Genomic DNA, 57671 nt, shown 5'->3' on the forward strand with positions numbered 1-57671 from the left:
GCACTTCACCCGCGTCAGTGGTCGACATTTCCGCCCAGATCCTGCCCGGACCAATGCCTTCCAAAATTCCTTCAGGGCCCTCCACGACCGCCGCACAGGCTGCCGGACTGGGCAGACAGGTGATGACGACGTCGCAGCTCACGGCAAGCTGCCTGGGGCTCTCAGCGCGCATAGCGCCCTTGGCGACAAAGCTTTCCATCAACAGCGGGTTCAGATCGAGAACCGCAACCTCGAACCCGTTTCTGAGGAGACTTCCAGCCAGCTTGCCGCCGACATTGCCCAATCCGATAAACCCGACCCGCATGAGACGTCCCTTTCGTGAAGCAGGAATTGACTGGACTTCACTTTGCGCCTCGCATCGACACCAGAGAAATGATAATAATTCGGGATATTACCCGATTATTTTTATAAGTGAGCAAGATGCCGTCGCTCCCCAATCTTCTCTGGCTGAAAAGCTTTGAAGCCGTGAGCCGGCTGGGTGGTTTCACCGCAGCAGGTGCGGAACTTGGCCTTACCCAGGCCGCCGTCAGCACGCATATCAGCAGTCTGGAAACCCAGCTCGGCCATCAGCTCTTTGAACGCACGACGCGAAAGCTGGAGTTGACAGCAAGCGGCCGGGCCTATCTGCCGTCGGTACGCAAGGCACTTCAGGAACTGGCCGTTTCGACCGACAGCCTGTTTGGCAACCGTTCTGCCGGGTCCGTAACCATTCGCGCACCGATTTCCGAAACCGTGCTCATCATCGCCCCCGCCCTGGCGGAGTTTCAAGAAGCCAATCCGACCCTCGATATCCGTCTTCTCTCCGCCATCTGGGCAGATACGGCGCTTGAGACCGGCACCGACATCGAAATCCGTCTCGGCACGGGCAACTGGCCAGGTGTGCACGCGGAACCGCTGGGGCCGGAAACCATCGTGCCCGTGTGCCATCCGGATCTGGCGCGTGAGTTGAAGCAACCGGCTGATCTGATCGATCTTCCGCGCATTCACATTCTGGGGTTCGATGACCACTGGCCACGCTATTTCGACGCCCTCGGCCTTTCTCAGACGTCCAGCCGAACCTGCGCCACGGTCGACACGTCCCTTGCCGCAGTCGAGTTGGCCGCTGCCGGAGGCGGCATCGCCCTGCTCCTGGGCAAGATCGCAGGACGGCTGACGGGAAGCGGAAGGCTGGTCGTTCCCCTCGACGTCAGCCTTCCATCCGTGCGAACGCACTACCTCCTGCAAGGGGACAGCGCGTCACCAGGAAAACCGGCCACGCAACGCGTGGAGATGTGGCTGAGACAACTATTCGCCTGAAACTGCACGGGCCCACCACCGCTCGGCAACGCTTCTCCTGGCGGAAAGGTCACGGAATGGATTGCCGGATCGAGCCCCGCAATAACGGAAGAGACTGAGCTCGGGTCCTTTCCCAACGTCTCTTCCCACTTCGTCATGCCATGGCTCGACCATGGCACCCATGCCGATGCATCCCCCCACACCGCCACCTCTGCTCATGGAAAGGCCACGGCAGGCATTGCAGGGTCAAGCCCTGCTGCGAGGAAGTGTTTGGAGGAGGAAGGATCGAAGTAGTCAGAACGCCGCAGCGTCAGTGGGGATCACTCCGCTGCGAACAGCTTCGCCGTCATCGCGAGGCTTGCGCCGCACGGTTCTTCCGCTTCGCCTTCGCCTGCCGTTTCACCCTCGGCAGGCCGCAGATTGACGAAGTCGTAGAGCGCGCGGTCAAGAAGATGCGACGGGCGAGTGTGGCCAAGGGCACGGGCCATGACACCGAGGCGGCCGGGGGATGCCTTTTCCCAGCCCTGCAGCATGCGTTTGACTTCCTCGCGCTGCAGACCATCCTGCGAACCGCAGAGATTGCAGGGAATAATCGGGAACTGCATGCCGGAGGCAAAGCGGGAGATATCGCTTTCGGCGGAATAGGCAAGCGGGCGCAGCACCAGAAGGTCGCCTTCGTCGTTGATCAGCTTCGGCGGCATGGAGGCCAGACGCCCACCGTGGAAGAGGTTCATGAAGAAGGTCTCCAGGATATCTTCCCGGTGATGGCCGAGCACGATGGCTTCGCAGCCCTGCTCCCGCGCGATCCGATAGAGGATGCCACGGCGCAGGCGTGAGCACAGCGAACAATAGGTGCGGTGCTCGGGAATCTTGTCGGTGACGATGGAATAGGTGTCTTCGCGCTCGATGATGTGCTCGATGCCATTATCCTCGAAGAATTTCGGCAGGATGTCCGCCGGAAAACCGGGCTGGGCCTGATCCAGATTGCAGGCAATCAGATCGACCGGCAACAGACCGCGCCATTTCAGTTCGATCAGAACCGCAAGCAGCGTGTAACTGTCCTTGCCGCCTGACAGGCAGACAAGCCATTTCGGACGGTTTTCCTGCGATACCGCGTCCGGCAACATTCCGAAGTCGGCGATTGCCTCACGCGCCTGTCGTAACAGGCGCTTACGCAGCTTCTTGAACTCAACGCTTGAAGGCGCATTGCGGAGCAACGCGGGCAGATCGATGTCAGTACTGTCGGCAATATCGTTCATGAGAGAAGCTCGGCGGCTTATTGGTTCGCTGTCCTTGCGCTGACATAGCGGATCAACGCTGCCGGGAAAAGGGAAAAGCCGTGCTTATCAAGGGATGGCCGTTCGTTCACCGGAGCTGTTCGCGCCATTTCCTGGCGTAATTTGCCAGTCGAGGAACGCGTTTGGCCACGAGCCCACCTGCCCCGGTCTCTCCAGATTGCCGAGTTTCCCCATCCGCCACCAGCAATGCCGCCCCGATACTGGTCCCTGTGACCGACCCTGCCGACGCTTCAACCGGCCGCCCTGTCGCGGCCTCCAGCATGTCGAGATAAAGCCGGTTCTGCGCAAAGGGGCCCTCCACGACAATCGGACCTTCTACCCCGGTCATCGCCAGGCATTCCGCCGTCACCAACGCCAGATAGAAGGAGGTTGCCGCAAAGCGGTCTCCGTCGCTCAATGTCGTATCGTCCACGCTCCAGTGATGCTCCCGCCCCTGGAAGGGGCCCGAGCGTGGATCGACCGCGGGAAAGAGCATGATTTCGCGGTTCAGCACGGCTTCGATCTGCTCTTGCGAACAGCCCTTTTCACGGCCTTGCAGGATCATGTCGAATTCACGCCCACCCATGAACCGTGCCGAAGGCACCGGATCCCCGAACGCATTGACGTTGATCAGCGTGTCGCGCAAAGGATCGAGCGTGACGTCGCCACCGCCTATTGCCAGCACGATCACCCAGGTGCCGGTGGAGACGACCGAAAACGGCGGTTCGCGCGCGATCAGATGCGGGTAAAGCGAGGCATTGGAGTCGTGGATGCCGCAGGTAACCGGCGTGCCTTCCGGCAGTCCGGTCCGTGTTGCCACGTCCGGCAGGATCGGCCCGAGACTGTCACCGGCCTTGCGTACCGGCGCCATCCTGCCTGTCAGACCAAGCCGGTCCACCAGTAAGGAAAACCGGTTTTCCGAAGGGCGCCAGAGGTCAGTATGACAGCCAAGCGATGTCACCTCGTTGGAAAGAACGCCGGTAAGTTTATAGGCCCAGTATTGCGGATAGGTCAGAACCGTCGCCACCCGGTCCAGAAGCCCAGGATCCGTTTTCAGTTGCCAGTGCAGTTGCGCACCCAGATTGAGGCCCATGCCAAGCCGGGGTGAACCGGTTTCAGCGAAGTCCGGCCGGAGCGCATCATAGTCGGCGGCAAGATCGTCCGGGCCCGTAAACTCATAGTCCAGCATGGGCGCCGCAAGGTTCCCTTCCGCGTCCAGAAGAACGGCGCTGGCGCCATGGGTCGTCACCGACAGGGCATCGATGCCATGGGCCTTGTGCAGCTCTCTCAGTGCGTCGCAGATGAAGTCCCAATGGCCTTCCAGATCGAAATGCGGATAAGGCGGCTCCGGCAGGACGGTGTTCGGCCGCGTCAGGACCCCAAGTTCCCTGCGCTGCTCCAGATCGACCACGGCGACCTTGGCATTGGTCTTGCCGATATCGATGACGCCCACATTCCGGATCGCTGCCATCAATGCTCAATCCATATGAAAGACGGTTGTGAGCGGTGTTGCGACTGGCTCATTGTCCGGTTTGGTCGCCATCACGTCGGCCATGTGCGCCCACCATTTCTGCATCACAGGGTGGTTCGGCAGGTCGTCCATTGTGTGGCCGTCCTGACGCCAAAGGACACCGAAGAGGATGTTTGTTTCCGGGTCCAGATGAATGGAATAGTCGCTGATGCCTGCTTCTTTCAGCAAGGCCACCAGGTCCGGCCAGATCTCATCGTGGCGCTTCCGGTATTCGGCTTCCATGCCGGGGTTGAGCTGCATCTTGAAGGCATATTTTTCCATGGCTCAAGCCTTCCTGTGGGCGATGACACGGCCGGCAATGCGCGGCAGGGCAATGACGGCAATCAGCAGCAGACCGATGAAGATCGACATGACGATGCCCGGCACGTTGAGCAGGCCAAAGCCGAAGGTGACCATACCCATGACGAAGGCGGCGATCACCACGCCCGGAATGGAGCCGGAGCCGCCGAGAATATTGACGCCGCCCAGCACCACCATGGTGACCACCTCCAGCTCCCAGCCGAAGGCGATGGAGGGCCTTGTCGCGCCGAGACGCGAGGTCAGGCAGATGGCGGCAACGCCGGACATCAGGCCGGTGAGCAGGAAAAGCGCGAATTTCACTCGTGGCACCCGAATGCCGGAAAAGAGCGCGCCGACCGGATTGTTGCCAACGACATAGACCGTCCTTCCGAAATTCGTCTTGTGCAGAATGACGGCAAAGACAATGGCCAGCAGCGCGAACAGCACGAACTCGAAGGAGATCACCCACCAGACATAGCCCTGCCCGAAAAAGGCAAAGCTTGAGGGATAGCCGGTGTAGGCCTTGTCGCCGAGGACGATATAAGAAATGCCGCGAAACAGGCTCATGGTGCCGATGGTCACGACGATGGACGGCAGGCCGAAGCCGGTCACCAAGAAGCCGTTGAACGCTCCGCACAGCAGCCCGGTACCCAACCCGATCATCACCAGAACCGGCGTATCCGCGCCCATCTGGACGGCAAAGCCCATGGCCGTCGACGCAAGCGCAATGATCGAGGCAACCGAAAGGTCGATTTCTCCGGAGATGATCAACAGTCCCATCGCAAAGGCGATCATGGCCTTTTCGGTAAAGTTGAAGGTCGCGTCGGAGAGGTTCCACGGGTCAAGGAAATAGGGCGAGGCAAAGCTGTTCAAAGTGAACACGGCGACCGCAACCACCAGCAGAAGCAGCTCCCAGCTCACAAGGAACCGCTGCAACGGTGACTTCAACCTGTCCGGAATCTGGCGCCCCTGCGCGCCGGTGTCTGGAGTGGCGAGGCTCATGCTGCGTGCTCCGCTTTTTTCAGGATCACCCGGCCCTTGGCCCGGCTGGACGTGGCGTTGAAGGCAACGGCAATGATGATCGCGCTGCCGGAAATGGCGAGCTGCCAGAAGGGCGAGATGTTGATGACCGGGAGCGCATTCTTGACGATGCCGAGGAACAACGCCCCCAGCAGCGCCCCGCCGATCGACCCGATACCCCCGGCAATCGAGATACCGCCGATGACGCAGGCCGCGACAACCTCAAGCTCGAAACCGCCGGCAATATCGACATAGGCAACTGCATAGCGGGCAACCCAGAGGTAGCCGGTTAGCCCGGCAAGCGCACCGGAAAGGACATAGGCCGCACATTGGGTGAGGCCGACGTTGATGCCCGTATAGACGGCCGCATGCGGATTGCCGCCGACGGCAAAGAAAGCCCTGCCAAGCGGCGTGCGCCCGACCAGAACGATGAAACCGAGCACCACGGCTATCGCGATCCAAGAAAGAACCGGCAGACCCAGCACGACTTCACGCGGAAACGCTTTGAAGGCGTCGCTCATCTCGTGGGCATTGATCCATTCGCCGCCGGAAATCACGAAGATGATGCCCCGGTAGATGGTCATGGTGCCAAGGGTGACAACAATGGGCGGAATATCCAGCTTCCAGACCAGCAGCCCGTTGACGAGCCCCATCAAGGCCCCGAGGCCGAGCGCCAACACGAGGATTACCGGCACCGGCAGGCCGGGCATGGCCATGTTGAGCATGGCAACCACCATGCCGGCGAGCGCAAGGTTGGCGGCAACAGACAGGTCTATGCAGCGCGTGAGGATCACCACCATCTGGCCGAGAGCCAGTATGATCAGCGGTGCCGTGTCGTTGAAGACGTTGGCAAGGTTGGACGGGGTCACAAAGCCGGGAAAGCGGATGGCAATGCCGATCACCAGAAGCAATATCGCCCCGGCAAGGATGGTCTCACGGGACTTCATCAACGAGCGGATCATGAGCGCACCTCCGTGATGCCGGCAGCCGCCCGCACCAGATGTTCCGGTGTCAGGTCACCGCCTTCATATTCGGCCGCGATGCGCCCCTCGCGCATCACGATCACGCGGTCGGACATGCCGAGAATTTCCGGAATTTCGGACGACACCATGATCACAGCCAGACCTTCGGCCGCCAGTTCCGCCATGAATTCATGCACGGCGGCCTTGGACCCGATGTCGATGCCCTTGGTCGGCTCGTCCAGGATGATCACTCTCGGCTTGGTCGCAAGCCATTTGGCGATGACGACCTTCTGCTGGTTGCCGCCGGACAGTTCACCGATATCCTGGTCAAGCGCGGCAGCGCGTAAATCCAGCCGCTGCGTATAATCGCGGGCCAGTTTGAATTCCTCTGCGAGCCGCAGAAACCCTTTGTGCGAGGTTTCCTTGAGCGACGGCAACGAGACATTCTGGAAAATCGGCAGTCCCTTGATGGCGCCCTGTTTGCCCCGGTCTTCCGGCACATAGACGATGCCGTGCCGGATGGCCTCGTTGGGGTCGCGGATGACCGCAATCGTTTCGTCAATGCGGATTGCGCCCTTGGAAGGTTTGGTCACCCCGAACAGCGCCTGCATGAATTCGCTGCGACCAGCACCGACCAGACCGTAGAACCCGAGGATCTCGCCCGCGCGCAACGTAAAACCGATATCCTCGAATTCGGTGGGGTGGCAGTAGCCGACGACTTTCAGCACTTCCTTGCCAAGCTGCGGCGCTCGTTTCGGGAAAACCTGGTCGACTGAGCGGCCGACCATGAGCTTGACCAGCTCCTGTTCAGACACCTCCTCGATCTTGCCTGTGCCGACCATCTGGCCGTCGCGGAAAACCGTGTAGCGGTCCGCAATGCGGAAGATCTCGTCGAACTTGTGGCTGATGAAGAGGATCGCCTTGCCCTCGGCCTTCAGGCGCTCCACCAGTTCGTAGGTTTCCTCGATTTCCTTGTGGGAGAGTGAGGCGGTCGGCTCATCCATGATGACAATCTTGGCGTCGATGGAAAGAGCCCGGGCAATCGCCACAAGGTGCTTGTTGGCAATTCCGAGGTCTTTCAGCGTGACATGCGGATCGATCCTCGCTCCGATCCGCTCAAGCAGAGCTTGTGCCTTGCGCTGCATTTCCTTGCGGTCGATCAGCCCGAAACGCGTTTTCGGCGCATGGCCGATGAAGATGTTTTCCGCCACCGACAGGTCATCGAACAGAACGGTTTCCTGGTGGATGGCCGTCACCCCTGCCCGGCCTGCATCCTGCGCGGTTGGAAAGGAAACCGGGGTGCCGTTGATCGAGATCGTTCCCTCGTCCGGCTGATAGATGCCGGTCAGGATCTTCACGATGGTGGATTTTCCAGCACCATTCTCGCCCACCAGAGCCGTGACTTCACCCGGGAAAAGCTCCAGCGAAACTTCGGAAAGCGCCTTTACGCCGGGGAATGATTTGGAGATGCCGCTGAGGGTCAGTACCGGCCCCGCGCCGTCTCCCGTTTGCGGATGCGTGTCCGCTATGCCCTGCGTGTTCGCAAGCATGACCATGTCCCGGAGCCTGGAGTTTCGTTGCTGGTTTTAAAGACCCGGTGCCGTGCGCACCGGGTCTGACAGGTTTCTAACGTCCGGTCGTGGCGACCAGCTTAGAAAATGTCCTTGAAGTCGTCGATGTTGGAGCTGTCGTAGACAAACGGATCGGCCATCGCGCCTTCATTGTTTTCGTCAAGCGTCAGCGTGCCCATACGGCCCATGGGGATTTCCGCACCCGGCTTGGCTTCCGCCGCACCGGTGGCGAGGTTGTAGGCCAGCATGGTTGCGGAATAACCGAGGTCAATCGGGTTCCAGATCGCGAAGGACTTGGACGCACCGGACTTGATGTGACCGGCCATTTCGGACGGCAGGCCGAGACCGGTCACATTGACCTGGCCGGCTTTTTCAGCATCAGAAACAGCCTGTGCGGCAGCCACGATGCCAACGGAGGTCGGTGCGATGATCGCCTTCAGGTCCGGATAGGTCTGCATCAGGCCCTGGGCTTCACGATAGGACTTGTCGGCAAGGTCGTCGCCATAGACGGTGGCGACCACGTTGATGCCCGGATAGTTGTCCTTCACCTTGTTCATTTCCTCGATCCAGATGTTCTGGTTCGTGGCGGTGGCGGACGCGGACAGGACGGCGACATCGCCGCCATCGGGTAGGTGATCGGCAGCCAGCTTGATGATCATGTTGCCTATCAGCGGGTTGGACGACGGGTTGAGGTGCAACTGTCGGCCTTCCGGCGCAACGCCGCTGTCCCAGGAAACCACGGTGATGCCGCGGTCCATGGCCTTTTTCAGGGCCGGAACCAGGGCGTCCTGATCGTTGGCGGAGATCGCGATGGCATCCACCTTCTGGGCGATCAGCGCATTGATGACCTCGATCTGACCTTCTGCGGTCGTGTCGGTCGGGCCGGTGTAGATGATCTCGACGTCGCCGAGTTCCTCGGCGGCTTCTTCAGCGCCCTTGGCGGCAGCTTCAAAGAAGCCGATGCCGAGCGCCTTGACGACAAGGGCGATGCGCTTTTCCGCTGCACTGGCCGGTGCGGCGATGCAGACGGCGGCGACTGCAGTTGCCGCCAGAAGTGACTTGAGCAATTTCATGGTCTTCCTCCCAAAAATGCTGCCGGCCCCTCCCAAGGCCCGGACAGTATGCCGGCTACCCGTTCGAGGTTGCCTTGGTCTGCGCGGCGCTTGTTTCCGCCACGATCAGATGGATGTCGGCCTGTTCCAGCATGTTGGCCGCGCTGTCGGGGATCCCGTCATCGGTGATGACGGTGGAGATCCGCTCAAGCGGGCACAGGATCAGGCTGGAACGCGCACTGAATTTCGATGAATCCGCCACAACCACGAGCTCATCCGCCTGGCCGATCAGCTTCTGCTCGGCCTGAATGAGCAGCGGATCGGCCTCCATGAGCCCCAGCGGACCAAGCCCCTGCGCGCCCATGAACATGCGCTTGGCATAGAAGTTCCGGGTCACGTCGTTGTCGAAAGGGCTCAGAATGATGTTCTGTTCGCGGTAGATGACACCACCGGAGAGCATGATGGTGTTCTTGGAATTCTTGAGGAGATGCTCTGCGATCGGAAACGAGTTGGTGAACACCTGGCAGCGTTTGGTTGCCAGCGGATGCACCATCTGAAATGTGGTGGTGCCGCCGTTGATGATGATGGCATCACCATCCTCGCACAGCTCCACCGCCTTTTGCGCGATTGCGCGCTTTTGAGCGATGTTGATCGTTTCGTTGACGCTGAACGGACGCCCCGCCAGACCGACGAACTGCGGCGGATGAATGCTCTCCGCCCCGCCCCGCACACGGCGCAGCTTCTTCTGCACATGAAGCTGGGCAATGTCGCGCCGGATGGTCGCCTCGGAGGAATCCGTCAACACCACCAACTCCTGAACCGTCACGACCGGACGATCCTGGACTGCGGACAATATGATCCTGTGGCGTTCTTTCTCGTGCATCTGGTCCTCCCATTGATCAAACGTTTCCACCAACACCGGTCAATGTCAATCAGAAAAAGTCAAAAATGATCATTTTGCAGCGCAATATGATTGATATTGATCGTTTTTGATTGACAACAGGACCCGATCAAGCGAATTTCGAGGCAACGAGATGCAAGCCATCAGGCTTACCTGGGAGGAAAAGATGTTGAATTCCGCTGCCGGTTCCCGGCTTGCCAACCTGTGGGATGACCAGAAGGCTTCCGGCATGAGCGAAGCGGAGCTTCTGCTCTATCGCTCCAACCTCCTGGGGTCCGACAAGCGCATCACCAATTACGGCGGTGGCAACACCTCCGCCAAGGCAATGGAAATGGATCCGCTCACCGGCGATCAGGTCGAGGTTCTCTGGGTCAAGGGCTCCGGCGGCGATGTCGGCACCATCAAGATGGATGGTTTTGCGACACTCTACATGGACAAGCTGCGGGCGCTGAAAGGGCTCTATCGCGGCGTCGAGTTCGAAGACGAAATGGTCGCCTGCCTGCCTCACTGCACGTTCAACCTGAACCCGCGCGCGGCCTCCATCGATACCCCGCTTCATGCCTATGTGCCGAAAAGCCATGTCGACCACATGCATCCAGACGCAATCATCGCCATTGCCGCGGCAAGCGACAGCAAAGCACTGACGCAGGAAATTTTCGGCGGCGAGATCGGGTGGTTGCCCTGGAAGCGCCCGGGCTATGAACTCGGCCTGTGGCTGGAGAAATTCTGCCTGGAAAATCCGGAGGCCCGCGGGGTCGTGCTGGAAAGCCACGGCCTGTTCACCTGGGCCGACGATGCCAAAACCTGCTACGAAACCACGCTGGAAATCATCAACAAGGCAATTGCCTGGTTTGAGGAAAAGACAGCTGGCAAGGACGCTTTCGGCGGTTCGAAACACCGCGCCCTTGCCCCATCCGACCGGCGCACGATTGCCGCCCGCCTGATGCCCGCGATCCGGGGGATGGTCTCCGGCAAACAGCATATGGTCGGTCATTTCGATGACAGCGACGCAGTCCTGGAATTTGTCTGCGCCAACGACATGGAAGCCCTTGCCGCCCTCGGCACCAGCTGCCCGGACCATTTCCTGCGCACCAAGATCCGCCCGCTCGTGGTCGATTTCGATCCGGCCAAGCCGGATATCGAGGCAACGCTTGCCGGGCTCGGTCAGGCAGCCGAAGCCTATCGTGCTGACTATGCGGCCTACTATGAGCGCTGCAAGCACGACGACAGCCCTGCGCTGCGCGACCCGAATGCAGTCGTCTACCTGATACCGGGCGTCGGCATGATCACCTTCGCCAAGGACAAGGCGACGGCACGTATTTCCGGCGAATTCTACACCAACGCCATCAATGTCATGCGCGGCGCCTCAAGCGTCTCCACCTATTGCGGCTTGCCCGAGCAGGAAGCCTTCGACATCGAATACTGGCTTCTGGAGGAGGCCAAACTTCAGCGCATGCCGAAACCCAAGAGCCTTGCCGGCAAGATCGCTTTGGTGACAGGCGGAGCCGGCGGCATCGGCTCGGCCACCGCAGAACGTTTCCTGCGCGAAGGAGCCTGCGTGGTGCTGGCCGACATCGATGCGGACGCGCTCGCCGCTGCCGCCGACAATCTCACTGTCCGCTATTCCCAGGACGTCGTGCGCACGGTGACGATGGATGTCACCAGCGAAGAGGCCGTTGCCGACAGTTTTGCCCGCGGGGCCCTGGAATTCGGCGGTGTCGATATTCTTGTCTCCAACGCCGGCATCGCCTCTTCCGCCCCCATCGAGGACACCACGCTCGATCTGTGGAACCGGAACATGTCGATCCTGTCGACCGGCTATTTCCTGGTGTCCCGAGAAGCCTTCAAGGTGATGAAGACCCAAGGGATCGGCGGGTCCATCGTGTTCATCGGCTCCAAGAACGGCCTTGCCGCGTCTCCGGGCGCCAGCGCCTATTGCACGGCAAAGGCCTCCGAACTGCACCTCGCCCGCTGTCTCGCCCTGGAAGGTGCTCCGGAAGGGATCCGCGTCAATGTGGTCAACCCGGATGCGGTGCTGCGGGGCTCCAAGATCTGGTCCGGCGACTGGCTGAAGGAACGCGCCGAAGCCTACGGCAAGGACACCTCCGAGCTGGAGGAACATTACCGCCAGCGCTCACTGCTGAAACTCTCCGTGCTGCCGGAAGACATTGCAGAGGCGACCTACTTCTTCGCCTCCGAGTTTTCCGCCAAGTCGACCGGGAACATTCTCAATGTCGATGCCGGCAACGTGCAGGCGTTCACGCGGTAGCAGTCAGTAACATAGCCGAACCACACTCCCCTCATCCTGAGGAGGACCGTCAGGTCCGTCTCGAAGGATGGGACACACGAACAGAGCTTGCCGCCCATCCTTCGAGACGCGAGCAGGCTCGCTCCTCAGGATGAGGACGTGGATTTGGGGGAAGTGATCTTGGAACAAACGGATCGAGGAAAATCCGGGAAAGGATCTTCTCATGATGATCGACACATCGCTGGTCGCCGGGGAAAACGACACCCGCGAAGCCGACCTGAAGCGTGACTATGAAACCCTGGGCGAACGGCTGGACCGGCGTGGGGTTTCCATCGACACGGTCAAGGCGAAGGTCGCCGCCTATGGCGTAGCCGTCCCCTCCTGGGGCGTCGGTACCGGCGGCACGCGGTTCGCACGGTTTCCCGGCAAGGGCGAACCGCGCAACATCTTCGACAAACTGGAAGATTGCAGCGTCATCCAGCAGCTAACCCGCGCAACGCCAAATGTTTCCCTGCACATTCCCTGGGACAAGGCCGATCCGGCAGAGCTGAAGGCCAATGCAAGTGCGCTCGGGCTCGGTTTTGACGCCATGAACTCCAACACCTTTCAGGATCAGGACGGTCAGGTGCATTCCTACAAGTTCGGCTCGCTCAGCCACACTGATGCAGCCACACGCCAGCAGGCGGTTGAGCACAATCTGGAATGCATCGAAATCGGCAAGGCCATCGGCTCCCGGGCCCTGACTGTCTGGATTGGCGATGGATCGAATTTCCCGGGTCAGACGAACTTCACGCGCCAGTTCGAGCGATACCTGGATGCAGCACAATCCATCTATGCGGAGCTGCCGGACGACTGGCGGCTGTTCACCGAGCACAAGATGTATGAGCCCGCCTTCTATTCCACTGTCGTGCAGGACTGGGGCACCAACTACATGATCGCGCAGGAACTGGGCGAGAAGGCCTTTTGCCTGGTCGACCTCGGACACCATGCACCCAACGTCAATATCGAGATGATCGTTGCCCGGCTGATTCAGTTCGGCAAGCTCGGCGGTTTCCATTTCAACGACAGCAAATACGGCGACGACGACCTGGATACGGGCTCCATCGATCCGTACCGGCTGTTCCTGGTGTTCAACGAACTGGTGGACGCCGAAACGAGACAGGCTCCGGGGTTCAACCCGGCTCATATGCTCGACCAGTCTCACAATGTCACCGACCCCATCGAAAGCCTGATGGTCTCCGCCATGGAAGTTCAGCGCGCCTACGCGCAGGCCCTGCTGGTCGACCGGTCAGCGCTGGACGGTTTTCAGGACAGCAACGACGCCCTGATGGCGACAACAACGCTGAAAACTGCGTTCCGAACCGACGTGGAGCCGATCCTGGCCATGGCAAGACTGGAAAACGGTGGCGCCATCAATCCCGTTGCGGCCTACCGCGCGGCCGGTTACCGGCAGAAGGTGGCGGAGGTCCGCCCGGAAGTCTCCGGCGCCGGTGGCGGGATCGTCTGACGCAAAGCCGCGCTCAGGTCCGGGAGGCTGTAGCTTGATCGGCCGAACTTTGGCACAGTCCGGCCCTGCCAGTAATCAACAGGAAGGCGCTCGGCGTGAAAGCCCAATATGTGGAACTGATCGATGCGGTCGCGACCCTTGGAAGCCTCGCGGCAGCCGCAAAGGCCCTTGGCAAGTCTCAACCGGCGATCACCAAGGCGCTGAAGAAGATCGAGGGCGATCTCGGTGTCGTCCTCTTCCACCGGGTGCCAAGTGGCATCGTGCCAACGCTGGAAGGTCAGACGGTCATCGACCGTTGCCGCCGGATCCAGAGCGACCTGCAGAAGCTGACGGAAGACGTGGCCCAGTCGCGCGGGCAATATGTCGGCATGATTTCCGTCGTGGTCTCACCGCTGGCCGCACTCAAGATCATTCCGCCGGTGTTGCGACGGTTTCAGAGCCGATTTCCAGGCGTTGAACTGAACATTACCGGCGGCCATGCGCCGAAAGCCTTTCATGCGCTGAGATCCGGCGAAGCGGACTTCGTCATCGGACCGGCCCCTGACGCCCAGCCCAAGGCCGGGCTTCACGTCGAGCCTCTGCTGACCACGTCGGTGACCTTCCTTGCCGGACAGCAGTCTCACCTGAAGGACCTGTCTAAACCGCAGGACCTGCTGACCGCACGATGGGCCGTCATCGGCCCGAGCAGCCGCCGTCCGCTGTTTCAGGACTATTTCCGGATGCACGGTTTGCAGGGGCCGGCCCCCGTCATCCGCTCCGATTCGATCCTCAGCATTCTGGCGGTTCTCGAACAGTCCGATATCGTCTGCTCCTTTCCATCGCTCATCGTCGATGAGGTGAAGGAACGCTGGGCCGTGACCGCCCTGCCAATCGACCTGAGCATGCTGACCGTGGACATCGCTCTGACCCGGACCAAGGAAAGACTGCTGACACCGGCAGCTCAGGCCTTTGCCGACATCGTTCGCGAGGAAGGCCGCAACTGGGCCCCCAAAGACAAAACGACATAACCTGTAGTTATATCGATGAGTTCGAGTTAATTGAGGGATATACCCTGAGGGTGCTAGATTGCGTTCCAAGAAGGCCGCAGAAGCGGCTCCTTGGGAGGACATCTGAGTGAATATCCTGTTCGTCATGTACGACCAGCTCCGCTTTGACTATCTGAGCTGCGCGGGACACCCCTATCTACACACCCCGAACTTTGACCGGGTCGCCGCCAAGGGCGTGCGTTTTACCAACGCCTATGTGCAATCCCCCATCTGCGGCGCGAGCCGGATGAGCTTTTACACCGGGCGTTATGCGTCCTCGCACGGGGCACAGTGGAACGGCTTCCCGCTGCGTGTCGGCGAACACACGCTCGGCGACCACCTGCGCAAGGCCGGCATGGACTGCTGGCTGATCGGCAAGACCCACATGAAGGTGGATGCGGAAGGCATGACACGGCTGGGGCTCTCGCCGGACAGCGTCATCGGCGCCCGGCAGGCCGAATGCGGCTTTGATGTCTGGGTGCGCGACGACGGGCTCTGGGGTGAAGGCCCGGACGGCTTTTATGATGAAAAACGTTCGCCTTACAACGAATACCTCAAGTCGCGCGGCTATGCAGGAGAGAACCCCTGGGCGGACTTCGCCAATGCCGGCGTCGAAAACGGCGAGAAGGCTTCTGGCTGGATGTTCGACAATGCGGACAAGCCCGCCAACATCCGCGAGGAAGACAGCGAAACGCCCTGGTTGACGACCCGCACCATCGACTTCATCGAACAGGCAAAAGCACCCTGGTGCGCACATGTCAGCTACATCAAGCCCCATTGGCCCTATATCGTCCCGGCCCCCTATCACGACATGTACGGGCAAAACCATGTTCCCGCCGCGATCCGCGCCGATGTCGAACGGGAAAATGCGCATCCGGTCTATGCGGCGTTCATGGCCAACAAGATCGCGGCCGCCTTTCAGCAGGACGATGTGCGCCGCAAGGTCATTCCCGCCTACATGGGCCTGATCAAGCAATGCGACGACCAGCTCGGCAGGCTTCTGGACTACCTGGAAGAGACCGGTCGGATGGAAGACACCATGATCGTGCTCACCTCCGACCATGGCGACTATCTTGGCGACCACTGGCTTGGCGAAAAGGATCTGTTCCATGAGCCTTCCGTCAAGATCCCGATGATCGTCTACGATCCGCGCAGCGAGGCCGATGCCACCAGAGGCACCACATGCGACGCGCTGGTGGAAGCCATCGACCTTGCCCCGACCTTCCTGGAAGCCGCAGGCGGGGCCGAAGCCGGTCATATTCTGGAAGGCCGGAGCCTGACGCCCTGGTTGCGCGGCGAAACGCCGGCGTGGCGCGAGGCGGTCATCAGCGAATACGACTATTCCGTCACACCCATGTGCGCATCCCTGGGTGTCACCACCCGTGATGCACGTCTCTTCATGGTGTTCGACGGTCGCTACAAGCTGATCCACGCCGAAGGCGGCTTCCGACCGATGTTGTTCGATCTGGAAAACGACCCGGAGGAATTTCAGGATCTGGCCAAGGCAGACGGCCATGAGGCCGAGATCGCCCGGATGTACGACCTGCTGGCCCGCTGGAGCCGGCGCATGTCACAGCGCGTGACCCGGTCGGACGCAGACATCGCCGCCATGCGCGGCAAGTCAGCCCGGCGCGGCATCCTGCCGTTCCTGAAGGATGGGTCGGAAGTGCCGGAGGAACTGACGAAGGCCTATCGCGGTCCTGTCCCGCAGGATCACGTTTCTCCCGAAAAGGGAGGAAATTGAGGTGAGCACGGCAACGGGCCCCGCCCCGGCCATTCCCCGCACTGACAAGTGGATTGCCGATTGTCTCGCCGTGCTTTTTGTTCTCGTGATCCTTACTTATGCGGCGTCCGGGCCGATCACGGATTTCGTTCGCTGGTTCATCGAGGCCACCACACAGGGCTTTGACGAACTGTCCCGCCGCGACCAGCGCACCCTCATGCGCGATCATTGGCTGGGATCCGGTTACCGCTCTTTCGAGCGCTCGTTCCTGCTGCCAACGGGATTGATCATCGGCCTGCCGATTGTCTTTTCCTTTTCCATCTGCCTTCTGACGCTGCACCGGGGACGGGCCGGGCGCTGGCTCAACTGGGCGCTGACCTTGCTTGCACTTGCGGCCTTCGTTTCCTGGATGCTGAAGATCTTCGCGACCGACGGCGGCGCGCTGCCCAGCGCCAGCCCGATCGACTTCGTGATGTTCCCGATTGCCACCGCCATCACGCTCTATCTTACGTGGCGCATGTTCGGCGGCTTTATCGTCGCCTTCTGCCTGTTCTGGGTGGTCTATTTCTTCATCCGCGGCCACCTGCCCGACTGGACCGGCATTCTTGCCGGATCCGACTCGACCTTCAGTCAGAGCCTGCGGGCCATGGTGTTGAACTTCTGGGCCCAGACCGGCGGCCAGTTCGGCCAACCGTTGCAGGTGGTTTCCGGCAGCGTGCTGATCTTCATCGTCTTCGGCGCGGTGATGATGGCCTCAGGCGCGGGCGATCTTCTGATGAAAATTGCAAACCGGCTCACCGGCGGTCTCGTCGGCGGTGCCGCCCATGCAGCCGTCGCCTCCTCCGCCCTCTTCGGCACGCTTTCCGGCGCGGCCATCTCCAACGTGGTTTCCACCGGTGTGATGACCATTCCGGTCATCAAGAAGTCCGGCTTCAAGCCTGCATTTGCCGGTGCCGTGGAAGCTGCCGCCTCCACCGGCGGACAGATCATGCCTCCGGTGATGGGCGTCGTCGCCTTCTTCGTTGCCGGGCAGATCGGGCTGGAATACCGCTACATTGTCGTGGCCGCCATCCTGCCCGCGATCATGTTCTATTTCGCCACCTTCCTGACGGTTTATTTCGAGGCCCGGCGGCTCGGCATCGGCGCTCTGCCAAGGGAGCAGCGCCCACCGTTGACCGGCAAGGAATGGGTGCAGTGCCTGGTCTTTGTCGTGCCGCTGGGCATCCTCACCTATTTCCTGTTCAGCCAGCCCTCTGTGCCCAAGGCGGGATTTTACGGCTTTGTCGCAGCCATTGTCTGCGCCCTGGTTCTGTTTCGTGAATTCCGGTCCCGAAAACGCCTTTGGCAGGCCTTCGTCAATGCCGGACGTATGGCAGCTTCCATCGTGGTCATCGTCACCGCCATCGGCCTCATCGTCGGCCTGATCCAGGTATCGGGTTTCGCCGGCCGCCTCGCCCTGCTGCTGACACAGCTCGCCAGTGGACCGTTGCCGCTCGTGCTCATCGTCGTTGCGCTCGGTGCCATCGTGCTCGGCATGGGCCTGCCCCCGGGGGCGACCTATTTCATCATCGTCATAGCGTTGTCCTCCGGCATCGATGCGGTTGGCATTCCCGAGCTGACGCTGCACATGTTCGTGGTCTTCTTTGCCGTCATGTCCACGGTCACGCCGCCGGTGGCACTCGCCGCCTTTGCCGCGGCCCCGATTGCCGGCGCCGACCCGATCCGCACCGGCTTCGAGGCCGCCCGCATCGGCATTGCCGGGTTTCTGATCCCCTTCATCTTCGTCTACCACCCGGCGGTTCTCTACAAGCTGCAGGTGCTGTTCGTCTGGTTCGGTTCGGGCGCCCCGGACAGCAAGACGATGGTCGATCTGGCCAGCATTTCCTGGGCCGCGTTCTTCTGGATCATTGCCGCTTTCGCGCTTGCCATGTGGTCAATCGCCTCCGCTCTGGCCGGGTTTGACCGGGGACGCCTGCCCCCCTGGGAGCGCCTGCTGCGCATCTGCCTTGGCCTGCTGGTTTTGGTTCCGCACGTCGCCATTGCCGGTGCCGCTTCGGTTTTGATCCTGGCGGATATCGCCTTTCACGCAACCCGGCAGCGGAGCCTCGCCTCCGCGCCCAATCCCATACAATGACAAAAGCACTTTTCCACGGGAGGACGGAATGAAACGACTTGCCTTTACGGCCCTTGCAGGCCTGCTTCTGGCCGGCTCCGCTTCGGCTGAAGACACCACGCTCAAGATGCAGACCATTGAGCCGAGCCTTGGTCAGGCCATCACCATGGCGACCTTTGCCAACATCGTGACGGACAAGCTCGACGATGTCTCCATTGAAGTTGCCGGTGGAGGTGCCGCAACACTGCACCAGATGGAGACCGCGCGCGGCAATCTGGACATGTACATGATCTCGCCCACCATCCACATTCTGATGAGCAAGGGCGCGGCCATGTACAAGAACGAGCCGGAAGCCCCGGAACTCGCCAAGAATGTACAGGTACTGATGTGGTTTCCCTACGGCCAGTATCACTTCGCGGTGCGCGGTGACAGCGACATCACCGTGCTGGACGATATCGAAGGCGCCACGGTTTTCCTCGGGCCGCAGGGCGGCGGCGCCTATAACGCTGCCAAGGGCTGGATCGAGGCAACCACCGGTCTCGTCGCCGGAGAGGACTACGACGCCATCAAGGCCAACTGGGCGACCGGATTCCAGTCGTTCATGGATGGCAAGGTGGAAATGTATGTCAACGGCTGCATCGACCCGTGCCAGCAGTTCATCCAGTTCACCGAAACCGAAACCGTCCGCTTTATCGGCCCCGAGGACGACCAGGGGGAAGCGGTCGACAAGTTCCTTGGCAAATTCCGCCATCGGGCAGAAATCCCCGCAGGGCTTTACGAAAACCAGGTGAACGACGGCCCGGTCAATTCCAACGACACGGCCGTCGGCATCGGTGTGCGCGCGGACCTTGACGAAGAACTCGTCTACCGGATCACAAAAGCCTTCTGGGAGAACCTCGACAGCATTACCACCGATGCCCCCTGGGCGAAGGCGCTGTCACCTGAATATGCCGCCCAGACACTCGGCACAGCCAGGTTCCATCCTGGCGCTGCCCGTTACTACAAGGAAATCGGCGTTCAATAGCCGTCCGGACGCACTGGTCGCGGCACCGCGACCAGTGCCCCCAGTCAAAACCCGGAAGCGTCCGCCCTGCGGAGAAGCTTCGGAAAAGTTGCATCTATCGTTTTTCCGCCAAAACGTTGTACCCTTCCAAGTGCTGGTTGGGGGCAGCGGAAGATACCTGAGATTGTTCATGCGGAAGGTATTGATATGACTGTAACTCTCGACATCCAGCAGCCACAGCCCTTTGATCTAGTGGGATCAAGGATATTGATCGCGGGCAATGCGACCGCATTCGAAGGCACCTTGAGCATTCGCGTTTCCGAAGGGCACGACGAATATGCCTCCTTCACCCAGGTCGGTTCACTCGGGCTCAAGCAGTTCCAGGGGTTCATCGATATCCCGGACACCAACCAGTTTCAGATGAATAGGCTGTTCCTGACCCTGGCCGACGACACCGGGAATGAAAACGGTCCGTCCGTGGTCATTCCGATACTATTCGGACCGCGCATCCTGCCCGGTTTTGGCGGCTGGCAGCCCTACACGGTGAAGGCGGGTGACACGCTGACAAAGATTGCGCAAGACCAGTATGGCACCGGCGACTACCAGCCGATTTTCGAAGCCAATCAGCACATTTTATCGAGTCCAGACGTCATTTTCGCAGGTCAGATTCTTCGGGTACCGCGAAACGACATCTGACATCTGTCACAAACAAGAAGCTGCAAAAAGAAAAGGCCCGCCAGAGGCGGGCCTTTCCGTCAAACCATATTCGGCGCTGATTAGCGCGAATAGAACTCGACCACCAGGTTCGGTTCCATCTGTACCGGGTACGGTACGTCAGAGAAGCTCGGAACGCGGGAATAGGTCGCGGTCATCTTGCTGTGGTCGACGTCGAGATAATCCGGAACGTCACGCTCTGCGGACTGGACTGCTTCCAGAACGAGGGCGAGCTGCTTGGACTTTTCACGAACTTCGATCACGTCACCCGGACGGATCTGGTAGCTCGAGATATTGACGCGCTTGCCGTTCACCTTCACGTGGCCGTGGTTGATGAACTGACGGGCTGCGAAAACGGTCGGGACGAATTTCGCACGGTATACGATCGCGTCCAGACGGCGCTCCAGCAGGCCGATCAGGTTCTCGGAAGTATCACCCTTCATACGGGACGCTTCAGAATAAACCTTGCGGAACTGCTTTTCGGAAATGTTGCCGTAGTAGCCTTTCAGCTTCTGCTTTGCGCGGAGCTGAACACCGAAGTCGGACAGCTTGCCTTTACGGCGCTGGCCATGCTGACCCGGGCCGTATTCACGCTTGTTGGCCGGGCTCTTCGGACGACCCCAGATGTTTTCGCCCATCCGGCGGTCAATTTTGTACTTAACGCTATGGCGCTTCGACATCGCGGTTTCCTTTGAATTCGCGTTGTTATTAAAAAGGAAACGCGCCCTCCTTTATCATCTCAACCCATCATTACGAAAGGAAGGTCAGATCGACAGGGACCCAGCTAGACGGCGCCGGCCGGATGCCCACGGGTGCGTAGATCCGGAAGACATTGCTTGCCGGACCGCGCGGAGATACAGGCAGTACCTCCAAATGTCAATGCGTGGGCCGGCCCGTGCCGGAAAAGATCCACCCCAGTCCAGAGACCCATTCTCTGCCTTTTGTCGCGCGAGCAGACACATTTAACAATCAGGAGAAGGTCCATCGCCACAATTTTTAACGCAACGTCCATAAAATGAGGAAAACAATGCATACATTTAGAGATTTTTAATTGCAGCTTTTCACTATGCAATCGCCGTTGCAACCATAGCGAATAATACCAGTGTGACGGCTTGCTCGAGACCCCATCAAATTAAAGAAAGCATATCAGCCGGACCTTGGCAGTAGGATTAGTAATGTCAGCGAATCGTCAACCAGTTCTTCAGACAGTTCCGGAAGGTCCCGGCTCGCTCTGTCGTACGCCGAAGGACACTCTGACGAAACTCGACTACGCCCTGCAGCCGGTCGTCGACATCGGCACAGGCGTTGTTTACGGCTATGAGGCCCAAATCCGGAATTGCGATCTTCTGGGGGCGCAGTCGGCTGACGAGCTGATCGATTTTGCATTCGCCGAGGGGTATTTGCCCCAGCTGGAGGCGCACCTGCTGGTCAAGGCGATGAAACGCTTCGGCAATTTGAAGATCGCCCAGGGCACCAAACTCTATTTCAAGCTGGACGGCCGCAACCTCGGCCATGACGATGATCCGCGCATGCGGCTCGGCAAACTGGTCTCGGAAGCTGGCCTGCAGGTAAACCAGATCTGTCTGGAGTTCTCCGAACGCCACCAGCAAACCTTTACCGACGTGACCCATCACGCCGTCAACGACCTGCGCCAGCTGGGTTTCCTGATTGCACTCGACGATTTCGGGCGTGGGTCGTCCGAACTGCGGCTCCTGCACGACATGTCGCCCGATTACGTCAAGATCGATCGGTTCTTCCTGAACGGGATCGACGCCGATGCCAGGCGCAAGCTGTTCGTCACCACCGTTGCCAACCTCGCACACGTGCTGGGCGCAAGGGTGATTGCGGAAGGCGTCGAAACGGAAAGCGAGTTCAAGGCTTGCCGGGAAGCCGGCTGCGACCTGATCCAGGGCTACTTCGTTGCCAAGCCCTTCCTGGAGAGCACGTCGGCAAAGCTCTTTTACGATCACGTGCGTGCGCCGGGTGTCGGCCGCAAGCGCCGGGAGGAGCTCGACCGGATCCGCAACGAGTTGATCAAGCTTCCGACGATCCAGTCTGACGCCTCCATGAACGATCTTCTCGACATGGTGGTCCACAACCAGGAAGCCAGTGTTGTTCCTGTTGTGGATGCGAACAACGAACCGCGCGGTCTGATCCACGAACGCGATCTGAAAGCGTATCTCTACACTGGTGCCGCCGGGGACGACGATGCGAAGGCCGCACTCGATTTTCCGCTGCGTTCCTTTGTTCGCGCCTGCCCGATCGCGGACATCGATTCCAATGCTGATATGCTGCTGGTGACCTTCGCCTCCTCGATCAATTCGGATGGCATCATCATCACCGAGAACTTTCGCTATGCGGGCTTTCTCTCCGCCACCTCGCTTTTGAAGATCATCCACGAAAAGCGTATTCAGGAAGCGCAGGATCAGAACCCGCTAACCGGACTTCCCGGCAACGGCGCCGTTTCCCGGTTCATTGCCGAAAGTGGACGCAAGGGCGCCCACGACAGGCACCTGTGTTATCTCGACTTCGACAACTTCAAACCGTTCAACGACACATACGGTTATCGCCAGGGCGACAGGGCGATCATTCTGTTCGGCGAGTTGCTGCAGCGTCATGTGTCTGAGTCCGAAGCCTTTTACGGTCATATCGGCGGCGACGACTTCTTCGCCGGGTTCCAGAACATCGACCAGACCGATGTCGCTGCCCGCATGCTGTCGTTGAAGCGCGCGTTCCGTCTGGATGTGGAAAGCTTCTATGATGCAGAACACCGGGAACAAGGCTTCATCGAAGCCCAGGACCGTTTTGGAACGACGCGGCAGTTTCCGCTGTTGCAATGTTCCATCTCCATCCTCAGCCTGCCAAAGGGCATCACGCTCAATCCGGACAAGCTGAACCACGAGATCATGGAACTGAAACGCGCCGCCAAACGCTCCGACGACGGCCTTGCTGTGAAAAGTCTGGCGGATTGAGGCTGCGCGCTGCGGCACCTGGAAGAACGAGCGTCAAACATCGGTGGCGTATCTGGTCCTTTGAGACAGAGCCAAGCCCCCTCCTCACAGCAATCCTGCCGGGTTGCGCTGTCGCTCGACGGATAAAAAAAGCCGAGATCGTTGGCGCCCGGTAAAACGTCCACTCGCACCCTTGCGGTCTTTCAGTCGAGCACGAGACCAAACCCTGCCAGTAGCCGTGCCAACCCCGGATCCTTAGAACCGGAGGTAAAGATCGCCCGGTCCGGCAGATGTCGAGCTGGTTCCCTGGCGGCCCGTTCTCCCAGAACACGGACCAGTTGCCGGGCAATGGCCTCGGCGGGATCCAGCCAGTCGACCGGCCAGGGCGCTATCTTGCGGAACCGGTTGGCAAGAAACGGATAGTGGGTGCAGGCAAGCACGACGATGTCCGTGCGTTTTCCATCCCGCTCCAGAAAACAGTCGGCGATTTCCGGCAACAGTTCATCGTCGGCGACGGTTTCACCGCGCAGGTGCTTTTCGGCCAGTTCCGCCAGCAGGTCTGAGCCGACAAGCCGGACGTGGCACTGGCTGGCAAAGCTGTCGATCAGGCTTCTGGTGTAGGTTCTGCGCACCGTGCCCGGTGTCGCCAGAACCGAAATCAGCCCGGAGGACGTGCGCTCTGCGGCCGGCTTGATTGCCGGAACCGTGCCGACAAAAGGCACATCCGGATGCGCCTCTCGCAAGGCGTCTCCGGCAAGCGTGAAAGCCGTATTACAGGCTATCACGACCGCCTTGGGGTCATGTTCGGCGATCAACTTGCCGAACAGAGAGACGATCCGGGCCTTCAACTCCGCTTCCGGCCAGCGGCCGATGGGAAAGGCTTCGTCGTCGGCGACATAAAGAAGCGGGGCGTAAGGCAACAGGTATCGCGCCTCGCGCAGCACCGTGAGCCCGCCAAGACCTGAGTCGAAAAAGAGAACCGGTCCTGAACCCTGCAAGATCTGCCTCTATTCTTCGCTGCCTGAACCTGTCTTGTCCTTGCGCGGCCGCGTTTCGCGTTTTTCCAGCGAAGCCACGACACCGCGCAACGCGCGCACTTCCTGGTCGGTCAGCTCCGCCTTCTGGAAGATGTTGCGCAACGTGCGCACCATATGCGGCCGCCGTTCCGGCGGGCGGAAGAAAGTGGCCTTGTCGAGCGCGCTTTCCAGATGCTCGAAGAAGCGCAACACATCGTCCTTCTTCGCCGGCGGATGAACCTCTTCCGACAAGATGAAGGGCAACGCACCGGCTGTCGCGGTCTTGCGCCACTCATAGGCGCACACAAGCACGGCCTGTGCAATGTTCAGCGAAGCAAAATCCGGATCAACCGGCAGCGTCACGATCTCGTCGGCCAGCGCCACTTCCTCATTGTTGAGGCCCCAGCGCTCGCGGCCGAACAGATAGCCGGTGGCATTGCCGTTCGTGCCCAGTTCAACGGATTTTTGGGCAGCTTCGTCCGGTCCGCGTACCGGCTTGGGCACTTCACGAGAACGGGCGGTGGTGGCAAAAACGAATTGCAGATCGGCAATGGCCGCCTCGACGCTGTCGAAAACCTGCACCTTGTCGATGACATGATCCGCTCGGCTTGCCGCTGCCCTCGCCTTTTCACTCGGCCAGCCGTCACGTGGATTGACGATCCGCAGATCCACCAGACCGAAATTGGCCATGGCGCGTGCCGCCGTACCGATATTCTCGCCGAGCTGCGGCTCGCAAAGGATCACCGCCGGCGGCTTTGCCTTCACCGCGCGCGCTTCGTCTCGGATGTGTGCATTCTTGCTCATGAGGCGGGGATTTAGCGTTTCTTCGGCGGATTGGGAAGCTGCTTTGCGAGCATTTCCATTTCAATCAGCCCGTTTTTCGTTTCAGCCACAGGTCAGTCACGCCTGCTGTGACAGGGTCGGATTTCCCCTCCCCGATTGCCTTTTCCAGAGGCTTTGCTAGAACACCTGCAAACGTCAGACCCTTCACCTTCCGGAGGGCTTTCAATTGATTGCGTACAATTGTATACGCATGTCGAAATTCATCGGGAGCGGTCCCGCGCCTCTCCTTTGACCATAGTTCGAACGCTAGGAAATGTGACTGTCATGGCCGACATTATCTACACCAAGGTCGACGAAGCACCGGAACTGGCCAGCGCCTCGTTCCTGCCGATCATCCGCTCCTTCACCAAGGCAGCCGGATTGACCGTCGGTACCAAGGATATCTCCCTCGCAGGCCGTATTCTGGCGAACTTCCCGGAGTATCTGACGGACGAGCAAAAGCAGTCCGACGATCTTGCGGTCCTCGGCGATCTGGTCAAGCAGCCGGATGCCAATGTCATCAAGCTGCCGAACATCTCCGCTTCCCAGCCGCAGCTGAACGCCGCCATCAAGGAACTGCAGGCCCAGGGCTACAAGCTTCCCGATTATACGGCCGAGCCGAAAACGGACGAGGAAAAGACCGTCAAGGCCAAGTATGACGCGATCAAGGGCTCTGCCGTGAACCCGGTGCTGCGCGAAGGCAACTCCGACCGCCGCGCACCGAAAGCGGTCAAGGAATACGCCAAGAAGAACCCGCATCGCATGGGTGAATGGCTGCCCTCCTCCAAGACCCACGTCGCCACCATGGACGGGAACGACTTCTTCGCCAATGAAAAGTCGGTGACCGTTTCCGCCGCTTCCGCAGGCAAGGCGAAGATCGAATTCGTCGGCAAGGACGGGGCAACAACGGTTCTCAAGGGCGACTTTGTACTGGATGAAGGCGACGTCATCGACGGCACCTACATGAGCGCCAAGGCACTGTTCGCGTTCCTGGAAAAGGAAATTCAGGATGCCAAGGACATGGGCATCCTGTTCTCCCTGCACATGAAGGCGACCATGATGAAGGTCTCCGACCCGATCATCTTCGGCCTTTGTGTCCGCGCCTTCCTGAAGGATGTTTTCGAGAAGCACGCCGCAACCTTTGCCGAGCTTGGTGTCAATCCGGATCTCGGTATCGGTGATATTGAAGCCAAGGTCGCCACTCTGCCAGCTGACAAGGCTGCCGAGATCAACTCCGACATCAAGGCCGCCCTCGACAATGGCCCGGCCATGTACATGGTGAACTCCGACAAGGGTATCACCAACCTGCATGTCTCGTCAGACGTCATCATCGACGCCTCCATGCCGGCACTGATCCGCGCAGGCGGCAAGGGCTGGGGCCCTGACGGCAAGGAAGCCGACGCGAAATGCGTGATCCCGGACAGCTCCTATGCCGGCGTCTACTCTGCCGTGATCGACTTCTGCCGCGAAAACGGCGCGCTCGATCCCGCCAAGATGGGCACCGTGCCGAACGTTGGTCTGATGGCCCAGAAGGCCGAGGAATACGGCTCTCACCCGCAGACGTTCAAGGCTCCGGCTGACGGCACCATCCGCATTGTCGATGCTGCCGGCAACACGCTGATCGAACATGCTGTCGAAGACGGCGACATCTGGCGCGCATGCCGCACCAAGGACGCTCCGATCCGTGACTGGGTCAAGCTCGGTGTCACCCGTGCACGCCTGTCCGGCATGCCGGGCATCTTCTGGCTGGACAAGGCCCGCGCCCATGATGCGGAATTGATCAAGAAGGTGGAAGCCTACCTGCCGGAACATGACACCTCCGGTCTTGATCTCAAGATCATGGCTCCGGCCGATGCGGCGAAATACACCACCGAGCGTATTGCCCGCGGTGAAGACACAATCTCCATCACTGGCAACGTGCTGCGTGACTACCTGACCGACCTCTACCCGATCCTGGAAGTCGGCACCTCGGCCAAGATGCTGTCCATCGTTCCGCTGATGAACGGCGGCGGTCTGTTCGAAACCGGTGCCGGCGGCTCGGCTCCGAAGCACGTCCAGCAGCTCATGGAAGAAAACTACCTGCGCTGGGACAGCCTCGGCGAGTTCTGCGCCCTCGGCGCATCGCTGGAACACCTGGCCACCGTCAAGGACAATGCCAAGGCCCAGGTACTGGCCGAAGCACTCGACAAGGCTGTCGAGAAACTGCTCGACAACGACAAGTCCCCGTCCCGTAAGGTTGGCGGCCTCGACAACCGTGGCAGCCACTTCTACGTCGCGCTCTACTGGGCTGAAGCCCTGGCCGCTCAGGACAAGGACGCCGAGCTGAAGGCGCATTTCGCACCGATCGCCGAAGCGCTGTCTGCCAACGAGGACACCATCGTTGCCGAACTCAATGGCGTTCAGGGGTCTCCCGCCGATACCGGCGGCTACTACCATGCTCCGCAGGAGAAGGTGGCCGCCGTCATGCGCCCGAGCGCAACGCTCAACGGCATTATCGGTTGATTTGCAATTCCCCCCTTGGGTAGAAGTAGGGCGGCTCCGGCCGCCCTCTTTTTTGCGCCAAGGAGCTCATTTCAAATGTCTTTTCCAAATGATACGCAGCATCCGGGCGTCCGCAACGGGGCCGGAGAAGAGTTTTCGCTCTTTTCAGCAACACAGGACACCCGATCCGCCAAATGGTGGCCGGACACGAGTTTTCTGGTGCATGCGCTCAGCGATGGTGATTTTTCGACCCTGCGCGGTGCCATACAGCTGATCGACGACGAGCATGAACCTGTCTTCCTGACGGGACCTGGCAGCGTCACGAACGAACTTTATGCCCGTCTGGAACACCTAGGCTACATGAGGGTCACGGAAAAACCGTTGCCCGAAGACCTGCAGGGACATCTGGTTGAACGCAGCTTGACCGACTACGGCAAGGAACACATCGCCGATTTCGTCATCGCTCAGCGAATGCAGATGGAGGAACTGGACGGCAACAGGGAGCCCCTGGAAGACTTCTGCACCAAATTCGACAATCTGCGGGAGCATCACTCAGGCTTCCCGATCAAGGCGCTGCAAACCTTCCGGATGTTCTTCTCGGATCCCCGCTACGATTTCGATCTGGACCAATCTTCGAACTATCTTTTCCGGCTCTACAAGATGTTCGGCATTGTCGAGATCTCCGACGAAGGTGTCGCGCGCGCAAGCCGGTTCGGCTCCATGAACGTGCCGTTTCTGTTTGACCTGCTTCTGAAAGAGCGCGGCGCAACGGTCATACACTAAGGAGGCCCTGAAAGGCTCTTGCAGATCGAAAGTCTGCCTTAGTAACAGTACGATCCATTCTGATACCCGCGGGAGACCGGACTTGAAAAACGGCACAGGCAATATCTCGGCCATCTTGTTCGACAAGGACGGCACGTTGCTCGATTTCGATGCGACGTGGGAGCCAGCCTATCGCGAAACCTCGCTCTACGCAGCCAGGGGCGACCGAACTCTGGCCGACAGACTTCTGGAAGAGACCGGCATGGACCTGGCAAACGGCAAGTCCGCAGCCGGTTCCCTGCTTGCGGCCGGCAACTCCGCCGAAATCGCGGCCGCTTGGATTGCCTGCGGCGCGGACTTTCAGGAAGGCGCTTTGACAGCAGATCTTGACCGCGTGTTCGTCGGCTGCATGCACGATGCCGCAACGCTTCCCGGCATTCCTGCGGCAGTCGAGACCCTGAGCGAAACCGGGTTCACCCTGGGTGTTGCCAGCAGCGACAGTGAAGCGGCCATCAGGGCTTTTCTCGCCGGCACCGGCCTTGCCCCTCGCTTTGCATTCGTCACCGGTTACGACACCGGATTTGGCCCGAAGCCGAAACCGGGCATGGTGCACGGCTTTGCAGAGGCAACCGGCCTTGTGCCGGATCGGATTGCCGTTGTCGGCGACAACACGCATGACATGGAGATGGCCCGTTCGGCAGGTGCAGGCCTGTGCATCGGCGTCCTGACCGGCACGAGCGCACGTGACGACCTGAATGCCCTGGCCGATGTCGTTCTGGACAGCGTGGCTGACCTGCCTGCCTATTTGGCCGGCACGCCTGCGTGACGAACGGTTGGCTGACGGTCCGAAAAACGCCCCCCCCCGGCAGGATTGCTCCTCCCGGGAAACTCCTTCAACGATCCTTTGATCCGATCCCGTTCCGCAGGACGATAATCAGAAACAGAGCCATCATGGCAATCGCCAGCACGGAACCGGCCTTCGCGAGTCCTTCCTCACCGTCTGCAATGGCGAATGTGATCCCCGGCACCAGTATGACAACGGCTGTGACCGCCAAGAGGTAATGGATCTTGCCGAGCCAGCCCTGCGCCGCCTGCGGTGTCAGCGTGTAGTAGATGCCGAATATCGCCATGGCGACAAACCCGATCAGGTTGAGGTGACCGTGTGCCGGTGCGAGCGTGTGATCCTGGGAAACGGACATCTGGATGCCCCAGGCCATACCCAGGAGAGCGAAGATCACGCCGGTTGCCAGGAAGAGTGTTCCGAGAGACTTGCTGTTCATGATGCCCTCACTGCACGTTGAGTGGTGGACCGGTTAAGGTCAGGTGATACCGGCGGGCGCTTTCCTCGATGGCCGGCATGTCTTCGGGAATTCTGTATTGGCCCGCGGCCATCTCCTCAAAGAAGGTCTCAAGACCGCCCGGGCTCAGGATGACGAGATGCCGGCTTGGCAGATCGCTGACGACGCGAAACGTGTGCTCACTGCCCTTTGGCACGAACATCGTCTGCCCGGGCCCTCGAACCGACCGTTCCCCTTCGAGCCAGAATTCACAGTCTCCGGTCAGCAGCACAAAGGTTTCGTCGGCATCCTCGTGAATGTGCCTCGGCGGTCCGGACCCCGGTGGAGAAACGCTATCCACGATAGACATGACACCGCCGCTCGCGCCGGTGGAAAGAATGGTTCGGTAGGTCACCCCGAGCCATTCGATGGCGTCAGGCCCCAGCAAGATATCTGACATCGTTTCCTCCAGTGAACATCGGGAAACGAAAGCGCTTTCGTGGAAGGGAGCTTATCGCGGCAGAATCTATATGAAAAATCTATATTTCTCATATAGTCTATTACCATGGTGAATTTATCGACCTTCGATCTCAACCTCCTGAAGGTCCTGGATGCCGTTCTGCGGGAAGGTTCCACCGTTCGAGCCGGAGAAAGACTGGGTCTATCGCAGCCTGCAGTATCAGCCGCACTTGCAAGGCTGCGCACCGCCCTGGAGGACGAGCTCTTCTTTCGCAAGGGACAGCATCTCGAACCAACTGCGTTTGCGGCAAGCCTGGAAGCGCCGTTGCGCGATCATCTGGAAGCATTGAGCGTCCTGTTGAAAGGCCCGCAGACCTTCAGACCCGAAACATCGACGGCCAGTTTCAGAATTTCCGGCAGCGATTACTTTGCGGAGATGCTGATGCCCGGGCTTGCAGCCCATCTGGCACACACCGCACCGTCAATGCTTGTGCATCTGGTTGATCTCGTGCCGGACAACTACATCAACACGCTTGAGGAATATCAGGTCGACCTGGCTATGATTCTTGCCGCGCCGTTGCCGGAGTGGGTTCAAAGCAGGAAGATGTTCACCTCAAGTTTTTGCGTGGTCGCCCGAAGGAACCATCCGAGGCTCCAACGCGCAGGCATTGCGCCTGGAGAGGCTATCCCTATCGATCTCTTCTGCGACCTGGGACATGTGCTGTTTTCTCCGCAAGGCCAGCGCAGCGCAATGGGTGACGCCGCATTGGCACGCGTCGGCAGAAAGCGGCGCGTCGCGATGACGCTACCGGTGTTCGGCGGCGTCTGCCGCGCCGTTTCCGGATCGGATCTCATCGCGCTGCTGCCCACCCAGTTCGCACGGCGGATGGCGCCCATTTCCGATCTGGAGATCTACTTGCCTCCCATGCCCGTGGACCCGGCCCGGATTATCATGGTCTGGAACCGGAAGATGACCTCAGATCCGCCTCATGCCTGGCTTCGCGACCAGATTATCGACATTCTCGCGAGCGTCCACGAAGAGCCTTGAAACCTGCCGAATGTCGCGACTGACGGAACCCGGAGACGGCCCGGAACAGGCCATATCGCCAAGGCCGACGCCAACTGGAAGAAGATCCGCACGACAGCGGCTACGGATCTCTGACAGGTTCGCCCGGCCCACAGGCAAACAAAAAGGGCGGCCCGAGGCCGCCCTTCGTGGTTTGAAATCAGCAGAAGCCTGGAGGCTTAGGCTGCCGCGTCGTGCAGACGGTTTTCAAACGCAAGGTTCTTGGTCAGCGGTGCCAGGGTCTTGGCAGCAGCCAGTACAGCCAGGTCGGCCAGCGGCTCACCCAGGATCACCAGCATGTAAGCAACGCCGAAGGAGCCGACGGACGCCATGTTCTCGGCGCCAAAGCCCTGACCGTAGAATGCCCAGAAGGCAACCCAGCCGACGATACCGGTCTGGAACGTGGTCGAAAGGGCCAGAGCCTGAGCGTAGGAAACGTCAACATAGGCGGTCTTTTCCGGAATGATCCGGTTGGCCAGAAGGCTGACGGCCCACAGCGGCACAAGCAGCGTGGTGACGTTGATGCCGTACTGCGGCAAATCGAAAGGTGCAAAAAACGCACCCTGAAGCAGAAGCCCCGCGGCCAGACCGATAGCGGCCGGACCGGCACCGAACATCAGGAACAGGGTGGAGCCCAGAATGAAGTGAACTTCGGAAACCCCGACCGGATAATGCGGCAGAATTTCAAAGAAGCAGAAGACGGCAACCGTCGTGATGACGGAGCGTACGGCCAGACTGAGAACGCCGCTCTTGCGGATCGTGTCGAGCGCCATTTTGCCGAGAAGGCCGAAGGAAGCAGCTGCGGTACCGTAGCTGAGCACAATTTTGGCACCGTCGACGATGCCCGGTTCGATATGCATATGTTTCTCCTTTGCGCACCCTCCGTGCGCGAGCAGATGTTGTAAACCGGCCCGATGGGACCGCTGGATGGCAGGTTTCCTGGCTCGCGAGTCTCTGCACCGCCCGCCTTCCCGGATATCTCCAGTGGCTTGAAGGGCTTGGCTCTTCGCTTACAGTTGCGGGGGCAGCCACGGTCTTGGTCCCTGTTGGGTACGCCTCACCGTGTTCCCATTTCATCCGCCCTTACGCTTGTTCGGGCGAAACCATCACATGGTGGCATTTTTGCAAGGATTGGCACTGCACAGCAAGCGAATTTTCGCCATATTTGCTCTGAAAGCGACAATGCACATCAATTTTGCCGCCAGACCAACACAGACGAAATGTGAGGAACCTCCCGTCAGAAAACCGCGAGCAGGCCCTCGACAACGCACTTCTGAAGATCACAGCCGCCGCCGTCTTCGACGTGATCACCGAGACCGGTCGTTCGGTTGAACGGACATGGATCACAACCTAAGACTTGTCGCGGATGGATACTTGTGAAAATCTTCGAGGATGTTGAGATCGATTCCCATAACCGTTCTAGCGGTATCCCTCCTCGCCGCCACAGCCACACCCGGCTGGGCTGCGCCCGAAAAGCTCTTCGGCGCCATCAACGAGCGCCTGTCGTTCATGCAGTCGGTTGCTGCCTGGAAGGCGGATAACGACAAGCCGGTCGAGGACCTGCCAAGAGAAAAGGTGGTTCTGGAGGCAGCCCGTGCCAAGGCAGTCGAGAACGGCCTGTCTGCCGACAATGTTACCCTGTTTTTCCAGGCGCAGATCGATGCTGCAAAGGATATTCAGACCTGCTGGATCGAAAGGTGGAACGACGGCGAAGCCCGTCCGCAAAACGTTCCGGACCTGATCAAGGACGTCCGCCCGGAACTGCTTCGCCTCGGCAACGACATTCTGACCTTGCTTGCGCAGAGCCCTGTCGAAGCCTCCGACAAAGAGGCCTTCACGAACGCGGTCACCGTGGAATGCCTGTCCGATGATGCCAGGAATGCCCTGTTTGAGGGCCTCGTAGACGTACACGAGTAGGCATTCGCATTCGAAGCCTGCTGGCGATGGCTTTCATTGATCGCCAGCAACTCTCGCAGTCGCGCGACAGACGATTGCCGCTGACGCCGCTCACCAATCTCAGAGAAGTGGCGGCAGACACGCACGCCCCTTCAGCTGCTTGTGTTCAGACCTCGCACCTTAGTCGGGGTGAAAATTTGAACAGTGTGTTGGACGCTCAGACTTTTGCAAACGTCTCTCATGCACGCAATTCCGATCTTGGGAAATGCCAAAGGAGACCATGTCTCCGGAGCCGGTGGCCTGCGCGCACGCTAGCAGGACACGACGACTGCCTTTCCAGCCCCAGACTGAATCGGCGCATGGCCTCTCCATGCGCAAAATCCGCATTGACGCATAGTATTTTTGACATTGTTGGTTTCTTGGTAACTTTTATGGTTTGTTGTTAAGAGATAACAACTATAAATTGTTTAAGTGACGCGAGTACCGGATTCTTATTCTGGATTTTTCTTGGATTTTCGGGGTAGCAATGAAACTCTCTTCTACCGAAAAGACTGAGACAGCATCGGACCGTAATACTGAAAAATCTTCAGGAAACGGCGATTTATGGACTGATCCTGATAGTTCACATGGCTCCTTCCGCGCATCATTGAGCCTTGCCGTTTTCGGCTTCGACGATCCGGCAGCCGTATACAACCAGATGAGCGAAGAACAGCTGGCGGTGCTTGATCGCCGCTTCGCAACGGTGTGCGCCGTGGCAGCCTCCGAATTCGGTGGCAAACTGGTAAATTTACCAATGGGGCAGAAAGTGCTGACGTTCGGTGTTCCCGATCCGCACGAACTCGATGCAGAGCGGGCGGTGCTCGCGGCCCAGAAGGTTCTCCGCAGTTTTGAATGGAGCAGTTTCAAGTGCCCTGCTCGCTTGAGGTGCGGCATTGCAAGCGGCGAAGGCTTCATCGTTCTCGATAGCGGCCCAAACATGTCTCCCCTGGCTGTTTCCGGTCCGGTTTACGACAAGGCCTCGCAACTGGAACAGCATGCACCGGGAAATGTCCTGCTGGTCTCGGCAGATGCACGGGCGCTCTTTCGCAGCAACTTCATGGCGCGAAAAGTTCAGCTCGGCACCGAAGAGGAAATCGCCTGGGAGGTGTCGCCGGCAATCGTTCCCTCTACGCGGTTCGACCCGCGAGACCAGGATCCGAGGCTTCGTTTCTTCATGGGCCGCATGAAGGAAGTGCGCCTGCTCGCAAAAAGCTGGGCGACGTCGAAGACAGGACTGGCGCAAACCGTCCTCATCGAAGGCGAGCCAGGCATCGGCAAGTCGAGCCTGATGAGCGCCTTCCTGAAAAAAGTACAGACGGACCAACCGCTGGTTCTCAATTTTCTCGGATCCGCCCACCACAAGCGCACACCCTATTTTCCGGTTGCCCAGGGTCTGTTTGCGTTTCTGGGGCTCAAGGGCATGCAAAGCCCCTCATTGCTCAGCACCGTCATTCATAATTTTCTGAATGACCTTGGGCTCGAGACCATGCGCGACAATGCCAACCTGCGCGCTATTCTCAAAAGCGACGGCATCGAAAGCCACGTTCCACAGGTGGAGGTCGCAGCCGACAATCCCGTCGAGACGCTCATCGCCTGTTTCAGGCGGCTTTCGGACGTCAATCCGGTCATTCTCGTTTTCGAGGATGCGCACTGGATGGACCCAAGCACGCTGAAGCTGATTGACGCGCTTCCGGGCGCCCTCGGCCACAGCCGTGTCCTCTCCCTGGTCAGCACACGCGCCGGAACCGGACCGGAAAAACTTCCAGGTTCAGCCGACGCCATGTGCCGGCTGGATAATTTGCCAGAGGCCGAGGCAAGGGCATTGGCCGACTTGCTCCGGCCGTCCGACATGACGGATGCTCAGTTCGATACCATCGTCCACAGGAGCGACGGCATTCCCCTGTTTCTGGAAGAGCTGATGAATATCGCCGCCGAACGCGGCAGCCATTTCTTCGAACGGGGGCCGGAAAATCTTATTCCAGCATCCTTGCGGGAAACGCTCGCAGCGCGGTTGTCGCATCTCGGCGGCAATAGGGACATGCTGCACCTGGCCGCTGTCATCGGACGCGAATTCAACATCTCTCTGCTTTCGGCCGTTACCGGAGTGCTCGAAGACGAGTTGGCCATCCAGCTGGAGGCCTTTCAGCGCTCCAACCTGATTTACCCGGTCGGCACGCCCCAGCATGGGCTGTTCGAGTTCAAGCACAGCCTGGTTCAGGATCTGGCCTATCAATCCATAGAACCCGGTGCGCGCAGCCGGTATCACGCACGTATCGCCGAAGCGCTGACCGAAACCTCGGAGCGCTATCCACCGGCTGCCCCAGAAGTCATTGCCCGCCATTTTCAGCACGCCGGCAACGTCCCGGCCGCGCTCGACTATCTGGAGGTTGCCGGCATCGAAGCCGTTCGCGTTGCTGCACATCGGGAGGCGGGACGCTACTTTCAGAAGGCTCTGGAATTGGCACAGGATATCGGTGACGAGGCGGAGAGAGATATCGCTGTCAGCCGCTTCCTGCTGCTGCTCGGCCCCCAGTTGATCACCAATCACGGTTTTGCCTCCAGCGAAGTTCAGGAGGTTTACGCCCGCGCGCGCCAGCTCACGGTGAGCGACACCGGCTCGCCTGAAATTCTGCAAATGCTCTGGGGCCTGTGGGGCGCACATATCGTCAAGGCCGACCTTGACTTCGCCAAAACGCTCAGCGCGGATTTTCTGCGGATTGCGCGGGCGAGACAGAACGATCTGGAAATTTCGGCCGGCCTCTATATGACCGGTGTCGGAGCCTTCTACGTTGGCGATCTGGCGAGGGCCGAAAAGCTTTTGTTGAGCTCGGTCGAAGCTGCTTTGGCGGCTGATTTCGACGAGATGATCACCAAATACAGTCTGGATCTTGGCATATTGGCACGGTCTTATCTGAATTGGTGCTACGCCCTGATGGACCGCCCGGACGACATGCAGAACAACGCGCTGTCGCTGGAAACAGCCGCCCTCCTGTCCGATCATGCGTTCTGCCAGGCTTTCAGCAGCTGTTTTCTGTCAACCACCCACAATTTCCTGGGAAATTCCGCAGAAGCCGAGCACCACGCACTGGCGGCGGCCGCTCTCAGCCGCGAGCAAGGTTTTGCCCAGCAACTGGCACAAGCCGACATAAACCTCGGCCGGGCCCAGGTCACGTCGGGCAATCCTTCCGGACTGGAAAGAATGCTGGACGGCCTGAAAGCCTACCTCGAAACAGGCGCGGTGCTTGCCCGGCCCTATACGGAAGCCTGGATTGCGGAAGCACAGCTCCACCGGGGCGACCTCGAAACCGCCGTCAACAGGCTCATAGAAGTGCGCAGATTCACGCGCCGCTCCGGCGAACGTTATTATGACGCCGAATTGCTGCGCCTGTCCGCGCTTGCCGCAAAAGCAACGCGCCCGCATGCACGGCATCTGGTCGGCACGCTTCTCGGCAAATCCGCCAGCCATGCCCGCCGGTCGGGAACCGATCTGCATCTCTTGAACCTGAAGCCTCATCTGGCCGGTTTCTCTACGGTTTAAGCCCCAAGACACGGATAAATTTGTCCGACAAATCACCAAATTTAAATCAATAGCTGCATATTTTAAAAAAGCACCAAAAAGGTGCAGGGCTATTGATGGGGCAAACATGACGATACAGACACTTGTGAAACATGGCCTTCTAATTGAAGGACACATGATACGCGACACCGCGCAGTTGAAGCTTGATCTGACGGACCTTGCCGGAGACGAGCACAAGGAAACGATCGAGGGCCGACTGGCTGACGAGATCATTTCCGCTTCGGCCGCACAAACCCAGCCGCTCGAATTTCCCTCGCTCCAGCATTTCTGGGAAAATCTACTGTTCCGGGTCGGGGCCGTCGCTTCGATGACAGCCCTCACCTCCGGGCTATACGACTGCGATTATTACGACCCTTCGACCGGACCGGAAGCAAGGTTGGGGACGACGGACGATAGCCGCGTTTCCAGATACTGGGCGTTCGAAACGCCGGGTGGCACCGACGCTGACTGGCAGCAGTCTGTCAACGAAGACGCCCTGGACGCCATCCAGCCAAAACAAGGGCACACGCTGCCCTTCCGCGGCGAATGCGCGGGAGCTTTTCAGTTGACTGTCTTCTGGGGCCTTCTGAACGGGCTCGGCTCCGAGCGGTTCAGAGAAATCGCAAACCAGTTCGGCACCATGCTGGTCGGCCCCTGGACAGACAATCCGGCAACAGAGTTCATGGCCAACAAGGCATCGCTGCAGGATCCGCCGATCCCGGGCGACTACATGTACTTCAGGAACAAGAACGATTACCTGGACTGGGCGCCCGACGGATTTTGGCAGGGGCTCAACGCCATGTACATGGGCCAGGACATGCTCGGCAAACGGCATTACTCAGGCATGGGGGCAAGCTGGCTGAGCGAGCAGAACCTGCGCGCCTCTCTGGTCAATGCCTATTATCACGACTGTTATCCGCATATCGTGCCCTGCCCGATGTCGGAAGTCCGGTTCACGATCCGACGTCTGCTGCAAATCCCCTCGTCAATCACCAAACAGGCCCTGCCCTTGAAGTCCGCTGACCCTGCCCGGGGCACCGTCCCGACGATCACCACGCTCAAGGCAGGTGGCTACGAGGCCATTGCCCGGGATACCTATGAGAACCAGCGAACGACGGTCTGCGAATGCGCGACCCTTTTCGGCATCACCGCGCTCAACCTGCACCAGCAGCAAAGCTCAGACCTGGAGAACCCGGCCTCACGCTTCGACGTTCCCGGGGCGACCGTCGTGCTTACCTATCATGACCCGGAAGCCGACCGCCGCGACCCCGCCGCTGTCGTCAGGGTCCTCGTGAAGCTGAAATCCGGATTGACTTCGGGCTGACACACGGCAACAGGGCCTTTCCCAGTGACCTGTCACGGGAAAGGCCGGCAATCCACCAGACGACAGAGGGTCTCAATCGGTCGATGAGACCGATTGCCGTTCTACAAATGCACATTCACAGGCACTCTTTTGGGCAGGGGGAACAATCCTGGGCGGGAGACGGAGGACATGACCGGAAAGACCCAACACGATTCCTGGAGCGCTGGTCGCAGCTACGATCATTACAGGGGTAGATGGAGCCGATTGATCGCCCGTGAGTTTGTCTCCGGGCTCAACGCCCCTGCCGGAGCGGACTGGACCGTTCGCTTGCAGCAGCTTTGAAGACGCGGCTCATCTGTTGCTGACTTTACAAGCAAGACCAACAGCGAGCAGTGTGAGCACACAACACACACCAACCGGATAAAGCAGCGTAGAAGCAGCCGCCTCCCGATACAGTGCCTCACTGCGCACCCCTGCCAGGCCATGAAAGAAGATCTGGCCCTGCACCGCGATACCAAGTGCCATACCGATTTGTTGAAAGGCCTGCAAAACCCCGGACCCCGCACCGGCATCCGGTCCGGAAACACGCGACAGCACGAGCTGGAACAACGCTGGAATGGTGGCCCCTGTTCCAAGACCGACAATCAGGAACGGCACCACCAGCAGGCTTGCGGGGGTGCCTTGGGAAATTAGCAGTCGCGCCGCAAACAATCCGCAAAAAACCGCCAGCATGGCAAGGCTGATCCGTGCTGCCTGATACCTTGTGCCAAAACGGCCTGTCAGCGTGGAGGCGAGAATGACACCCACCGGATGCGGCGCCAGGATGAACCCGGCCATCATCGGTGACAATCCTAGGCCCGCCTGCAGGAAGAGCGCCATCATGAAGAACAGTCCGGCAAGGCTGGAAAAGAACAGCGCGACAAACGCGACACCGGCAACAAACACCCGATCCCTCGTCAAAACGACCGGCAGCAGCTGGGCCCGGCCGAGACGCGCCTTGCGACGCTGCAACCTGTAGAACAGCACGGCCAGAACAGCGCTCAGACCCATCAGGGCAAAACACCAGACCGGCCAGCCGAATTGCCTGCCTTCCACAAGAGGAAAAACCAGCGCCAGCACTGCGACAACAAAGAAAAAAGTCCCGGCCCAGTCCGGCGTCACCCGGCTTTCGGTTTCAAGTTGCGGCAAAAAGCGAAGTGCGCCGGCAAGAGAAATCAGCCCGACAGGCAGATTGATCAGGAAGATGGGCCGCCAGCCCAGCCCGAAGACGTCTGCAGCCACGATTGCTCCACCGAGCAGCGGACCCGCCACGGCCCCAAGGGCGCTGACGGAGCCGAAGAGACCGATGGCCTTGCCTTTTTCCTCGGCCGGGAAGATCACGTGAACGATAGCAAGCACCTGAGGCACCATCATCGCCGCACAAAGCCCCTGCAACGCCCGGCTGGCGATCAGGAAGGTGATGTCGGGTGCCAATCCGCACGCCAGAGAACTGACGGTAAACCCGGCAACACCCCAGCGGAACATGCGCCCCCTGCCGGCAACATCCCCGAAACGGCCGAAGGGCAGCAGACCGGCGGCAAAGGCCAGCACGTAGACGACCAGCACCCATTCCAGCTGGGTATCCGTGGCCCCGAGCCCCTGCCGGATTGACGGCAGCGCCAGATTCACCACCGTTACATCGAGAATATTCATGAACATGGCAAGGTAGAGCGCAACGAGCGCCGCCCAGCGATTGGGCCTTCCCCCGGCCGCGCCGAGGAACAAAAGGGACATCCGGAACTCCTGAGTGCGCGTGAATTCAATTTTGTTACTTTTAAAGTCACAAAACAGCGCACGTCAATCTCATGTACCTCGAATTGTCACGTAACCGAATCCGGCATAAGGTTTTCCAAACGGAGACATTGATGCGAACTGACAGCCGATTGCCCCGCGTGCTTCACGTGCTCCTGCATCTGGACCAGACAGAAGACCCCGTAACCTCCGACCAGATCGGGAAGATGCTCAACACCAACCCTTCCCTCGTCCGGCGCACCATGGCGGGGTTGCGCGATGCCGGTTTCGTTGGCGCCACCAAGGGGCATGGCGGCGGTTGGGTGCTTTCCAGGAGCCTGGACAGCATCTCGCTGGCCGAGGTCTATGCCGCCCTCGGCTCACCGCAGCTCTTTGCCGTCGGCCAGTCCGCTGACGCCCCCAGCTGCCTGCTGGAACAGGCTGCCAACCTGGCCACCTCGTCGGCGCTGGAGGCAGCGCGGGAGACATTCAAGACAGAACTTCAAAACGTAACCGTAGCGGATATCGTCGCACCGTATGCGGAGCACATCAGGTCGCATATAGAAAAATTGTGATTACAAACTGAGCCCTTTTCTGGACATCTCCAAACAAATGTTCTATCTTTGTTCTCATGCAAAATCATGCAACCCTAGAGAGAGTTTCACAAACAAGTGGCTCGGAGGAATCCCCTTCGGCTTCGAAGCCCAAATTTTTGCAAAAAAATTCAAATATCTACAAAATTCGGCGTACTTACCTATGGTGGAAACAGCCCGAATCTCTTAATTTTTACGAGATGACGACACAGAGAATCCGTGACCCTCTACACAACCTTATCGAGTTTAAGACTGAAATCGAACTGGAGCGAACACTTTGGAAAGTGATTCAAACTAGGCCCTTTCAGCGGCTGCGCAGGATAAAGCAACTTGGTTTCTCTGAGCTTGTCTATCCTGGTGCGTGCCATTCTCGTTTTGCTCATAGCGTTGGTGTCTTTCACACAGCACGCCATCTAATTGAGGTAATTCGCAGAAGCGGAAATCGCTCGGAGTCTCGTGAGAACGTTGCCCTGGCAGCTGCGCTTGTTCATGACCTCGGGCATGGCCCTTTTAGCCACGCTTTCGAAACTATTGGCAAAAGGCTGAATTTGAAGCTTGCTGATCATGAACACGTTAGTGATTTGATCATTCGCGAAGGTGAAGTGGCTGATGTCTTGAATGAAATGGGGAGCGGTTTCGCGGTAGATGTTGCGGATGTTATAAAAAAGGAAGGTAAAGTCACCGTACATAATGCCGTGGTCTCGAGCCAATTTGATGCAGATAGACTAGACTATATGCGCAGAGACAGGCTAATGACTGGATCTGAGCACGCAGCAATTGACTTTAATTGGCTAATCGCAAATCTCGAGATTGCTTCACTTCCAACCGGGGTAGATGATGCGAAAACAGGCTCAGTGGAAACGTTTGTAATTGGCCCAAAAGCAATTCACGCTGCTGAAGCCTATGTGCTTGGACTTTTTCAATTATATCCAACCGTTTATTTCCATAAAGCTACGAGATCAGCAGAAAAGATTTTTGTTGAGTTGGTAGTTCGAATTGTTGAACTGGCTCAAAATGGAGGCATTAAAAAGACAGGATTACCTGAAAATCACCCATTAATTAGATTTGCACTTAACCCTAGCAATTTGGATATTGCCCTTTGTTTGGACGACACCATCGTTTTAGGCGCACTTTCGGTTTTGATTGATGCGACTGATAAACTGATTTCTGAGTTTGCAACCCGTTTGCGTGAGCGAAAGCTATATAAGTGTCAAGATATTCGAGCCATTGTAAGTCACAGCTTTGATCCTGAGTGCACAGGAAATCCAGAAGAATATCTTAAGATTGAAAAATGCTGCGCGAAGGTAAACGAAAAATTAACTGAGTGGAATAAATCTAATAGTAAAGAGATTCCACGAATTTTGCTAGATGAAGCGAAACGATCTCCATATAAAGATCACGTTGGCGCCGTGGGCAGAATCAATATACGTACTGATGGAGATAGTCATATTGACTTAAAGAAACGCTCGAGTGTCGTTTCCAGTCTTGAAGAATTTAAGCTTTTGCGAGCTTATCGTTCAGATGACGACGTCGAAGCTGAGAATATTGTCAATACAATCATCGAGGAGGAGGTTAGAGCATGGCGCTGAGCGACACAACTAAAGTAGCTGCAATCGTCGCTGACTCCGGAGGCCGAATTGTTGGTCGAACTCGGCTTCAAAAAATTGCCTATCTTCTTAGCCAAGTTGGATTGGAAGATCATTTTGACTTTATTTACAAACATTACGGTCCATATAGTGAAAACCTCGCGAATGCAGCGGGTTTAGCCAATTTATTTGGCGATCTTAATGAAATCGAAAAACCCACCAGCTGGGGCGGTAGTTATTCTATTTTTACAGTAGCCACCGAAGCTACCGGCCCCGAAAATCGTCGGGAGTTTGCTCAAATTGCTGCGGAAGCGGATGCAGTTGTATTGGAGCTGGCGGCAACCGCTGTATTCTTGTCTGAGGAAGGTTATCCTGATCCTTGGGAAGAAACATGCAGAAGAAAGCCAGACAAATCGGACACTTCCCGAATAAGTGCCGCCAAAGACCTATTAAATAACTTGTCGAAAATCGACACCCCCCGACAATTACCATCCATAGCGTAACCGCATTCAACCTATACTAAGTGGGATACGGAATTAAATTAAACATCTAACTAACCACCTTGTCTCGCAGCGCAGCATTGTATACAAGCGCACACAATAGAAATCCGATACAACATCTATCGTAGAGATTTCCGTTTCGCCTTCCCCACTTCCAGACACGCGAGGCAATGCGCTCCATGGCAAAGATCAAAGTCGACAATCCGGTCGTCGAGCTTGACGGCGACGAGATGACCCGGATCATCTGGGCCTTCATCAAGGACAAGCTGATCCATCCCTATCTCGACATCGATCTGCTCTACTATGATCTGTCGATCCAGAAACGCGACGAGACCGATGATCAGATCACGGTCGATGCGGCCAACGCCATCAAGGAACATGGCGTCGGCGTCAAATGCGCCACCATCACGCCGGACGAAGCCCGAGTTGAGGAATTCGGCCTGAAGCGCATGTACCGGTCGCCCAACGGCACGATCCGCAACATCCTTGGCGGCGTGATCTTCCGCGAGCCGATCATCATGCAGAACGTGCCGCGCCTGGTGCCGGGCTGGACCCAGCCGATCATCGTTGGCCGCCATGCGTTCGGCGACCAGTACCGCGCCACCGACTTCCGCTTCCCCGGCAAGGGCAAGCTGACCATCACCTTCACCGGTGACGACGGCCAGGTGATCGAACACGAGGTCTATGACGCACCGTCCGCCGGCGTTGCCATGGCGATGTATAACCTCGACGACTCGATCCGTGATTTCGCCCGCGCGTCGCTGAACTACGCGCTCATGAGAAAAGTGCCCTGCTACCTTTCCACCAAGAACACGATCCTGAAAGCCTACGACGGCCGCTTCAAGGACCTGTTCCAGGAGATCTTCGAAGCCGAGTTCAAGGACCAGTATGCGGAAGCCGGCATCTGGTACGAACACCGGCTGATCGACGACATGGTCGCCTCGTCGCTCAAGTGGTCGGGCGGTTACGTCTGGGCCTGCAAGAACTACGACGGCGATGTCCAGTCCGACACCGTTGCCCAGGGCTTCGGCTCGCTCGGCCTGATGACGTCCGTGCTGATGACACCGGACGGCAAGACGGTGGAAGCGGAAGCCGCCCACGGCACGGTCACACGTCACTATCGCCAGCACGAGAAGGGCGAAAGCACCTCGACCAACTCGATTGCCTCGATCTTCGCCTGGACCCGCGGCCTCGCACACCGAGCCAAGCTCGATGACAACCAGGAACTTGCCCGTTTCGCGCACACGCTGGAAAAGGTCTGCATCGACACGGTGGAATCGGGCCACATGACCAAGGATCTGGCCCTGCTCGTCGGTCCGGATCAGGCCTGGCTCACCACCACCGGGTTTCTCGACAAGATCGACGAGAACCTTGCAAAGGCCATGGCTGCAAGCTGAAGCACTGCCATCAAGGATTGAAAAAACAACACCGCGGACAGTGTCCGCGGTGTTTTGCGTTCCGGCCCAAAGGCAATCAACCGATTGTCCCCGTCCCCTGCCCGCGCTAGACTCGCCTGGCCGGTAGCCAGAGGAGAGGACGGGTGCTGACAATCCGTGAATTGAAGACACCTCTGATCGGCCCCATTGACCTGACGTTGCAAGCAGGGGAAGCCGTGGCGATTTCAGGTCCGTCCGGCGCCGGAAAATCGTTGTTTCTCAGGGCCATTACCGATCTTGATGAAAGCTCCGGGCATGTCGCTCTGGATGGCAGGGAACGAGAATCCATGCTGGCGCCGGAGTGGCGCCGCAAGATTGCATATGTGCCAGCCGAAAGCGGCTGGTGGGCAGACCGCGTTCAGGATCATTTTGCTGAAACCGCGGACCTTTCTGGCCTCCTGCAGCAGGTCGGCCTTGCCGATGCACGCTCATGGGAAATTGCCCGCCTTTCAACCGGCGAGCGCCAGCGCCTTGCCCTTGTGCGCGCGCTCCAGGCCGCACCGCAGGTCCTGCTTCTGGACGAACCGACGTCCGCCCTCGACCCGCCTTCCGTCACGCTGGTCGAAACGCTCCTGAAAAAGCAGCTTGAGGCCAATCGCGCGCTTCTGATCGTCAGTCACGATCCCGGTCAGCCGGAGCGTCTTGGCGCACGGCACTTCATCATGGACAAAGGCCGCTTGTCGGCCGCCCCCTGTGAGGAGGCCACCGCGTGACTGGCTATCTCGCCCTCAGTTACTGGGACCTCGTGGCAGCCTCGGTGTTCCTGCTTCTGAACGCGGTGTTTTCCATCGTTCTGGATCTCGGCCTCACCCGCACGCTCATTGTCTCGGCGCTGCGCATGAGCGTGCAGTTGATTCTGGTGGGGCTTGTGCTGAAGGCGATTTTCTTTGCCGGATCCCTGCTGTGGACGCTGCTGGCCGCTGGGGTGATGCTTGCCTTTGCCGCGCGTGAGATCTGGGCCCGGCAGGACCGGCGTCTATCGGGCCTCTGGGGTCCCGGCCTTGGCGCTGCGGCCATGCTGGTCGCAGGGACCCTGGTCACCGTCTACGCGCTGGCAGGCCTCATCCGGCCCGATCCTGTCTGGTTGCCGCAATATGCGCTGCCGCTTTTCGGCATGGTGCTCGGCAACACCATGACCGGTGTCAGCCTCGGCCTCGACACGCTGCACACCTCACTTGCCCGTGGCCGCCGGGAGGTTGAAGCCCAGTTGCTTCTGGGGCGAACCCGCTGGGAAGCGACACGGCCTTTCGCCCGGCAGGCCCTGCGGGCCGGCTTCACGCCGATCATCAATGCCATGGCTGCCACCGGTGTGGTGTCCCTGCCCGGCATGATGACGGGCCAGATCCTGTCCGGTGTCGATCCGCGCGAAGCGGTGAAATACCAGCTCATGATCATGTTCCTTCTGGGCGGCGCGACTGGCCTCGGCGTCCTTGGCGCCACCTTCGGCAGCCTCTGGCGTATGACCGACACCCGCCACAGGCTGCGCCTTGACCGTCTGAACGGAGGCTCACGATGATCGAACTCTATGGCGCCGACTATTCGGTTTATGTGCGCTCCACCCGTCTGGCGCTCATAGAAAAGGGCGTCGCCCATGAGCTTCGCCCGATTGACGTCTTTGCCGCTGGCGGGCCACCGGCGAGCTATCTCGAGCTGCAGCCGTTCGGCAAGATCCCGGCGCTGAAGCATGGTGATTTCACGCTGTACGAAACGGCGGCCATCCTGCGCTATATCGACGAGGCCTTCGACGGGCCGCCACTCCAGCCCGGTTCTCCTCAACCGCGGGCACGGATGGCTCAGTTTCTCTCCATCCTCGACAATTACGCCTACAAGACCCTGGTTTGGGACATCTATGTGGAACGGGTATCAAAGCCGCGCGAAGGTGCGTCGGCAGATGAGGTCAAGATTGCTTCGGCGCTTGGCCCAGCCCGGAGGATAATCCACGCGCTGGAAACACTTGCCGCCGATGACGGATTTCTGTTGGGAGACCAGCTAACGCTTGCCGACTGCCATGCCGCCCCCATGTTGGCCCTGTTCGAAACGACCGATGAAGGCGGGTTCCTGCTGCGCTCAGCGCCCAGGCTGTCCTCATGGCTGCGGATGTTTCGGGAGCGCAGCAGTTTCAGTCAGACCGAACCCGCCAGCCCCTGACGACCGCACAGTGGACGCCGCTCCAGACCCGAAGGCAATACCAGCCACTCATGTTAGTCTTGATACTTGCCGTTGCACCCACGGCACCTTGGCAAAGGTGGCAAGACACCATTGAATCATTTTCTGAAGAAGGGGATTTTTTGATGAAATTTCAGAAAGTTGCGATTGTTTTCTTGAGCACTCTTCTCTTGATGTGCGCCAGTTTGGCAGCATCGGCACAAACCGTCCATGAACCTGCGCGCGGCACAAGCGAACGCAAGAACATACTCGACGCTGTGCGCCCGATGATGGAAGCAAGGGTCGGTCCGCCGGTCGAATTCGTGGTCAACTGGATGCGCTCGGGATATGGCTGGGCCTTCGTTCAGGTTTCTCCGCAACGGCCGGGAGGCGGCGTTATTGACCCGTACCGCACGACCTTTGCTTCGCAGGCCGAATATATGGACGGTCTCGTCACCTATGCGCTGCTGCGCTACCAGTTCAACCGGTGGAACCTGATCGATTTCGCCGTCGGACCGACGGATGTCTTCTGGCAGGGCGACCCGCTGTATGCCCAGGTGCCCCCTGGCCTGACACCCTACTGACAGGTCTAACGCTCCGGTTCCTTTTCTGAAGTGGAAGCGTCTTTCAGGCGCTCCTCTTCGCTGTCTGGCTCGTCTGTATCGTCGTCGTCTTGCGGCGTGCTGTCCTTTTCAAAGAGTTCAGGCTCCTGGTCCATTTGCTCGGAAGAGGCAAACACGCCCGCCTGCTGCAATTCCTCTTCCGCCAGTTCGCCCAGCACGCGCTTGCCCGCGGCCACACGGTCGCGCGCTTCATCCATGATCTTCTTGGCCAGCTTCTCGTCCTTGTCCATCAGGTGCTTCAAGGCTTCAGCCTCAAGCACCAGAAGCTGACAATCCTTGTAGGCCACCACCTTCGCGGTCCGCGGTGTCTGGTTGATCAATGCCAGTTCGCCGAAGAAGCTGCCCTCTCCCAAAAAGACCGTGTCGTGCTGCAAGCGAATTTCAACCTCGCCGTCGGCGATGAAATACATCTTGTCGGCAACATCACCCTTGTCGGCAATGGTGCCGCCCTTCTGTACCCGGAGCGACTGCAGAAGCTTGGACACTTCGGCGATCTCGGTTGCCTTCAGATCTTCAAACAGCGGCACCCGGGCAACCATGGACCAGGTAACGACAAAATCACGGCTATGGATTTCACGGGCAAAGGCCGAGGCAATGATACCAACCGGCAAGGCGATGAGCCCGTAGCCCATCAGCATGACGATGCCCGCCACCATCTTGCCGAGATTGCTGACAGGCACGACATCACCATAGCCGACGGTTGTTACCGTGGTGATTGCCCAGTAGATCCCATGCAGAATGCTGCGAAACTTTTCCGGCTGGTCGTCCTTTTCGATCAGATACATCACGGTGGCCGACAGCAGGATCACGCCGAAGATGATCATGCTCGACCCGAGCAACGCCCGGCGCTCGTTGCCGACAGCGGAAATCAGCGACCGCAAGGCGGGCGAATAGCGCGCAAGCTTCAGGAAGCGCAGCAGCCGCAGGACGATGACCATCGTGACTGCCTGATTGGGCAGAAACAACACGAACAACAGCGGCAGGGCCCCGATCAGATCGATGATCGCGTCCGGCTGGATGGCATAGCGCAGCCTGGAAAACACAGGCCCGTAGCGGCGCAGTGGCGGGTGCAGATCGGCCACGTAAAGACGCATGATATATTCGGTCAGAAAGATAAAGCCGCTAGCGAATTGAACGAAGCGCAACTGGCTGCTGAAGAGATCGCGAATTTCCGGCACGGTTTCCAACACCGCAAACAGGATGTTCAACAGGATCAGCGCGATCAGAAGCTGCTTGAGCACGCGCGCGCCGATGCGCCGTTTGCCTGTGTCCTCAAGCACCTCATAGAGCGCTCGTTTGAATTCCTGGCCGGACACCAAGCCCCCCGTTTTTGAATTTGCTCGCTTTTTCATGAATAGCGGAAAGACAGGCTACGACAAAGCCCTGCACATCGACAGCCCTTCTTCCGTCGCACGAAGCTGTGCATAGGGGAGAAAGGATCATGACTGGGTTGATGCACCGCAGGCCTCATCTTCAAGGATGGCCAAGCGAAAGCGCGAACCGGGACCGGGGAACCACAGGTCTTTCGGTCATCACTTGCTGACAGCCAGAACTCGCAAGCTCCCTGCCCCCGGAATGAGCAAACGCCCTGAACACACAAGGGCGACCCCAATGGAGCCGCCCTTTTCAATCTTCAAAACTGGAAGGAGCGTCAGAGCCCGGCCAGATGAGCCTCGATCGCGGCAATGGCCTGATCGGCCTTGGCACCCTCCGGTCCACCGGCCTGCGCCATGTCGGGCCGTCCGCCACCGCCGCGGCCCCCAAGGGCTTCCGATCCGATCCGCACCAGATCCACGGCGCTGACCTTGTCGGTCAGATCCTGCGTGACAGCCGTCACGATGGCAGCCTTGCCGTCTTCTGCAACGCTGATCAGAACAACCACACCGGACCCGAGCTGTGTTTTGGCCTCATCAGCCATCCCCTTCAGGTCTTTCGGGTTGATACCTTCAACGACGCGGGCCATCAGCTTGAACGATCCGGCTTCCTTCACAGGAGTGCCGCCGTCGGCTCCGCCGCCCATGGCGAGCTTCTTCCTGGCATCCGCCAGTTCGCGCTCCAGCTTCCTGCGGTCTTCAACCAGTTGCGCCACGCGGGCGGGAACATCGTCGGCGCTGATCTTAAGCAGGCTGGCCAACTCCCGCATACGCTTGTCCTGCGCATCCAGATATTCGCGGGCCTCGGACCCGGTCAGCGCCTCGATCCGGCGGACACCTGCCGCAACCGCGCCTTCGGAAACCAGCGTCACCAGGCCAATGTCGCCGGTGCGCTTCACATGGGTGCCGCCGCACAGTTCCAGCGAATAGGGCTTGCCCTGCTTGGCACCATGAAGCGCCGTACCCATGGAAACCACACGCACTTCATCGCCATACTTCTCGCCGAACAGGGCCATGGCCCCCGCTTCGATGGCATCGTCAACGGCCATCAGGCGCGTGTCGACCGGCGCGTTCTGCAACACGATCTCATTGGCAAAGCTCTCGACCGTCGCCAGTTCCTCATCGCTCACCGGCTTGGGATGCGAAAAGTCGAAACGCAGGCGCTCCGGCGTCACCAGAGAGCCCTTTTGCGCCACGTGATTGCCAAGGACCTCGCGCAAGGCCTCATGCACCAGGTGCGTGGCCGAGTGGTTGGAACGGATTGCCGTGCGGCGGGAATGGTCGACCTTCAGTTCCAGGGCAAGTCCCGGAACCAGTTCACTTTCCTCAACGGTGACGGAATGTACGAAGAGGCCATCTGCCTTCTTCTGGGTATTCGTCACGGCCACCTTGACGCCATTGGCCAGCATCCAGCCGGTATCGCCGACCTGACCGCCGCTTTCGCCATAAAATGGCGTCTGGTTCAGAACCACGAACCCGCTTTCACCGGCAGACAGCTTGTCGACTTCCTTGTCGTCTGCGGCAAGACCGGCAACAACACCTTCGGCCGTCTCGGTTTCATAGCCGAGGAAATCCGTCGCGCCGTGTTTTTCCTTGAGTGCGTACCAGACAGCTTCCGTAGCCGCGCTGCCCGAACCGGACCAGGCCGCACGGGCTTCCGCCTTCTGGCGCTCCATCGCCGCATTGAACCCATCGATATCAACGGAGATATCGCGCGTTCTGAGCGCATCCTGGGTCAGGTCCAGCGGGAAGCCGTAGGTGTCGTAAAGCTTGAAGGCGGTTTCCCCGTCAAGACGAGTGCCGGCCTCAAGATCTTCCGTTGCCGTATCGAGCAGGCCGAGGCCGCGCTCCAGCGTCTTGCGGAACCGTGTTTCTTCCAGCTTCAGCGTTTCGGTGATCAGGTCTTCCGCACGGCTCAGTTCCGGATAGGCACGGCCCATTTCGCGCACCAGCGCCGGAACCAGCTTGTGCATCAGCGGTTCACTCGCCCCCAGGAGATGGGCATGGCGCATGCCGCGGCGCATGATGCGGCGCAGAACATAGCCACGGCCCTCGTTCGAGGGCAGCACGCCGTCGGCAATCAGGAAGCTCGTGGACCGCAGATGGTCGGCGATAACGCGGTGGCTGCCCGTGGCCTCACCTTCCGCTTCAACGCCCGTGGCATTGACAGACGCCGCGATCAGCGCCTTGAAGAGGTCGATGTCGTAGTTGTTGTGAACGCCCTGCATGACAGCGGCGACACGCTCGATGCCCATGCCGGTGTCGATGGACGGCCGAGGCAGGTCAAGACGCTCTTCCGGCGTCTGTTCGTACTGCATGAAGACGAGGTTCCAGATCTCGATGAACCGGTCGCCGTCTTCCTCCGCAGAGCCCGGAGGCCCGCCCCAGATGTGGTCGCCATGGTCGTAGAAGATTTCAGAACAGGGGCCGCACGGTCCGGTATCGCCCATGGTCCAGAAATTGTCCGATGTCGGAATACGGATGATCCGGTCTTCGCTCAGCCCGCCGATCTTTTTCCAGAGATCGAATGCCTGATCGTCTTCGGAAAAGACGGTCACCAGAAGTTTCTCTTTCGGCAGACCGAATTCCTTGGTGACAAGGTTCCAGGCCAGCTCGATTGCCACGTCCTTGAAATAGTCACCGAACGAAAAGTTGCCCAGCATCTCGAAGAAAGTGTGGTGGCGTGCGGTGTAACCGACGTTGTCGAGATCGTTGTGCTTGCCGCCGGCGCGCACACACTTCTGCGCCGTGACCGCGCGGGAATAGTCGCGCTTTTCCAGTCCGGTAAACACGTTCTTGAACTGGTTCATGCCCGCGTTCGCAAACATCAGCGTCGGATCGTTGCGCGGTACCAGCGGCCCGGACTCGACCACTTCGTGGCCGTTTTTGTTGAAATAGTCCAGAAAGGCAGAGCGGATTTCATTTACGCCGGTCATTCGGATCTCGCATCGGTCACAGCCCCGCAAATGAGGGCCTGTTGATAATCTTGGGTGCGCGGGATCTGGCTCGCTGATCCGCGCCGGAACAGCCTTTTAACTTTGACCTCCAACCCTGTCCAGCGGTTGCAAGGGCCCGACGCTACGGAAACCCGCCCGGATAAAGGCAATTTTCGCATTGCGGGTTGCAGCAATGCACCGGTCACCTGCCCGGGTGCCGCCTGACGTGTTCGAATGCCGCTCAGCCCAGACCTCCCAAAAGCAAAAGGCCCCCTTCCGGCGTACGGAAGGAGGCCCTTGGAAGACCGGACAAACGTCCGGAGCTCACGCGAGTGGCGACTGGAAGCTGAGGATCAATCCTCTGCTTCTTCCGCGGCCGCCTCGGGATCGATGATCGCTTCGGCGATCAGACCGGCGTTCTGGCGGATCGCCAGTTCGATTTCTTCAGCAACTTCCGGATTGTCCTTCAGGAACTGCTTTGCGTTTTCACGGCCCTGACCGAGACGCTGGCTGTTGTAGGAGAACCAGGCACCCGACTTTTCAACGATGTTGCCCTTGACCCCAAGATCGACCAGTTCGCCCATCTTGGAAACGCCTTCACCATAGACGATGTCGAATTCGACCTGACGGAAGGGAGGCGCCAGTTTGTTCTTGACGACTTTCACGCGGGTCTGGTTGCCGACAACTTCGTCCCGGTCCTTGATCGCGCCGATGCGGCGGATATCCAGACGGACGGAGGCATAGAATTTCAGCGCGTTGCCGCCTGTGGTGGTTTCCGGGGAACCGAACATCACGCCGATCTTCATGCGGATCTGGTTGATGAAGATCACCATGCACTTCGACTTGGAGATGGAAGCGGTCAGCTTGCGCAGTGCCTGGCTCATCAGGCGGGCCTGCATGCCCGGCAGACTATCGCCCATCTCGCCTTCAAGCTCGGCCTTCGGCGTAAGCGCGGCAACCGAGTCGATGACAAGAACGTCGATGGCGCCGGAGCGAACCAGCGTGTCGGCAATTTCCAACGCCTGCTCACCGGCATCCGGCTGTGAGATCAGAAGATTGTCGATATCGACGCCAAGCTTGCGCGCATAGATCGGATCCAACGCATGCTCCGCATCGATAAAGGCACAGATACCACCCGTTTTCTGGGCTTCGGCAACCGCATGCAGGGCAAGCGTCGTTTTACCGGACGATTCCGGCCCGTAGATCTCAACGATACGCCCGCGCGGCAGACCGCCGATCCCGAGCGCGATATCAAGTCCGAGAGACCCGGTCGAGACGGCCTGCACCTCAACAACCTGGCCCTGGCCCATCTTCATGATGGAGCCTTTGCCGAAGGCGCGTTCGATTTGGCTGAGCGCTGCGTCCAGCGCTTTTGTCTTATCCATCTGGCTGCTTTCTACGAGACGAAGTGTACTTTGCGACATGGCTTACGCTCCTTATTCCACGATGGACGTGCCGTTTCAATGAGAGCTTTGTACACATTTTGTTCTCATTTGACAAGATGGCAAAACCGATTGGTATTAAAATAGAAATGACTGTTTGTTTCCAATATGTTCTCCTTCTACTGGAAATTAGATTACCCTACGTAAGCCTTGCATGGAAACATCCCACGAATTGTAGCGCGCAACTTCGTTTGGCGATTCGCGCAACTTCACTTGGCATCCAGATATGCACTTGGGAGCTGATTGACCAAAGACTGCAGCTACTCAACAACCGAGTACGGATTAAGAATTTCCTTCACGTCGACACCGACCGCGATCTCGTCCGGATTTTTTGTACCTCGGCGCAAAATAGCACCATATCTAAGTGCTCGGACGCTATGTAGATGGCTTCGGTCCCGACCCTTTTTTTCTAGAAAATTGGCAATGGTCGTTTGGACAAACTCAAACAGCTCATCACCGCTGTGATTTACGATTACGGCGATGGTGCCTGGTCGCGTTTCGTTGATCTGATGACTTTTTTTGAGAGTTGATTCTAGGTTCTTTTTAATGCGCGCTCGATCAAACTTCCATCCAGTCCGCCAAATGACTGACTGAGCTGATTTGCATTCAAGAAAAAACTGTCGATCAGCGGCGACGCGGAAATATAGATCGGGTTTTGCCTCATCTGTCTTGTTCTCAGTCGAAAATCCAATGAGATGCCCATCTTCGTAGGTCGTGCTCGCCAGCAGGAAAAATCCCAGGGTGTGAAAGAACGCTAGATCATTTGCATATTCCTTCGCAATCGGCAGATATCGAGGATGATGTTTCCATCGTTCATCAAGCGTTTCAAACAGATATATTCGAGCTATCGCCGAAGCTACTTCGGGGTCATCCAAGTTCAACGGCAAAGTATCCAGTTTGGAACGAATTTTTTCGATCGCCCAGGTAAACGGCAGTTCTGTCACCGGTTCTGTGCCGGAGGATATGAACCTTTGATATTTTGCTTTTCGCTTGTCAGCTGGGACTCCAGACAACTCTTCGAAGCGCTTTTCCAACTGAGAAAGTCTACCTATCGAGATTGGCCGCCATGCTTGCGGTTCTTTGGGTGCACAAAAGGCAAACTGCTGAATTATCTCTGATTTCAGTGTGATACACACGTCAGGTCGATAGGCGAGAGTTTCTCCGACACCATAATTCGCGCCAACTGGCATCACGATAGTGTTCAACGGCAAGATTTCACCTGCTTGAAGCTGATTGGTCGTGCTGACCTGACCACAGTAGCCACACACAAGGTTCACATTCAAAAAACACTCAGGCAGATAAGATTCAACCAGAACGTTCCCACAACTCTGACAGACGAAATTTCGATCGACCTTCACGGTACATCTGAAGATCGGTCCTGGCCCAAACTTAGCTATCGTCGGATTTTCAGCGATTGGAATCGTCGTAGTCAACTTGATGGTTTCCCAATTGAAAACTGTCAAACAGACTAAGCTTCCGAGGTTTCAAACACCAACCTAAACGCGCTTCCACCCAGCTCTTCACTCTAGGAGCGGCTTCAACGAATAGCCGTCGTTTCAACCCCAACAACCCAAATAACATCACACTATCCGTTCGGGGAGCCCGATAGAACTCAATTGATGTACTCTGTCACAAGGCAACGGATTCGCGACATTCTAGCCCGTTCCCAGTGTAAGCCCTGTGTTGGCCATTTAGGGATTGAAGCGATGGCAAAGAAGAGACCTTCAGCAACGATACAGAACGCCAAATTTATCAACTGCGGAACTGGTATCGCAAGTGCAGGGTTCGATCTCGATATTAGAAACACCACATTCGATAATGTCGCTCGCCCCTTCGATATCAAAGGCGAGCGCGTTTCGATTTCGGGTACAAGAATAAAAAATGACCCTAAAAACTCCGTTCAAAATCCGGCGACCAGAGGAGCGCATGTAGGCTACAGAAAGCCTAACGGGCCACCATTACCTGTCTTCTGCAAAAACTGCAGAACGGTCTTTAACTCTCGAAACTACAACATCGGCAGTCCAGCTTTCTATGGCTATGACAACGAGGAAACGTGCCCTAATTGCAATTTTGAGCATGCCAAAGTTACCGATGGACTTTTCGACCTATCGAAGGAAGTTGCGCGCGCATTAGCTGAGACAGAGTTATCGCGAGATGAGTTGCATGCCTTGAACACTATAACCAGCGAACTCATCGGAAGCGCAATCACCGCGAAGAAGGCGGAGAAAAAGATAAAGGCCAGTGTGCCTAAGTTCGCAAAGTATCTGTCGGCGGCCCGAAAACTCGGTACACACGCAACGCTATACGTCGCACTTTTGCTAAACATTGGAACGTTTTACATAGCATACAACGGAAAAAGCGACGAACTTCTTGAGCAAATTTTAGAAGAGTTACAGTCCAAGGATTTCTCAGAGCACCAGATACACGACAGCTACCAAAGCAAAGTTCAAAAGAGAAGCACTAAAGTACCCAAGCACAAACCATCGAAAAGAGAAGCTTCTGGTCCTGCGGATCACCTCCCTCTGCCAAAACCCAAACCGAAACATTTTTGAACTCTCCGATAGAAATCTTATTATTGAACTATTTCCGGCAACTCACCGTCCAGGAGCTGCTGTAGGAACGCAACAGCGTCAGGTGGAAGAGGCTCACCTTCCGGCGCTTGCTGGATTGTCAACCAATAGTCAGCGCCTTGCGGAGAAGCGTTCCAGTGAAAGCAGTTTGCCAACTGCAATTTGTTACCGGCCAGCACAGCGTTGATCGCCTCACGCGAAACCGCCTCGATCTCATGTTGCATGGATTACTCCCTTGGAAAACTCAGCCGGAGAAGCAGCGTGCCCCCGGTTCGATTGGACATGTAGAGCTTGCCGTCCGTATGGGCTGAGAAGATGAAGTTGCCGTCCGATCCACCGCCGTTCGCCAGAACGCCTGTTGTCCAGGAGAAGTTGGTGGTCGATTTCAGGCTGACGTTTGAAACGTCCGGTGAACCGGTCGTGTTTACGAAAATGCGGCCGTTCGGTGCTCCCAGCGTCGTGACCTGGCACTCGACGTCGACGTTGCAGCGATTGGAGGGCATCTGAACCGACACCGCCTGATCGTCGGTCATCCGGATCGGGAAGATGTTGTCGCCATTATCCAGATCCTGGGCGCTGATGTTGTAACTGATGTTGCCCCGGCCGGCAGCGTTTCGATAGGTGTTGGCGTCATATCTGACACGCCTGTATAGGTTCTCGAAGCTGCAGTCAGAGTGCGTGCAGTCTTCCGCACCCGCCGTGACGCCGGCAGCCCCGTTGTAGCCGTAGACGATGCCAACCTGCTCTTTTCCAGATGTTGCGTTGAGCGCGTAATCACGCAGGCCCATCTTCACGTTCTGGATCATCACGCGGCGTGAGCGAACCCTGATGGCTCCGATGCTCTCCGCGATCGATACTTCCGCACCATCGGATTGACGGCGGGCCCAGTCCCAAATCTCGGTGTTGCGAACCACAGAGCCGTCAGCAAGCGCGTTGATGTCGATCGGCCTGGACTGCATTTTCTCAAACAGGCAGTGATCGATAATGATCCGGCCACCCATGTTGTCAGTAAGGCCATCGGAGACAGGGTTGTAGATGCCGATGTCACCTTCCAGGAACCGGCATCCATAGACGCGCAACAAGCTCGAAAAGCGTTTCAGCCCGATACCGTTCTGGCACCCTATGAATACGCAGTTGGTGATTTCGGCACGCCGGCCGCCACTGTTGGACAGATAGACGCCCAGATCCGGTGGCCCCCGGTAAATGCACTTGTCCGATTTCAGACTGTCCCAGTTGGACGCAAAGAAGGACTGATCGCCGCCGCCAACACCGATGTCATCTCCTGCGGCAGCAGTCCGGCCGTGATTGAAGAAGACGCTTTCCAGCTCGATGTTCCAGCGCCCAATCAAGGCCAGACCACCGATCGTGGTGACGCCAGGGGTCGAGGCAGGTGCATCAACCAGGTCGATCATGCCATTTCGCATGACGAACCGTTGAACGGTGTTCAAGCCATTGGTGGTGTAGGCGCTTTCAAAACGCATCATGGCGCCAGGGTTGGCAGTGCTCTCCTGGATGCCGCCAAGGCCCTTGATCGTTGCGCCGTTCAGATCGAAAAAGATGTCCGAGGTTTCGGCTTGTCTCAGGATGCCAAGCGCGTGGCTTGCATCACCAGGATCCCAACTGTTGATGCGATAGATCTGACCGGTCGCACAGCGGAAGACATTGATGCCGTCGCCAAGGCCTTGTTCGAACATCTCACGAAGCGGGATGCCGGCATCAGCATCATTGCCGATCTCATTTCCGGTATCGACATCCTCGGGCGAAATGCCGTTTGCCTTGAGCCGATCCATGACAGACACGTACGGCAGTGTCGGCTTGTACTGACCGCCAACCCCCAGTAGATCCCGCACCTCCTGGAATGTCTTGCTTTCGCGAGCATCACCGGCTGGGTTGTCGACCAACATGCGATCGGGTGCAATGGCAGGTAAGGTATCACCGATTGCGGCTAGCAGCTGCGAAGCAAGATCTTCGACGGGAATTGTAGCGAGGCTTTTTTGACCGCCAACATCTTCGTGTCCAAGCAGTTCGCTAACCGCTGCAGCGGCTGTGAGGTTGCTAGTTCTTACACCTTCATATCCCATAGGTCGCGTCCTTTAGGTGATCGTCACTGTGTAGGGACCGGATAATGGCCCCGGCTCGCCGTCACTGTTCTGGGGTTCGAGGTAGTAGTCGTAAGTTCCAGCCGGCAGGAGCGAGCTGTCCTCACCCGTGGCATCTCCATCGACCAGGCCAAGCGTCGAAGACTTGGAAACAGCGACAGAATTGCCGATCGAATGAGTGTCACGATCAAAAGCAACACCTGTAGGCGCTCGGTAGATTGCGACGAATGCAACACTCGGGTCGTTCTGCGTAACGATAGTGATTTCGGCATGTGCCTGCCCCCCGATCACACCGGTTCCACCTCCAAGCGCAATCGGCAGGCCGGCATCACCTTCACCGATCGCGATGTCGATCGTCGCGGTGTAGGGACCGGGAGTACCGTTTGGTGTCAGGGCTCTTGCCCGTAGTTCAACCTCATCATCACGCGAATAGCCGGCGATTGAAGCACCTCCATCGGCGGCAGAAACGTTGAGAACTGTCCAACTCGGCGCACCGGCGAGCCGATGTTCGATATCGAATGACCCGATGACTGCCGAGCTGCCCGCCCCCGGTTCCAGAACAACATCCAGGCCATCGGCGTTTCCAGTACCGGTGAGGCCGCTGCGAATGGCTGTGAACCGCGGCGCTGCCGGGATAGAGAGCGGATCGTTGATTTCGCTACCAACAACGCCGGACCAGGTCGGCGGTACTTCGGCATCCGTCAGGGTATCGATGATCGGGGCGGCATCCAGCATTGTGAAATGGCTGGTCCGGTCATCGCCTGCTTCG

Annotated in this window: 49 protein-coding genes and 1 riboswitch (2 of these 50 cut by a window edge); of the genes, 26 read left to right on the plus strand and 23 right to left on the minus strand. The window is 58.5% G+C overall.

The window, feature by feature from the left end:
* Nucleotides 1-304, minus strand: partial view of an NAD(P)-dependent oxidoreductase gene (locus tag AC2A6O_RS12775; protein WP_498927490.1) — the 5' portion only. It extends 689 nt beyond the left edge of the window; the window shows 304 of its 993 coding nt (coding positions 1-304); it begins with the start codon at nt 302-304; the stop codon falls past the left edge of the window.
* A gap of 116 nt (nt 305-420) precedes the next feature.
* Between AC2A6O_RS12775 and AC2A6O_RS12780 the strand changes: the two genes are divergently transcribed.
* Nucleotides 421-1296, plus strand: a complete 876-nt coding sequence (locus AC2A6O_RS12780) for a LysR substrate-binding domain-containing protein (protein WP_498927492.1) — start codon at nt 421-423, stop codon at nt 1294-1296.
* A gap of 299 nt (nt 1297-1595) precedes the next feature.
* Here AC2A6O_RS12780 and ttcA read toward each other — a convergent pair whose 3' ends face one another.
* From ttcA to AC2A6O_RS12820, 8 genes are all read right to left on the minus strand, one after another.
* Nucleotides 1596-2534 carry a tRNA 2-thiocytidine(32) synthetase TtcA gene (ttcA, locus tag AC2A6O_RS12785; RefSeq protein ID WP_498927494.1) on the minus strand — a complete coding sequence of 313 codons (939 nt, stop codon included), beginning with the start codon at nt 2532-2534 and terminating at the stop codon, nt 1596-1598.
* A gap of 106 nt (nt 2535-2640) precedes the next feature.
* Nucleotides 2641-4023 (minus strand): FGGY-family carbohydrate kinase, encoded by a 1383-nt coding sequence (locus AC2A6O_RS12790; protein ID WP_498927496.1) that lies wholly within the window; start codon nt 4021-4023, stop codon nt 2641-2643.
* 6 nt (nt 4024-4029) lie between these two features.
* Entirely contained in the window at nt 4030-4344 is a 315-nt protein-coding gene (rhaM, locus tag AC2A6O_RS12795) for an L-rhamnose mutarotase (protein WP_498927498.1), read from the minus strand.
* 3 nt (nt 4345-4347) lie between these two features.
* Entirely contained in the window at nt 4348-5364 is a 1017-nt protein-coding gene (locus tag AC2A6O_RS12800; RefSeq protein WP_498927500.1) for an ABC transporter permease, read from the minus strand.
* On the minus strand, nt 5361-6344 hold the full coding sequence (locus tag AC2A6O_RS12805) for an ABC transporter permease (protein ID WP_498927502.1): 984 nt from the start codon (nt 6342-6344) through the stop codon (nt 5361-5363). Before AC2A6O_RS12805 ends, AC2A6O_RS12800 begins: the two co-directional genes overlap by 4 nt.
* Nucleotides 6341-7894 carry a sugar ABC transporter ATP-binding protein gene (locus AC2A6O_RS12810; protein ID WP_498927504.1) on the minus strand — a complete coding sequence of 518 codons (1554 nt, stop codon included), beginning with the start codon at nt 7892-7894 and terminating at the stop codon, nt 6341-6343. The genes AC2A6O_RS12805 and AC2A6O_RS12810 overlap by 4 nt, the downstream gene beginning before the upstream one ends.
* 101 nt (nt 7895-7995) lie before the next feature.
* A complete protein-coding gene (gene rhaS / locus AC2A6O_RS12815) occupies nt 7996-8988 on the minus strand; it encodes a rhamnose ABC transporter substrate-binding protein (RefSeq protein ID WP_498927506.1) in 993 nt (330 codons plus the stop codon).
* A gap of 55 nt (nt 8989-9043) precedes the next feature.
* Nucleotides 9044-9850 (minus strand): DeoR/GlpR family DNA-binding transcription regulator, encoded by an 807-nt coding sequence (locus tag AC2A6O_RS12820; protein WP_148586343.1) that lies wholly within the window; start codon nt 9848-9850, stop codon nt 9044-9046.
* 184 nt (nt 9851-10034) lie between these two features.
* Here AC2A6O_RS12820 and AC2A6O_RS12825 point away from each other — a divergent pair, with 184 nt between their 5' ends.
* From AC2A6O_RS12825 to AC2A6O_RS12855, 7 genes are all read left to right on the plus strand, one after another.
* Nucleotides 10035-12137 (plus strand): bifunctional rhamnulose-1-phosphate aldolase/short-chain dehydrogenase, encoded by a 2103-nt coding sequence (locus tag AC2A6O_RS12825; RefSeq protein ID WP_498927508.1) that lies wholly within the window; start codon nt 10035-10037, stop codon nt 12135-12137.
* 202 nt (nt 12138-12339) lie between these two features.
* Nucleotides 12340-13623 carry an L-rhamnose catabolism isomerase gene (gene rhaI / locus AC2A6O_RS12830; RefSeq protein WP_498927510.1) on the plus strand — a complete coding sequence of 428 codons (1284 nt, stop codon included), beginning with the start codon at nt 12340-12342 and terminating at the stop codon, nt 13621-13623.
* Between the two features lie 95 nt (nt 13624-13718).
* Nucleotides 13719-14630: a LysR family transcriptional regulator gene (locus AC2A6O_RS12835; protein ID WP_498927512.1), complete on the plus strand. Its 912-nt coding sequence runs from the start codon at nt 13719-13721 to the stop codon at nt 14628-14630.
* Between the two features lie 106 nt (nt 14631-14736).
* Nucleotides 14737-16392, plus strand: a complete 1656-nt coding sequence (locus AC2A6O_RS12840; RefSeq protein WP_498927514.1) for a sulfatase-like hydrolase/transferase — start codon at nt 14737-14739, stop codon at nt 16390-16392.
* A 1-nt stretch (nt 16393) separates the two neighbouring features.
* Entirely contained in the window at nt 16394-18505 is a 2112-nt protein-coding gene (locus tag AC2A6O_RS12845) for a TRAP transporter permease (RefSeq protein ID WP_498927516.1), read from the plus strand.
* 28 nt (nt 18506-18533) lie between these two features.
* Complete coding sequence (locus AC2A6O_RS12850; protein WP_498927518.1) at nt 18534-19508, plus strand: TAXI family TRAP transporter solute-binding subunit; 975 nt, start codon at nt 18534-18536, stop codon at nt 19506-19508.
* 186 nt (nt 19509-19694) lie between these two features.
* On the plus strand, nt 19695-20183 hold the full coding sequence (locus AC2A6O_RS12855) for a LysM peptidoglycan-binding domain-containing protein (protein WP_498927520.1): 489 nt from the start codon (nt 19695-19697) through the stop codon (nt 20181-20183).
* A gap of 80 nt (nt 20184-20263) precedes the next feature.
* Here the strand turns inward: AC2A6O_RS12855 and rpsD are convergent, their stop codons facing one another.
* Nucleotides 20264-20881 (minus strand): 30S ribosomal protein S4, encoded by a 618-nt coding sequence (gene rpsD, locus AC2A6O_RS12860; protein WP_148586335.1) that lies wholly within the window; start codon nt 20879-20881, stop codon nt 20264-20266.
* 495 nt (nt 20882-21376) lie between these two features.
* Here rpsD and AC2A6O_RS12865 point away from each other — a divergent pair, with 495 nt between their 5' ends.
* The gene (locus tag AC2A6O_RS12865; RefSeq protein ID WP_498927523.1) at nt 21377-23173 is read left to right on the plus strand and encodes an EAL domain-containing protein; all 1797 of its coding nucleotides are present in this window, start codon (nt 21377-21379) and stop codon (nt 23171-23173) included.
* A gap of 182 nt (nt 23174-23355) precedes the next feature.
* Here AC2A6O_RS12865 and murI read toward each other — a convergent pair whose 3' ends face one another.
* Together murI and AC2A6O_RS12875 are read right to left on the minus strand one after the other, a co-directional pair.
* Entirely contained in the window at nt 23356-24150 is a 795-nt protein-coding gene (murI, locus tag AC2A6O_RS12870) for a glutamate racemase (RefSeq protein WP_498927524.1), read from the minus strand.
* A gap of 9 nt (nt 24151-24159) precedes the next feature.
* Nucleotides 24160-24972, minus strand: a complete 813-nt coding sequence (locus AC2A6O_RS12875; protein WP_498927526.1) for an RNA methyltransferase — start codon at nt 24970-24972, stop codon at nt 24160-24162.
* Nucleotides 24973-25275: 303 nt separating this feature from the next.
* Here AC2A6O_RS12875 and AC2A6O_RS12880 point away from each other — a divergent pair, with 303 nt between their 5' ends.
* The 3 genes from AC2A6O_RS12880 (at nt 25276) to AC2A6O_RS12890 (ending at nt 29059) form a co-directional block, all read left to right on the plus strand.
* The gene (locus AC2A6O_RS12880; RefSeq protein ID WP_498927528.1) at nt 25276-27492 is read left to right on the plus strand and encodes an NADP-dependent isocitrate dehydrogenase; all 2217 of its coding nucleotides are present in this window, start codon (nt 25276-25278) and stop codon (nt 27490-27492) included.
* Between the two features lie 75 nt (nt 27493-27567).
* A complete protein-coding gene (locus AC2A6O_RS12885) occupies nt 27568-28254 on the plus strand; it encodes a hypothetical protein (protein WP_498927530.1) in 687 nt (228 codons plus the stop codon).
* An 82-nt stretch (nt 28255-28336) separates the two neighbouring features.
* On the plus strand, nt 28337-29059 hold the full coding sequence (locus tag AC2A6O_RS12890) for an HAD family hydrolase (protein ID WP_498927532.1): 723 nt from the start codon (nt 28337-28339) through the stop codon (nt 29057-29059).
* A gap of 67 nt (nt 29060-29126) precedes the next feature.
* On the opposite strand, the gene AC2A6O_RS12895 is transcribed toward AC2A6O_RS12890, so the two are convergent.
* Nucleotides 29127-29513 carry a hypothetical protein gene (locus tag AC2A6O_RS12895; RefSeq protein WP_148586328.1) on the minus strand — a complete coding sequence of 129 codons (387 nt, stop codon included), beginning with the start codon at nt 29511-29513 and terminating at the stop codon, nt 29127-29129.
* 7 nt (nt 29514-29520) lie between these two features.
* Complete coding sequence (locus AC2A6O_RS12900; RefSeq protein WP_498927535.1) at nt 29521-29970, minus strand: cupin domain-containing protein; 450 nt, start codon at nt 29968-29970, stop codon at nt 29521-29523.
* 105 nt (nt 29971-30075) lie between these two features.
* Between AC2A6O_RS12900 and AC2A6O_RS12905 the strand changes: the two genes are divergently transcribed.
* Entirely contained in the window at nt 30076-31017 is a 942-nt protein-coding gene (locus AC2A6O_RS12905) for a LysR family transcriptional regulator (RefSeq protein WP_498927537.1), read from the plus strand.
* A 197-nt stretch (nt 31018-31214) separates the two neighbouring features.
* Here the strand turns inward: AC2A6O_RS12905 and AC2A6O_RS12910 are convergent, their stop codons facing one another.
* Nucleotides 31215-31895 (minus strand): energy-coupling factor ABC transporter permease, encoded by a 681-nt coding sequence (locus AC2A6O_RS12910; protein ID WP_498927539.1) that lies wholly within the window; start codon nt 31893-31895, stop codon nt 31215-31217.
* Between the two features lie 52 nt (nt 31896-31947).
* Nucleotides 31948-32158, minus strand: a riboswitch (cobalamin riboswitch).
* 269 nt (nt 32159-32427) lie between these two features.
* Here AC2A6O_RS12910 and aroQ point away from each other — a divergent pair.
* The 4 genes from aroQ (at nt 32428) to AC2A6O_RS12930 (ending at nt 38171) form a co-directional block, all read left to right on the plus strand.
* Entirely contained in the window at nt 32428-32952 is a 525-nt protein-coding gene (aroQ, locus tag AC2A6O_RS12915; RefSeq protein ID WP_498927541.1) for a gamma subclass chorismate mutase AroQ, read from the plus strand.
* A gap of 625 nt (nt 32953-33577) precedes the next feature.
* The gene (locus tag AC2A6O_RS12920; protein ID WP_498927543.1) at nt 33578-36508 is read left to right on the plus strand and encodes an ATP-binding protein; all 2931 of its coding nucleotides are present in this window, start codon (nt 33578-33580) and stop codon (nt 36506-36508) included.
* A gap of 154 nt (nt 36509-36662) precedes the next feature.
* Entirely contained in the window at nt 36663-37850 is a 1188-nt protein-coding gene (locus AC2A6O_RS12925; protein WP_498927545.1) for a TGL-type protein-glutamine gamma-glutamyltransferase, read from the plus strand.
* Nucleotides 37851-38018: 168 nt separating this feature from the next.
* Complete coding sequence (locus tag AC2A6O_RS12930) at nt 38019-38171, plus strand: hypothetical protein (RefSeq protein WP_205514225.1); 153 nt, start codon at nt 38019-38021, stop codon at nt 38169-38171.
* 9 nt (nt 38172-38180) lie between these two features.
* On the opposite strand, the gene AC2A6O_RS12935 is transcribed toward AC2A6O_RS12930, so the two are convergent.
* Entirely contained in the window at nt 38181-39602 is a 1422-nt protein-coding gene (locus AC2A6O_RS12935; protein ID WP_498927548.1) for an MFS transporter, read from the minus strand.
* 131 nt (nt 39603-39733) lie between these two features.
* On the opposite strand from AC2A6O_RS12935, the gene AC2A6O_RS12940 reads away from it, so the two are divergent.
* From AC2A6O_RS12940 to AC2A6O_RS12975, 8 genes are all read left to right on the plus strand, one after another.
* The gene (locus tag AC2A6O_RS12940) at nt 39734-40174 is read left to right on the plus strand and encodes an RrF2 family transcriptional regulator (protein ID WP_498927550.1); all 441 of its coding nucleotides are present in this window, start codon (nt 39734-39736) and stop codon (nt 40172-40174) included.
* Between the two features lie 218 nt (nt 40175-40392).
* On the plus strand, nt 40393-41781 hold the full coding sequence (locus AC2A6O_RS12945) for an HD domain-containing protein (protein ID WP_498927552.1): 1389 nt from the start codon (nt 40393-40395) through the stop codon (nt 41779-41781).
* Complete coding sequence (locus AC2A6O_RS12950) at nt 41772-42281, plus strand: hypothetical protein (RefSeq protein WP_498927554.1); 510 nt, start codon at nt 41772-41774, stop codon at nt 42279-42281. Before AC2A6O_RS12945 ends, AC2A6O_RS12950 begins: the two co-directional genes overlap by 10 nt.
* Nucleotides 42282-42457: 176 nt before the next feature.
* Nucleotides 42458-43675, plus strand: coding sequence for an NADP-dependent isocitrate dehydrogenase (locus AC2A6O_RS12955; protein ID WP_148586320.1), 1218 nt, complete (start codon nt 42458-42460; stop codon nt 43673-43675).
* A 143-nt stretch (nt 43676-43818) separates the two neighbouring features.
* On the plus strand, nt 43819-44427 hold the full coding sequence (locus AC2A6O_RS12960) for an ABC transporter ATP-binding protein (RefSeq protein ID WP_498927556.1): 609 nt from the start codon (nt 43819-43821) through the stop codon (nt 44425-44427).
* Nucleotides 44424-45230: an ABC transporter permease gene (locus tag AC2A6O_RS12965; protein WP_498927558.1), complete on the plus strand. Its 807-nt coding sequence runs from the start codon at nt 44424-44426 to the stop codon at nt 45228-45230. The genes AC2A6O_RS12960 and AC2A6O_RS12965 overlap by 4 nt, the downstream gene beginning before the upstream one ends.
* Entirely contained in the window at nt 45227-45862 is a 636-nt protein-coding gene (locus AC2A6O_RS12970; protein ID WP_498927560.1) for a glutathione S-transferase family protein, read from the plus strand. The genes AC2A6O_RS12965 and AC2A6O_RS12970 overlap by 4 nt, the downstream gene beginning before the upstream one ends.
* Before the next feature lie 143 nt (nt 45863-46005).
* Nucleotides 46006-46443, plus strand: a complete 438-nt coding sequence (locus tag AC2A6O_RS12975; RefSeq protein ID WP_498927562.1) for a hypothetical protein — start codon at nt 46006-46008, stop codon at nt 46441-46443.
* Between the two features lie 5 nt (nt 46444-46448).
* Here AC2A6O_RS12975 and AC2A6O_RS12980 read toward each other — a convergent pair whose 3' ends face one another.
* The 4 genes from AC2A6O_RS12980 to AC2A6O_RS12995 form a co-directional block, all read right to left on the minus strand.
* Nucleotides 46449-47798, minus strand: a complete 1350-nt coding sequence (locus tag AC2A6O_RS12980) for a cyclic nucleotide-gated ion channel (RefSeq protein ID WP_209001273.1) — start codon at nt 47796-47798, stop codon at nt 46449-46451.
* Nucleotides 47799-48133: 335 nt separating this feature from the next.
* Complete coding sequence (alaS, locus tag AC2A6O_RS12985; RefSeq protein ID WP_498927564.1) at nt 48134-50791, minus strand: alanine--tRNA ligase; 2658 nt, start codon at nt 50789-50791, stop codon at nt 48134-48136.
* A gap of 353 nt (nt 50792-51144) precedes the next feature.
* Nucleotides 51145-52215: a recombinase RecA gene (gene recA / locus AC2A6O_RS12990; RefSeq protein ID WP_148586313.1), complete on the minus strand. Its 1071-nt coding sequence runs from the start codon at nt 52213-52215 to the stop codon at nt 51145-51147.
* Nucleotides 52216-52493: 278 nt separating this feature from the next.
* A complete protein-coding gene (locus AC2A6O_RS12995) occupies nt 52494-53666 on the minus strand; it encodes a hypothetical protein (RefSeq protein ID WP_498927567.1) in 1173 nt (390 codons plus the stop codon).
* A 273-nt stretch (nt 53667-53939) separates the two neighbouring features.
* Between AC2A6O_RS12995 and AC2A6O_RS13000 the strand changes: the two genes are divergently transcribed.
* Complete coding sequence (locus tag AC2A6O_RS13000; protein WP_498927569.1) at nt 53940-54785, plus strand: hypothetical protein; 846 nt, start codon at nt 53940-53942, stop codon at nt 54783-54785.
* Between the two features lie 20 nt (nt 54786-54805).
* Here AC2A6O_RS13000 and AC2A6O_RS13005 read toward each other — a convergent pair whose 3' ends face one another.
* The 3 genes from AC2A6O_RS13005 to gpJ form a co-directional block, all read right to left on the minus strand.
* Complete coding sequence (locus tag AC2A6O_RS13005; RefSeq protein ID WP_498927570.1) at nt 54806-55027, minus strand: hypothetical protein; 222 nt, start codon at nt 55025-55027, stop codon at nt 54806-54808.
* Nucleotides 55028-55030: 3 nt separating this feature from the next.
* Nucleotides 55031-56707 (minus strand): hypothetical protein, encoded by a 1677-nt coding sequence (locus AC2A6O_RS13010; RefSeq protein WP_498927572.1) that lies wholly within the window; start codon nt 56705-56707, stop codon nt 55031-55033.
* A gap of 189 nt (nt 56708-56896) precedes the next feature.
* Nucleotides 56897-57671 carry the final stretch of a TipJ family phage tail tip protein gene (gpJ, locus tag AC2A6O_RS13015; RefSeq protein ID WP_498927574.1) on the minus strand. It continues 2225 nt past the right edge of the window, so 775 of the gene's 3000 nt are visible here — the last part of the coding sequence; the start codon falls outside the window, past its right edge; the stop codon is at nt 56897-56899.

The organism is Labrenzia sp. ATLA3 (assembly GCF_057180185.1).

Coding starts and splice junctions, on each gene's coding strand:
- AC2A6O_RS12780 (WP_498927492.1), top strand. CDS start 421: ATGCCGTCGCTCCCCAATCTTCTCTGGCTGAAAAGCTTTGAAGCCGTG.
- ttcA (WP_498927494.1), bottom strand. CDS start 2,534: ATGAACGATATTGCCGACAGTACTGACATCGATCTGCCCGCGTTGCTC.
- AC2A6O_RS12790 (WP_498927496.1), bottom strand. CDS start 4,023: ATGGCAGCGATCCGGAATGTGGGCGTCATCGATATCGGCAAGACCAAT.
- rhaM (WP_498927498.1), bottom strand. CDS start 4,344: ATGGAAAAATATGCCTTCAAGATGCAGCTCAACCCCGGCATGGAAGCC.
- AC2A6O_RS12800 (WP_498927500.1), bottom strand. CDS start 5,364: ATGAGCCTCGCCACTCCAGACACCGGCGCGCAGGGGCGCCAGATTCCG.
- AC2A6O_RS12805 (WP_498927502.1), bottom strand. CDS start 6,344: ATGATCCGCTCGTTGATGAAGTCCCGTGAGACCATCCTTGCCGGGGCG.
- AC2A6O_RS12810 (WP_498927504.1), bottom strand. CDS start 7,894: ATGCTTGCGAACACGCAGGGCATAGCGGACACGCATCCGCAAACGGGA.
- rhaS (WP_498927506.1), bottom strand. CDS start 8,988: ATGAAATTGCTCAAGTCACTTCTGGCGGCAACTGCAGTCGCCGCCGTC.
- AC2A6O_RS12820 (WP_148586343.1), bottom strand. CDS start 9,850: ATGCACGAGAAAGAACGCCACAGGATCATATTGTCCGCAGTCCAGGAT.
- AC2A6O_RS12825 (WP_498927508.1), top strand. CDS start 10,035: ATGTTGAATTCCGCTGCCGGTTCCCGGCTTGCCAACCTGTGGGATGAC.
- rhaI (WP_498927510.1), top strand. CDS start 12,340: ATGATGATCGACACATCGCTGGTCGCCGGGGAAAACGACACCCGCGAA.
- AC2A6O_RS12850 (WP_498927518.1), top strand. CDS start 18,534: ATGAAACGACTTGCCTTTACGGCCCTTGCAGGCCTGCTTCTGGCCGGC.
- AC2A6O_RS12855 (WP_498927520.1), top strand. CDS start 19,695: ATGACTGTAACTCTCGACATCCAGCAGCCACAGCCCTTTGATCTAGTG.
- rpsD (WP_148586335.1), bottom strand. CDS start 20,881: ATGTCGAAGCGCCATAGCGTTAAGTACAAAATTGACCGCCGGATGGGC.
- AC2A6O_RS12865 (WP_498927523.1), top strand. CDS start 21,377: ATGTCAGCGAATCGTCAACCAGTTCTTCAGACAGTTCCGGAAGGTCCC.
- AC2A6O_RS12875 (WP_498927526.1), bottom strand. CDS start 24,972: ATGAGCAAGAATGCACACATCCGAGACGAAGCGCGCGCGGTGAAGGCA.
- AC2A6O_RS12880 (WP_498927528.1), top strand. CDS start 25,276: ATGGCCGACATTATCTACACCAAGGTCGACGAAGCACCGGAACTGGCC.
- AC2A6O_RS12885 (WP_498927530.1), top strand. CDS start 27,568: ATGTCTTTTCCAAATGATACGCAGCATCCGGGCGTCCGCAACGGGGCC.
- AC2A6O_RS12895 (WP_148586328.1), bottom strand. CDS start 29,513: ATGAACAGCAAGTCTCTCGGAACACTCTTCCTGGCAACCGGCGTGATC.
- AC2A6O_RS12900 (WP_498927535.1), bottom strand. CDS start 29,970: ATGTCAGATATCTTGCTGGGGCCTGACGCCATCGAATGGCTCGGGGTG.
- AC2A6O_RS12905 (WP_498927537.1), top strand. CDS start 30,076: ATGGTGAATTTATCGACCTTCGATCTCAACCTCCTGAAGGTCCTGGAT.
- AC2A6O_RS12910 (WP_498927539.1), bottom strand. CDS start 31,895: ATGCATATCGAACCGGGCATCGTCGACGGTGCCAAAATTGTGCTCAGC.
- aroQ (WP_498927541.1), top strand. CDS start 32,428: ATGTTGAGATCGATTCCCATAACCGTTCTAGCGGTATCCCTCCTCGCC.
- AC2A6O_RS12925 (WP_498927545.1), top strand. CDS start 36,663: ATGATACGCGACACCGCGCAGTTGAAGCTTGATCTGACGGACCTTGCC.
- AC2A6O_RS12930 (WP_205514225.1), top strand. CDS start 38,019: ATGACCGGAAAGACCCAACACGATTCCTGGAGCGCTGGTCGCAGCTAC.
- AC2A6O_RS12935 (WP_498927548.1), bottom strand. CDS start 39,602: ATGTCCCTTTTGTTCCTCGGCGCGGCCGGGGGAAGGCCCAATCGCTGG.
- AC2A6O_RS12940 (WP_498927550.1), top strand. CDS start 39,734: ATGCGAACTGACAGCCGATTGCCCCGCGTGCTTCACGTGCTCCTGCAT.
- AC2A6O_RS12945 (WP_498927552.1), top strand. CDS start 40,393: ATGACGACACAGAGAATCCGTGACCCTCTACACAACCTTATCGAGTTT.
- AC2A6O_RS12950 (WP_498927554.1), top strand. CDS start 41,772: ATGGCGCTGAGCGACACAACTAAAGTAGCTGCAATCGTCGCTGACTCC.
- AC2A6O_RS12955 (WP_148586320.1), top strand. CDS start 42,458: ATGGCAAAGATCAAAGTCGACAATCCGGTCGTCGAGCTTGACGGCGAC.
- AC2A6O_RS12970 (WP_498927560.1), top strand. CDS start 45,227: ATGATCGAACTCTATGGCGCCGACTATTCGGTTTATGTGCGCTCCACC.
- AC2A6O_RS12975 (WP_498927562.1), top strand. CDS start 46,006: ATGAAATTTCAGAAAGTTGCGATTGTTTTCTTGAGCACTCTTCTCTTG.
- alaS (WP_498927564.1), bottom strand. CDS start 50,791: ATGACCGGCGTAAATGAAATCCGCTCTGCCTTTCTGGACTATTTCAAC.
- recA (WP_148586313.1), bottom strand. CDS start 52,215: ATGTCGCAAAGTACACTTCGTCTCGTAGAAAGCAGCCAGATGGATAAG.
- AC2A6O_RS13000 (WP_498927569.1), top strand. CDS start 53,940: ATGGCAAAGAAGAGACCTTCAGCAACGATACAGAACGCCAAATTTATC.
- AC2A6O_RS13005 (WP_498927570.1), bottom strand. CDS start 55,027: ATGCAACATGAGATCGAGGCGGTTTCGCGTGAGGCGATCAACGCTGTG.
- AC2A6O_RS13010 (WP_498927572.1), bottom strand. CDS start 56,707: ATGTTGGTCGACAACCCAGCCGGTGATGCTCGCGAAAGCAAGACATTC.